Below are 57,671 nucleotides of genomic sequence, written 5' to 3'. Positions count from 1 at the left end.
TCGCTCCTGAAACACCACCAGATCCCGTACCAGACTTGTTGGCTTGCAGGAAATATAAACCAGACGTTCCACTCCATAATCAATAATTCGGTCAAGAGCTTTCGGATGAATACCATCCCTTGGTGGATCTAGCACAATCAAATCTGGCTTATCCTTAATCGAACCAATAACCTTCAGAACATCTCCCGCAATGAACTCACAATTCGATAAACCATTCAACTTGGCATTTTCTCGGGCAGCCTCCACAGCCTCCTCCACAATTTCAACACCAATTACCTTTTTCGCCACAGGCGCCAGAATCTGTGCAATCGTTCCCGTTCCACTGTACAAGTCAAAAATCAGCTTATCCTTCGTTTCCCCGACAAACTCTCTGGCCACACTATACAGAACCTCCGCACCAAGAGAATTCGTTTGAAAAAAACTAAACGTCGAGATTTTAAAAGACAATCCAAGAAGCTCCTCACGAATAAAATCCCGGCCAAATAAAATATTTGTTTCATCACTCTTCACCACATCCGCCAAACTGTCATTCACAATGTGAAGAATTCCTACAATACTCCCTTCCAGACAATTAGCTGACTCCTTGCTGCCATCAGAATTTAGTCCAAGAAGCCGATCTCTTAATTCCGATAAATCTAGATTTTCCTGTGAAGAAGTAATCAGACTGATTAAAAGTTCTCCTGTTTTAGCTGCACGGCGGACAAGTAAATGCCGCAAGTATCCCGTATGGGAAAGCCTATGATAAAAATCCGTACCCTTCTCTGAAAAATACGTTAAAACACAGCTTAAAATCAAGTTATAATCTGGATGCACTATTTTACACTGATTGGCAACTACAATATCATGGAAGCTTCCCCGCTTATGAAGCCCCAAAGCTAGCGGACCATCCTTGTATTCATCGCCAAAAGAAAACTCCATTTTATTTCGGTATTCCCATTCTGACGGGCTGCCCTGAATTCCAAGGAACTCGTACTCAGTACAAACAGGCGCTAAAAGTCTTTCCACCTGCTCTGCCTTCATTTTCAGCTGATTTTCATATGACATGGTCTGATACGTACAGCCTCCACATGGACCAAACGCTGGGCATTTTGCAGCACGATCCTCTAGATGAGAAGGTTCCAGAACCTCCAGCAGACGTCCCTCCACCTTTCCCTTACGCATTTTACTGACTGAAAAACGTATCTTTTGCCCAGTAATAGCATTTTTAACCATAACTTTTGTTCCTTCTATCATCAATATCCCTTTATTGGGAAATTCAATTTTGTCAACGATTCCTTCATAAATCTGTCCCTTTTTCATAATCTGCTCCTTCTATTCGAATAAACAGGCATATGGCACACGACCATACGCCCTATGTAGACACCATTCCTAATTATTCTTATCCTTCTTATTACCTGAGCCCTGAAACAAAACCCTTGCAAGTAATCCTGTTCCTCCAAAAATAAGCACCATATACAAAATCCATTCAAATAAAGTCATTTGATTCAGTTGTAGGTGAGTCGTACTGATAATTGATGCTACAATTAATAAAACACCCAAACCACATACTATTTTCCCGACAATGGAATCTGGATTTGCAAATACTATCACCACACCGATAATTAGCGGAACCACAATAACTCCACCTGCCACATCAAATCTTCCAAATCTTACTCCTTGAAAAAAATAAGAAGTGACTGTAACCTTATTCATAAAAAAATAGAGTCCCACAACAAGCATTGCTAGTCCACCCAAAAATGAATACAAAGCATTATTTCCTTTATTCAAATCCTGTTCCCCCCGTCTCTTTCATGCTATCACTTATTCATTTTACTATTAATGACTAAAATCGTCAATAACATTTCTTGTGCTCTCTGTCAGTTAAAAATCCCTTAGAATTACTTGTTATTTTGAAAAGAGTTCATTATAATAAGAAAGAAAACTATTTGAATAAAAAAATAATGAAACGGAAGTGACCTTATGAAATATTTAATAGATTCCCACACCCATACTATAGCCAGCGGACATGCTTACAGCACACTTCATGAGATGATTGAAATGGCCCAGAAGAAGGAATTACCTATTTTAAGTGTAACTGAACACGCTCCTAGCATGCCTGGAACGTGCCATGCATTTTATTTTGAGAATTTACGGATTATTCCAAGGAAATATGATAGCTTTACCCTTCTGTTGGGAGCAGAAGCCAATATTATTGATTATAATGGAACGATTGATATCTACGACGATTTGGCAAGGCGACTAGATATTGTGATTGCCAGTTTGCACCAGCCTTGTTTTAAAGCTGGTACGGTGGAAGAAAATACCCGCGCCTATCTCAATGCGATGAAGAATCCAAATATAAATATTATAGGCCATCCTGATGATTCCCGCATTCCAGTAGATTATGAAAAATTAGTTCAAGGGGCAAAAGCCAGTCATGTTCTTCTTGAAGTAAACAATAGTTCTATTGCTCCTACAAGCTTCCGTTCCAATTCAAGAGAAAACATTAAAACCTATCTGACCCTTTGCAAAGAACTTAGCGTCCCAATTATGCTAGGAAGTGATGCGCATATCTGCTATGACATTGCAAATTTTAAATACGCAGAAGAAGTTATAGAGGAAGTCAATTTTCCAGTTCAGTTAATTGCAAACTGCAACATGGATTTAATAAAAGAATATTTGACCAATGTACCAGAAGGTATTTTTCAATAACTTACCCGAAAGCACTCTTTACTTTACAACTTTACTATGGTAAAATAATAGCTAAAAAAGAGGTCTTCCGACCTAATCCATATAAGGAAAAGAGGAGAACGCGTGAATAAAAAAATTAAGACTCCCTCCGTTGATTTCTTGTTTGAAGCAATATTAAGCTTAAAAACGCCAGAGGAATGTTATATCTTTTTTGAAGATATTTGTACCATAAATGAATTACTTTCTTTATCCCAACGATTTGAAGTAGCTAAAATGCTGCGTGAACATAAAACATACTTAGAAATTGCAGAGAAAACAGGTGCTTCTACTGCAACCATCAGCAGGGTAAACCGTTCGTTAAACTATGGGAATGATGGATATGATATGGTATTTAAAAGAATATTAAATTTAGAGGAGCCTCAGAAGGAAGATGCTTAACTGCTATTTCACTGGCTCATCATGATACGCAAAAAAGGATTGCCCCACTTAATTGCTAGGTACAATCCTTTTATTCTTTATACTTTCTTTTCTTTTGGTTTCTCTTTCTCTTTCTCTTTCGGCTTTTCTTTCTCTTTTTCCTTCTTGGATGCCATCGGAACCAGCTTTTCATCAATCATCTTTTCAATAATCATCTTTTTCACATAAACATCAAAGCTTAACATACAAATAAAATAGAAAGTAACTAAAAATTCACTTTCTTCATTTTTCTCTTTGTCTGTCATTACCCGCTCTGCTTTTTCATATTTTCTAATTACATCCTTTGAAAGGGAATCCACCTGTTCCTTCTCAAGCTTATATACCTCTTTATAAATGTCCTCAAGATTAAACTTTTTATTACCTTCATAAAACTTTTCCGTCAGCGGATCAAAAATATTCTGTATATCGCTTATTGATAGAAAACTCTTAAAATAATAGATGAAAATCAAAAGTAACATATGCTCTTTTGAATACTTTTTCTTGTTAGGAGAAGGCAGCAAATTATTTTTTGTATAATTATTAATCATGGTCTTTGTCAGCATTTTATCATCCTCATATCTCTTTGATGACTTCAAATGCTTGTCCATAAATGTTGTTACCTGATCCATATACAACTCAATATTTGGTATCTCGTCTGGCTTAATATAGTCCATGCCCCTGAGATTCTTTAATATAGCACGGATATATTCCTCATTGGTTGTTGCCAATATAATCACCTCTATGCTACATTATATAGTATTTATTACTGTATTACAAGCCATTTTTTTGTTGTAAAACCTATGAACCAATGCTATAATTAAAACGTATGTTTGTAAAAAATCGTATTTTGGGAGGCTGCAATGAGCATTTATGATACACTAAACCCAGAACAGTTAAAAGCTGTGAAACATAATAGGGGGCCACTGCTGATTCTGGCAGGTGCTGGTTCAGGAAAGACAAGAGTCTTAACACATAGAATTGCATATTTAATAGATGAGCTGGGGGTTAACCCGTGGAATATTTTAGCTATTACCTTTACCAATAAGGCTGCCAAAGAAATGCGTGAACGAGTTGATAACATTGTTGGCTATGGTTCAGAAAATATCTGGGTCAGCACTTTTCATTCTACTTGCGTCCGCATTTTAAGAAGATACATTGACCGGATTGGTTACACTACGAATTTTACCATTTATGACAGTGATGACCAGAAAACACTTATGCGTGAAGTATGTAAGTATTTAGATATTGATACGAAAATTCACAAGGAAAAGAGTCTTTTAGCAGCTATCTCCAATGCAAAGGATTCCTTGATCACTCCAGAAGAATTTGAAAAAAATAACCGCGGCGATTATGGAAAGAAAAAAATATCAGATGTCTACAAAGAATACCAGGCCCGTCTTAAAAAAAATAACGCCCTTGATTTTGATGATTTAATTTGTAAGACAGTGGAACTTCTGCGTACCAATCCCGATGTTTTATCCTACTACCAAAACCGTTTCCGTTATATAATGGTGGACGAGTATCAGGATACTAACACAGCACAATTTCAGCTTATCCGGACACTGGCATCTACAGTCAATGAAGAGGGCCAGACAGAACATAATCTTTGTGTTGTTGGAGATGACGATCAGTCTATTTACAAATTTAGAGGAGCCAATATTTATAATATTTTGAATTTTGAAACAGAATATCCTCAGACAAAAGTGATTAAGCTAGAACAAAACTATCGTTCTACCAAAAATATTTTAACTGCGGCAAACGAAGTCATTCACTGTAATACCGAGAGAAAACAAAAGAGCCTCTGGACAGATAAAGAAGAGGGTTCTCCTATTTTCTTTACTCAATTTGACAATGAACATGAAGAAGCAGAAGCAATTGCTGCGGATATTGAAAATGCTGTTGCTAATGAAGGGAAAAGTTACAGCCAGTTTGCACTTTTGTATAGAACCAATGCCCAGTCTCGTGTACTGGAAGAAAAATTAGTAAAGCATAACATCCCATATAAGTTAGTTGGTGGTGTAAACTTTTATCAACGGAAGGAAATCAAGGATTTGCTTTGCTATTTAAAAACAATTGATAATATTTCGGATGATCTTGCTGTAAAAAGAATAATTAACGTTCCCCGCCGGGGAATCGGCCTGACTTCCATCGACAAGATTAACCAGTATGCCATTGGCCACAATATCAGCTTTTATGAGGCACTAAAGCAAGTTGATTATATTCCTGGAATGAACCGCGGCGGCAGTAAAATTAGTTCCTTTGTCAGCATGATGGAAATATTAAAATCCAAGCTTAACAGCCCTGATTATTCCATTTTAGACTTGTATGATGAGATTCTGGAAGCCACAGGCTATGTGGACGAGCTGGAGGAAGAAGGAACTATTGAAGCTCAGACAAGAATTGAAAATATACAGGAATTTCGTAATAAAATTGTTACCTATTTGGATAATTGTGAAGAGGAGCCTTCTCTTAGCAGCTTTTTAGAAGAGGTTTCCTTAGTTGCTGATATCGATTCTGTGGCAGAAAGTACTGATGTGGTAATATTGATGACCCTGCATAGCGCCAAGGGCCTGGAATTTCCATATGTCTATTTATGTGGCATGGAAGATGGAATTTTCCCAAGCTACATGACTATCATATCGGATGATCCCATGGAAATCGAAGAGGAACGCCGATTATGCTATGTCGGAATTACCCGGGCTATGGAAAAGCTTTCTCTAAGTGCTGCCAGAATGCGTATGCAAAATGGGGAAACGAAATTTAATAAACCATCCCGTTTTGTATCGGAAATTCCCCGTTATTTAATAAAACAGTCCTCTAATTCCTTACAGCCACGATTTCCGCGTACTACAACCATAAGAGGTGCGATTTCTAATACAAAAACTACAGGACAGCTGTTTCAGAACTCACCTTATATCCAAAAGGGGATGTCTTTGCCAAAAAGTGAATCTGCTTCGTCACCAGATTACACTGTAGGTGATACTGTAAAACACATTAAATTTGGGAATGGTACCGTAACCGATTTGATTCCTTCTGGTAATGATTTTCAAGTCACAGTTGCATTTGACAATGGTACTGTTAAAAAAATGATGACTAGTTTTGCAAAATTAAAAAAATATTAGTAAAAAACATTTTTTTGTGGTATAATAAGCTTAGTATTTTGTTTTTTTTATGTTATAATATTCTACAGTTATTAGGAAAGGATGTGTCATAGTGGGTAATAAATTTGATGATATTTCAGCTAAACTTAATGAATTACTTGGAAAAAGAGAGCAAGAGCAGAAGAAAAACGCTATTGTTTGGATATTAGCAGTAATTGGTGCTGTAGCCGCTGTGGCTGCAATTGCTTATGCAGTTTACAGATATTTCACACCAGATTATCTTGAAGATTTTGATGATGATTTTGATGATGATTTTGATGATGATTTCTTCGAGGATGATGAAGTTGTAGAGGTAGACTCTGATGCCGCTGAACCTGCTGAAAACGACGCTGAAGCTGAATAGCTGAAAAAAACACCTGATAAACACTTTTTGTGTTTTCAGGTGTTTTTTTATTTAAACATTACATCTGTCTTGTTACATTCTTCAGCCATATCCTTTTCTTATACCGCATTGTAGATATAGGAAGCTTAATAAGTTCATCGCTCATAAGAAACAGATATACGATTTCAACTGGCCATTTCATTACAAATGCTGCCAATGCTCCTATTAGTATCGAACCGCCCCACATAGTTGACGCATCAATAACCATTCCGATTTTTGTATCGCCGCCAGCCCTCAGCACTCCTACTATTATGGTAGCATTAAATGCCTGAGCTGCTGTAAAATATGACATAACATAAAACATAAATATCACATAATCTCTTGCTTCCTCTGACAATACCATATAATTTAGTATAAAAGGCCTTGAAATCAGAATACAGGCTGCTGCAAAAGCACCAAACAAAATACTTAACCTTACAAATTTTTTTGCATATATTTCTGCCAGCCCATATTTCTGCTCTCCTATTATTTTCCCCAAAATAATAGCAGTTGCATTACATAGTCCAAAACATACAATGGTTGCCAGCTGTCTCGCCACCTGGGCAATCGAATTTGCCGCAACGGCAGAACTCCCCAGATGTCCAATAATAGCCGTATTCGTAGAAGTTCCTGCTCCCCACAATAATTCATTCATAATAACTGGAAGAGAATACACCAAAAAATCTCTGCCTAATATTCTGTCAAATTTAAATAAATAGCGAATCCGTACCTTTACTGTTTGATTCACAATATGTGCATATATAAATACTATAATGAATTCCACTATTCTTGCAATCAAGGTGGCTGTTGCAGCCCCGGCAATTCCCATCTTAGGAGAACCAAAATGTCCAAATATGAATATATAGTTCAATGACACATTTACCAAAAGTGATATTAAATATACAATGGTTGAAATCATCACTCTCTCAATACTTCTTATTATGTTAAGGTAAACCATGGTAACGGATAAAAATACATAAGAAACCGAAACGATTCTTAAATATTTAACGCCTTCTTTTATGACACTCTCTTCATCGGTAAATATTCTCATAATTTCATAAGGAAATAATTGAGTTGCTGCTGTGAATAAAACGGCTGCTGAGATTGAAATAGCAAGAGCCATGCCAATTACCTTTTCGATACTCCTTGTATCCCGTTTTCCCCAGTATTGAGCAGTAAGAACTGCGGCTCCTGATGTAATTCCAAAAAAAATCAGAGTCATAATAAACTGAATCTGCCCCGCCAGAGAAGAAGCAGAAAGCACCACTTCGCTTACCTTCCCTAACATAAAAACGTCTGCTGCGGTAACCCCTACATTAATCAGATTCTGCAATGCCATAGGGATTACCAGAGCAAACACTTTTTGATAAAATGCTCTGTTCTGTTCTTTTGAAAGGACAATACTGCTTCCTGTTTCTTTTGTATCCTTCATTTAAACACTCCTTATTCTTTTATGGCAGCCTGCGAAAATTCTGTTGTTACCAGATTTTCATATGGAACCTTTTCTTCCAAAACTTCTGCCTCCATTAAAATATCTTCCAGCAAAAGAAAACTTTCTTCCTCAAAAATGCTGTTTTCCTTCCAAGTATTTTGATTATAATACCTTGTCACAATATTTACAAGAGATTCTTTTTTTGTTTCTGGAAACTGCGGCTGAATTACGTCAGCAATTGTTTCAGGTGTATTTTCTGCAACAAATTCCAGTCCTTTTTGAATTGCATTTACAAATCCCTGAATGATTTCAGGATTTTTATTTAGATAGCTCTTTTTTGCACAGTATGCCGTATATGGAACAAGCCCGCTTTCCACACCCAATGATGCAACAACCTTTCCTTTTTTCTCAGCTTCTAAAGCTTCCGCGGAAGGTTCAAATTCAATTGTATAATCTTCATCTCCAGAGGCAAAAGCTTCCGCTGTCAGCCCAAAATCAATGTTTTGAATAATCGATACCTCTTTCTTAGGATCAATATTATTTTTCTTTAAGATATATTCAAAAACCATTTGTGGCATACCACCTGCCCGCCAAGGTACTAGAAATTAATTTAACCAGTTCCACTCATGTCGTAAAATGATTTCAGGAAATCCATTCTTATCTACCAGAATCTTTTCCACAAAAATTTCAATATCTTTCCGCGCAAGACTTTTGTTTTCTATCATACGTTCCAGTATTTCTTCTAGCGTTTCTGTTCCTTTACTTCCCTTATATTCCGCTCCCCATCCTTCTATTTCTCTAAGTTTCCTTTCCTTTAATTTAATTTTTCCTATCAACTCCTCTTGTAAGGAAAGAAACGCCTCCTTAATAAGTTCTTCTCTTTCTGGACATATGGAACATTCCTTCACCCTTTGCCTTACTAGCATCTTCAGCTGCCTTTTATGTTCAGCGATTTCTTCTCGTAATTCCTTTCCTTGACTATTTTTTCGTTGCTTTATTTTATCCACACCCTTCTGTTCCAGCCCCAAAAGCACAGACTCTAAATTATTCTTCAGCATTTTAATATATTCCATTAAATCCTCTACCAAGTCATTTTCGTTTATACGATGTGAGTATTCACAATATTGTTTTCCCTTTGACTGGTAGGTATTGCAGGCATAACTATTTTGCTTACCGTGGATTACGGTCAGACGGTTTCCGCAATCCTTACAGTACAAGCATCCACCAAATAAACTGATTTCCTTTCTCTGGCTCCGGTACCTATTTCGAATTCTTTTTTCCATTATTTCCTGTACTAATTCAAATTGATTTACACTGATAATTGCCTTATGATGATTAGGAAAAAGAAATTGCTCTTCCTCTGGTACCCGGTGATCCACTCCATGAATATTACTACGTGTCCTCTTATGGAGTCTGTAATTACCAATATAAAAATCATTTTTTAAAATATCCGAAACCATTCGTTCTGACCATTCTAGCACCACCTTGCGGTTTAACAGCTTTCCGTTAGCTAATGCCCTCTCTCGGATCATCATGGACGGTGTATCGATTTCCTTCTCGTTTAAAATTCCTGCAATTCTTCGATAACCTGCACCTTGTAAATATAGATCAAAAATATGACGAATTACCACTGCTTCCTTTTCAACGACCTGTATCTCTGCTTTACTTTGCTCCTTTCTTTCATATCCGAATGGAACCCCTATCATAAGCGTACCTTCTATTTGCTTTGCTTTTAAAACATTTTTAATTTTTTTGCTGGCATCCTTTACATACCTTTCATTATACCAGGTTTTTATCCCGATTAAATCGTCTGAATCTTTCCATGTATCATACTCATCATCTACAAGCAGCAGCCGTTTGCCCCGTTCCTTCAATTCATCTAACAGCAACAATACTTTTGCATTATGTCTGCCAATTCGGGACAAATCCTTTGCAATAACAGTATCAACCACTGTTTCCATATCGTTCATCAATTTTGAAAAGCCAGGTCGCTGCAGACTATATCCTGAGAATCCATCATCCTCATACCAACAGTCGATTTTTATTCCCTGGCGGCTGGCAAACTGTTCTATTATTAATTTTTGATTTTGAATTGATACATAATTTCTCTTGTCATCATCCCTTGATAACCGCACATATCCCACCGTCATATTTTTACCTCAATATTTTATGATTTTCAATTACTATATTCATATCTTCACTAATATGTTTATTTTTTCCTTCACATAAGACAACAACCCGGTACCCCTGCTCTATCCAATTTCTTTTCTCTACTTCTGCCTTTTTGACATCCGTTTGCCTCCGTATCCATAGATAATAAGTTTTTCGCTTTTTCATTTTATTTTCCATTTCCATATTATTACTATACTATATGCGCTTATCTAATAATATTTATTGATATTTACTAAATTTTTTTCTATAATTGGATTTAATTTCTGCTCAATTGACAATGAGTACACAATATGATATGATAATACTATAATAATATTTGGATTGTTACTGGTAATGCAGGCTATACCTTTTGCTTATGAATATTCTCTTTGAGGTTATTCTATATCATAGTGGGAATAGTCTTTTTTTGTTAAAATAATATAGAAAAGGAAGACGATGTGTACAGATGAAAGTTGTTAAAGTAATTAACAATAACTTAATAAAGTCCTATGATGAACAACACAACGAAATACTAGTTATGGGTTGTGGTCTTGGTTTTAAAAAGTCACCTGGCGATGAAGTCAATACTAGTGCAATTGAAAAAATTTATACCTGTGCCGATAAGACAAGTTCACATCAGCTTATTGGCTTGCTGGAGAAAATTCCCCTTGAACATGTACAGGTAACGAATGAAATTATAAGCTTTGCAAAGGCTTCATTGGGAAAGCGGCTGAATGAAAACATTTATATAACTTTAACAGACCACATTGATTTTGCAATAGAACGTCATAAAAACGGTGTTGTTCTAACAAATGCTTTATTATGGGAAATAAAAAAGTTTTATAGCCATGAATTTTTAGTTGGAAAAGAAGCGCTTTCAATGATTCATCGTAAACTCGGTGTTATACTGCCTGAGGATGAAGCGGCTTTTATTGCTTTACATTTAGTCAATGCATCCACAGAAGAGCTGTCCTCTATGTCAAAGGCAACAGAAATGACTAGAATGATGCAGAATATTATTAATATCATAAAAGAGCATTTCCAAATAGAATTGGACGAATACTCCATTCATTACGAACGATTTGTGACTCATTTAAAATTTTTTGCTCAACGAGTTTTTACAAACAATATTTTAGAGGAGCAAGATATTAATTTTTTAAGTTCTTTGAAAGAACAATGCAAAAATGAGTATAGATGCACATTAAAGATAAAGGATTATATGAAAAAAGAGTTTAATTGTGACTTGACGGAAGATGAAATGATTTATTTGACAATTCATATTAAAAGAATAACAGCAAAGTAGATTACAGGTTGTTACTTTTTACCTGAATAATCCTGCACAAAAGGGGGAATATTCTTGAATTATGAAAGCTTAGCTGAAACTATACTGCATTTTATAGGTGGAAAAGAAAATGTGAAAGAAATTACCTATTGTGCTACCAGACTACGGTTTACACTTGTAGATGATAGTAAAGCAAATACAGCTACGTTAAATGCAACGAAAGGTGTTAAGGGTGTTCTCTGTCGTGGAGGACAGTATCAGATTGTAATTGGCTGGGATGTAGGTAACGTATATAAAGAAATTATCCGAATTGGTAATTTTGATGCAGTAAATTGGTTTCAATGAAAACGAACTAAGAAAGGAAGATAATAAAAATGAAAAAATTTCAGTATACAATAACAGATGAATTAGGAATACATGCCAGACCTGCTGGAATGATTGTGAAAGCAGCAAATGGCTATAAAAGTTCTATTGCTATTGAAAAGGATGGTAAGAGTGTAGATGCCAGAAGGCTCATGGCTATTATGAGTTTAGGTGTGAAACAGGGTATGACCGTTACCATTACCATTGAAGGTGAAGATGAAGCTTCAGCCGCAGCTGCAATGGAACAATTCTTCAAGGAAAACTTATAAGGCAGATAAAATCCAAGCGTCATTTATTGTTTTTAGCAGTAAGTGGCGCTTTATTCTCTGTCAGCCACCTGCCCTGCCACCAATGACTGTTTTCCCTTTTATATTTTCCCACGAAAAATTTTCATTCAAATCTCTTGAAATCAAAAAATTTCCTGCTCTCTGTGTTAACTGGGCAAAATTTACTGCATAATCCCCTGCACCTTCCTGATATACATAGATCGAGGCTTCTGATCCCATAAAACCAATATCACATTCTCCTGAGAGTACCGCTGTCATAGTCTTATCAGCTCCCAGTCCGTTAACAAGCTCTATTTCAAGACCTTCTTCTTCAAAGTACCCCTTTTCAATGGCTACATACATTGGTGCATAAAAAATAGAATGTGCAACTTCATTTAATGTAACCTTAGTTAATTCACTTTTTTTCTGACAGCCGCTTAGTAATGTACTAACAAAAACAGCTGCTACAAGCAGCGAAAGGATTTTTCTTTTCATAACTCTCCTCCTTCTATTTCCTACTATACTATATGTGAAATCCAAAATATTGGTGAAATCCAAAATTCACAAAATTTGAAATAATTAATACATTAAAGTAGAAGAATGATGAATCTAACATGGATTTATTTACATTTTTTCTGATTTCACTGTGAAAGGAATGATTCTTATGAAAATATTCTCTAATCAGCCTATAGACTATGCTAGCATTGACTTTTCTAAATGGGAATCCATACAGGGCAGGTTTATCTCCATACACCTTGCCCGTACAGAATATATCCACAACTGCTTATCACTTCTGGATAAGTATATGCAGCGATATCCAAACCACCCAAATTCTCCGATTTGGGAAGCCTATATCCAGACCTTTGAAAACGAACTAGAGCAACGTTAAGAGGAAGCCATTGGCTTCCTCTCTTTGTTAATTATTTGCATCTGCCTTACTTCCTAAAGTAACGCTTAATGTTTTCTCTACCCATTTTCCATTACGTCTTTCCTTCACCACAAGGTCAACTGTGGTTCCAGCTCTGGTATATGATAAAATATTTTTCAAATCTTCATTGGTTGCAATGGTTTTACCATCCATTCCTATGATTACATTTCCAGCCTCTAATCCTGCCATATCTGCTGGTGAGCCATTGGTTACCTCATTCACATAAATACCAATTGGAATATCTATTCTTTGGGAATCTTCCTCTGAAACGTCCTTTCCAATGATTCCAAGATAAGCCTGTTGTGATTCATCTAATTGATCACGGGTCATTAAATCATTGATAATTGGAATGGCAGTTGAAATAGGAATAGCAAAACACATTCCTTCTACTTCTGTTAAAGCATACTTTACAGAATTAATTCCGATTACCTCACCTTTGGCGTTTAATAAAGCACCACCACTATTACCAGGATTAATAGCTGCATCCGTCTGCAATAATGTCATAGAAGCATCCTCCATAGAAACCTCTCTATCCTTTGCACTAACATAACCAACCGTTACAGATTGTCCGTAACCCAGTGCATTTCCAATTGCAATTACTTTTTCGCCAACCTGCAAGCTGTCGGAATCGCCTGTAGTAGCAACTAAAATGCTTTCCTTAGTAGAATCCTTTAAATCTTTAAATAAGACTGCAATTACAGCCAAATCAGACGTTGTATCCGTGCCTTTAATGGTTGCGGTTACTGTTTCGTCATCACAAAATGTAACCTTAACTTCTGGGTTCTCGCCTGCAACCACATGATTGTTGGTAGCAATTAGTACTTCTGTTTCATTTTGCCCGATAATAATCCCAGAACCGCTTCCAGTTACTGGTTGTGTATATTCTGTTCCAAAAAAGTCATAAGCTTCTAATGATGTTGTATTAATACTTACTATTGCAGGCATTACATTTTTTACTACCTGCGACACAGAATCTTCTGTAATGGATGCACTTTCTGTAGAATTAATTGTATTCTCATCAGAATCATCTGCAACATCCAGACTCTCCTGAGTATTATTACCTGAATGCTGGCTGCCATTTAGTTTTTCCGAAATCAAATGAACTCCAAAAATTCCTGCACCACCAAAAAAGCAGATTGTGATAACAATAGCAGCTACCATCAAAAACGTTTTGCCGCCTCCTGCTTTTTTCTTCTTAGGAGGAACCGGTACTGCATTTCCGTAATACGCTCCGTTCTGCATCGGAGCATTCTGGACAGCACCTCTGTTTCCAAGGTTTGAAAGCCCCTGATCCAACATAGCCGTAGTTCCATTATTGGAATTCTGATAATGCTGATTATTTCCATAATTATTGGTTCCATAGTTGTTATTTAAAGATTCTGTTTTACCACCATAAGAATCACCATAGCCTGTTTCCATTTCTCTATGAATTACATGATTAATCTCAGCCATTTCTTCTGGTGTCTTTCCATTTACGACGTTGACATCGTTGACCTTGTATTCAAAGCCGTCTCCGCCATTTACTCCATCTTGATTACCACTTCCATTAGAAAAATCATCTGGATTATACATAATTTCTAATTCCCCCTTCTGCTATCATTCACATTATAGTTAGAGTCTATCACCAATTTATGTTCACTTTGTGAATTCCAAATAACAAATTTGTGAAGTTCTTTATTTTGTATGAAAATTACCTAAAATCTTACAACAATGTGCTTCTTCCTTAATTCCATTCAAAGCATTTTTAACTCCAGGATCTTCTAAGTTACCTTCAAATTCCACAAAAAACCGATACTCCCACTTTCTTCCCTGAATTGGCCTTGATTCGATTTTAGTCATATTCAGATTATTATAAATAAAATGTGACATCATATTATAAAGTGTTCCACTAGCATGTGGCAGTTCAAAATAAATGCTTACCTTATTAGAATCAGAAAAATAATATCTTTTATTCGTAATAATAATAAATCTTGTAGAATTATTAGATTCCGAATTAATGCTTTCCTCTAAAATCTCCAGTCCATACTGCTGGCACGCTTTTTTACTGGCAATTGCAGCTTGGGTAATATCTTGTTCTTCCATCACCTTTCTAGCACTAGCTGCGGTACTCTGATATACCATTCCCGTCATATTTTCATGTTCCTCTAAATATTGAGCGCACTGTAATAATCCCTGCTGATGTGAATAAACGGTACGAATATCTTCTACTTTTGCACCAGGAACTCCCAATAAATTCTGATCCACTTTCACAATATGTTCTCCTATAATATAAGTATCATATTCAACCAGCAAATCATAAATGTCTGTAATCCCTCCAGTAGAAGAATTTTCAATAGGAAGAACACCAAAATGTGCTTTCCCCTGCTTAATTGATTCCATTACTTCTTTAAAAGTAGTCGTATTAAAATACTTGATATCTGTTCCAAAATACTCTTCCATTGCCTGTTCTGTATAGGAACCCTTTTCTCCATAACATACCACACACTTATTTTCCATATTTATCTGGCTGATTTTCATAAAAGCCAAATCGTCTTGATAAGATGGAATTAACCCATATTGCAGTTTTCGGCTCATTGACATAATCTGCGTGAATAATTCTTCAATTCCATGACGGTTAAATTCATTATCAGCCAGTTCCTTCAATGTGGAAAGTTTCTCATTTTCCCGTTCTTTATCAAATACCTTTTTCCCGGTCTGCTGCTTATATTCTGCAACCTCTTTTGCAACGCTCATTCTGCGCTGAAACAATTTCACAATATCCTGATCAATCTTATCAATCTCTGCTCTGCTTTCCAATAAATCCATTTGACACTTCGTCCTTTCTGCCTATGTAAATAAACATCTACACGATCATAAAAAATATTATATACCAGCCCACAATATTTTACAAGCACTATTGTTTTACATGAATATGTCGTCAACTTATTGTTGCAATGCTGTCCGCAGACATTTATAATAGATGTAACTTACTTCATATTGGAGGTGCAATTTTGAAGAAAAAAATCCCATTTATAGTGGTGCTCCTTGCTATTATCGGTTTTATAATTTATACCAATCTCACATATCGAATTGAATATAACCAGGACTCTGCATTGGGGAACACATCTGGTAATCTTCTGAATACTGGATTGTTCTGTGAGGATGATAATAAAATATATTTTGCCAATCATCTGGACAACGACTCCCTTTATGTAATGGATACAGACTGTACTAATTTTAAGAAAATATATAGCAACACCGTATCGTACATTAATGCAGAAGGTAAGTATATCTTTTATAACAGGGAAAACCGGAAAACAGAGAGCCAGGTAAAAAGTATCTTTGCAGTAAATACTGTTGGGTTATACCGCATTATAAAAAGCGGTAAACAATTGACTTCCTTATATGAAGGTCATGTGCTGTCTGCTTCTTTACTGGGCAATTATATTTATTACGATCATTATGATGATAAGACTGGACTGTCACTTCACCGGATAAAGCTAGATCAGACAGATGACACACGCCTTATCAGCCAGTCCATTACGCCAAATGGTTTCTCAGGATCGGATTTGTATTATTGCGGAACAGAAAACGATCATTACATTTATAAAATGAATCAGGAGACTCTGGCTACCGATATTGTTTACAAGGGTAACTGCGGCAGTCTTCTAGTACAGGATCGCTATATTTATTATCTGAATTTAGATGAGGATTATCATATCTGGAGAATCCAAACCGATGGAACTAATGAAATGGAAGTGGTAGACGAGGGCTGTAGTACTTATAACATTAGTTTAAGCGGAAAATACCTGTATTATCAGGTAGATGCTGGAGGCAACAGCCGTTTTTGCCGCATGAACCTTGAGACAGGTGAATCAGAGACCATACTGGCAGGCATTTTTACATCGATACATGTAACCAGCAACTATATCTTTTTCCGTGAATATGACACCAATAAAACATTTATGATTCCTGCTGGTGATTCTAATGAAGTTAGTGTATTTGAACCACCAGTGTTAAATTAGTTCATGTAAAAGCTGATATACATTTTTGCACAAGAGAGGGTGAATAGCGTTTGGTGCTATTTGAGCTAATGGTTTTAGCACAAACTCTCTCTTTTGCATTTCCACATGAGGGATTGTAAGATTATCCTCTCTAATCACTTTCTGTTCAAACAAAATAATATCTAAATCGATGGTACGAGGACCCCAATGTATCTCTCTTACCCGTCCCAGCTCATTTTCAATCTGAGCAATCAGTTCAAGAAGCTCCTCTGGTTCCAAAAGTGTTTTTACTTCAAGGGCACCATTTAGAAAATTATCCTGCTCTACATTACCATATGGCTCCGTTATTATAAAATCAGATATTTTAGAAATCTTACATTTCTCGTGTTCTCCCAACAGCTGTACTGCCTTCTTTAAATTAGCTTCCTTATCTCCTAAATTAGAACCAATACTTAAATATGCTGTGTTCCATTTTCTTGTAATCTCAATGGACACTGTCTTTAACGGCAATAAAATAGGCGCCCATGGCTTTTTTATCTCCACCGTCACTTCTTCCACTGTATACTTTAGTAAAATAGCAAATGCCAGTTGTTCTGCCGCTGCCTCAATAAGAGAAAATGTGTTGTTTGTCAAATACTCGTTGACAAAATGAGCAACCTCTGCATAACTGACAGAGTATTCCAGGTTATCCGTTACGCCAGCCTGTTTTGTATTTAAAAATAATGTTACTGATACTAAAAATTTTTGTCCTAAAAATGTTTCTTCTTGATAAACTCCATGATGTCCAAACACTTCCAAATCTACAATTTTAATTTTATCCATCTTCGTTACTCCTTACAGCTTTTCTTACAAAAGCCTGCTATCTCGAACCGCTTCTGTCATTTTTATTGCCCTCACATTTCCTTTTACATCATGGACTCTGACGAAGTGGCATCCTGCCATTACCCCCATTACAGTTGTCGCCAATGTTCCTTCTTCCCTCTCTGTCACCGGCAAATCCAGCGTTAAACCTATTACTGACTTTCTGGATGTTCCTAGTAAAATGGGAAGTTGAAATTCCAACAGTTGTCCAAGTTCCCGGATAATGGTCAAATTCATCTCATATGTTTTTGCAAAACCAACTCCAGGATCTATCATAATTCTACTTTTATCAATTCCCGCATCATACGCTGTTTTAAGCGATTGTACAATATCTTTTTTTACCTCCTCCATGAAGTTCGTATAAGAAGCCTGCTCTCTGTTGTGCATTATGCATACTGAAGCGTCAAACTCCTTAATCACACCAGCCATATCTGAGTCGTATCGTAACCCCCAGATATCATTAACCAAATCTGCACCTGCCTCTAAAGCTGCTTTGGCTACCCTGCTCTTGTAGGTATCAATAGAAATAGGAATATTCAACCTTCCTTTTAATTCTTTAATGACTGGCACAACACGTTTTATTTCTTCTTCATCTGAAATCTTTGTATAAGAAGGACGAGTGGATTCCCCACCCACATCAATAATATCTGCCCCTGCATCTTCCATTTCCTGGGCATGTCGAACTGCTTTCTCTATTCCCCTAAATTTGCCACCATCTGAAAAGGAATCTGGTGTGACATTTAAAATTCCCATTACGTATGTGTGGTTACCAAAAGAAAAATTTCTGTTTCCTATTCTCATATCTGAAATCATAATATTATCTCCATATTCTTTCTTGACTGCTCCCATTTACAGCTCTCTGTCATCTCACAAAGGAAACAACTCCTCGATAAAGTATCTGCTTCTGCAATAAAATCGCCTAACGAACTTTTATGTGGCTTACTTCTCTCCCTGTGCCCTGCAATTGCTTCTACTATTTCGTGGATTTCTTCCTCACTAAAGTTACAATCGAAAAGAATGGGGAGTGCCAGAATAATACTCCCTGATTCATGAGAACATTTTCCCTGATATTCATAAATACGCCCTAAATCGTGCAGCAGTGCAACTGCATAAATCTTTTCTTTATCCACTTTAACAGCTCTCTCATAAGAAAGGAGCAGCGCAATTCTAGCCACATCCATCTGATGTTGAAATCCATGTTTACAATATAATCTGTCCTTTTCATACTGATTCAATTGTTTCATTGCCTCTAAGTATTTCGGATGCTTCAAAATCTGATTTACTCTTTCCATACTTACCTCACTTCACGCGGAGACTATTCTATCCTTTGATAATCTCCAAAAAAGATTTTCTTAGTTCTTCCGATGTCTGAAATTCACCCCTTGTAGCAAAGGAAACGGTGGTTGCTCCTGGCTTTTTAATTCCGCGCATTGTCATACACATATGCTCTGCCTCAATGTAAACCATTACCCCCCTTGGCTGCAAATGTTCCATTATGTCATCTGCGATCTGACTTGTCATCTGCTCCTGAATTTGAGCTCTTCGTGCATATACCTCAACTGTTCTTGCCAGCTTACTTAGTCCCACAACCTTCCCATCTGGTACATAGGCGATATGAACCTTCCCATAAAACGGTAGAAAATGATGTTCACATACTGAGTAAAAGGTAATGTCCTTTTCAATAACCATTTCATTATTTGGTGCAGAAAATGTTTTTGTCAAATGGCAGCTGGCATCTTGTCCAATTCCTGCAAATAATTCTTCACACATGGAACTGATTCTTGTAGGAGTATCTAACAGTCCTTCTCTTGTAACATCCTCCCCAATTCCTTCTAAAAACAGCCTGACTGCTTCTTCTATTTTATTTTTATCTATCTTATTATTCATTTATTTTCATCCTTCCAAGACGTGTCTCTGAAATCTGTATTGAATTATAACATTTTTCCTTTGCTGCCGCAACTAATGCAGAAAAATACTAATTATTTGCATTAAAATATTCAATAACAGTTCCCAAGAAGGAAAGTGAGCCAAATACTAAAAACTTCTCTTCCCTGCATGTTGACACCCTCTCCAGCACACTCCTTATATCCTTTCCACATTCCACTATCTGACAATGTTTTTTTGCTATCCTTGAAAGCTGCTCTGCTGGCAGTCCTCTGGCACCAGGCGGAGTAATCGTAACTATTTTTTTCGCATATGGAGCTGTAATTTCCAATATTTTTTCATATTCCTTGTCTGCAAATATGCCAACAATGAAATTCCATTTCTGTTTAGGGAAATACAAATCCAGAGATTTGATTAAGGAATATGCTGCTGGCTGATTGTGCGCTCCATCTACCACTATAAGTGGTTCTGCGGATACCACCTGAAAACGCCCCGGCCACTTTGCCAGCTTCATTCCCTCCTTTACCGCCTGTTCTGAAATTAAATACCCTATTTTTCTTAAATGCTGTATCACCTCAAGGGCTAACGCTGCATTTTTAGGCTGATTTTCACCTAATATTGATATTTCAATATCAGAAAATTCCTTATAAGAAAAGATTGTTCCTTCCATTGACTGGGATTGAATTTGCAATTGTGTAAAATCACAGCAAAATAACTCTGTCCCTTTTTCTTGACACTGCTGTAAAATTACTCTTTGAACACTCACTTCCTGCACATAAGTAATCACTGGTACCTCATTTTTTATAATACCGCACTTCTCCCAGGCTATTTTTTCAATGGTATTCCCCAGCATTTTCATATGATCCATGCCAATAGCTGTCAATATACTGACCTCAACATTTTCCACTACATTAGTTGCGTCTAGTCTTCCTCCTAATCCCACTTCTAATACTACAAAATCACATTTTTCTTCTGCAAAGGCAAGAAAAGCCATCGCTGTCTCTATTTCAAATAAAGTGGGATGTGGAAAACCTTGATCCCTCATGGCACAAATACATTTTCGTATCTTGGTTAATAACTCAGCAACTGTATTTTGTTTTATATATTGATTTTCTTTTCCTTTTTGAAATTGTATCCGTTCACAATACTCTAAAATAACTGGTGAAACATATCTCCCAACCTTAAAACCTGCTGCTGCAAGAATGCTAGTTAGAAATGTACCTACAGACCCTTTTCCATTTGTACCTGCAATATGAAGCACCTTCTGATTTTTTTCTGGGTTTCCAAGCTGCCGTAACAGCTCTTTCATTGTATCAAGACCAAGTACCATTCCAAATTGACCGCATTCGTCCACATATTCCATTGCTTCTTTGTAATCCATAGTTCCGCTCCACTTAATATTTTTCGTCACATACCTGAAAAATATAAAATTTTAAATAATAAGATTCCTCTGCTGCCCATAAAATAGGATGATCTGCTGACTGTGTCCGATATTCAACCTGTCTTAAACGCTTATGCGCTGACTTAGCAGCCTGGCGGATTGTTTCAGCAAATAATTCTGGTGTCATAAAATGAGAACAGGAACAGGTGGCCAAATACCCTCCATCCTTTACCAGCTTTAAACCACGCATATTAATTTCACGATATCCCTTGGTTGCATTCTTAACAGAAGCCCTAGATTTTGTAAATGCAGGTGGGTCTAGAATTACAACATCATATCGTTCTCCTTCAGCCTCTAGCTTTGGCAAAAGGTCAAATACATCCGCACATTGAAATTTTGCTAGTTGCTCCACTCCATTTAATCTTGCATTTTCCTCTGCCTGTAAAATACCAGTCTCAGAAGCATCTACTCCAAGAACACTTTCAGCGCCAGCAATGGCAGCATTCAAGGCAAAGGAACCTGTATGAGTAAAACAGTCCAGTACTCTTGCACCTTTACAAAGCCCTTGTATTGCCTTGCGATTATATTTTTGATCCAGGAAAAAACCTGTCTTTTGTCCCTCAGCAACATCGACTATATACTTAACTCCATTTTCTTCTACTTCCACCTTTGTATCAAACGCATCTCCAATAAAACCCTTTACTCGTTCCATCCCTTCCAGGTTACGTACTTTAGCATCGCTTCGTTCATAAATACCGCGAATAATAATCCCATCCTCTGCAAGTATTTCCTTCAACACTTTCAAAATCACTGGCTTCATTTTATCAATTCCCAAAGCAAGAGACTGTACCACCAGCACATCTGAAAATTTATCGATTACAATGCCTGGCAGAAAATCTGCTTCTCCAAAAATAACGCGGCAGCTCTTTGTATCTACCGTTTTCTTTCGGTACTCCCATGCATTTCTTACCCGCATTCTTAAAAATGCTTCATCAATTACAGCATCTGCTTTTCTAGTCATCATGCGAACTGTAATTTTTGAGTTGCGATTCAGAAATCCCAGCCCCAGCGGATAACCGTCAAAATCATGTACCCTTACAACAGCGCCCTCTTCCACTTCGCCTTCTATTTTCTCTATTTCATTATCAAAAATCCAAAGACCGCCTTCCTTCAACGCCCTTCCTTCTCCCTTTTTTACATATACAACTGCTGTACTCATTCTTTTCTCTCCGTTCTATCTTTATCATGTAAGCAGTATAACGTAGAAGACATAAAATAGCAAGGGATAACAGCGGATAAAAGAAACAAAGGAGCCGCCACTTACAAATAATCATTTATCTGTAGAGCAGCCGCCCCTTTTTCCTATTTAGTTAACTTTTATTTGACCCGTCTGTTCTCTTGTTGTCAGGTCATATGCTGTAATCACTCCATTCAAATCTACTATATAAAGAGTATTTCCAATATAGACACCTCGATTATTATAAAAATAATTGCATTCGCTGTCAGAAACAGATTTTATTCTTTCTGTAAATCCCTGGTCTTCGTCGTACCCATATATCAAATAACCATTCTTGTAATCATCTGTAGTGATATAATTTCCACTCCAATCAAATCCCAATATATTTTTCTTTGGATCGATAAGCACCGCCTTGTGATTGTATAGTGCCTGTGAGTAGCAGTTTTCCAATACAATCTTATCCTTTTCAACTACATTTTCAGGATCTGAAATATCAAACATGGAAAGCTTTAAGCCAATTGTAGCATTGGTTTCAGGGTCCACTTCATTTCCGATTCCCAGCAGTAAATTATCTGACCAAAAGTGCAGATATTCAGAAAAACCAGTAATTTTTAATTCACCTACAATAACAGGTTTTTCTGGGTTTGACAAATCTACTGAAAACAGTGGGTCAACCTGGCGGAATGTAACAAAGTAACCAGTATCTCCAAAAAATCTAGCTGAATACACCCTCTCACCTTCGGCAAGATTTTCAATTTTTCCTATTACATTCAGGTTAGCGTCCATAACAAAAAGTGCATTCGTAGTAGAGGTCTGGCCTATAGGCAAAATAGAAATTCCGGCATATGGCTCCATCCTAACCATGTATTGCTCCTCCTCGCTGTCAACTTCCTCATAGATAGAAACAGTAGTAACAACTCTCAGATTTCCTTCATATTCATCCATTGCAAAGGTATCGCCAATATGCCCATCAATTTTTCCAGTCACCTCTCCTATAATTGTACCATCTGCATAGGAAAGCTTTGTAATCTGCGTAGAATCCTTTTCCCCCTCTTCTGCGTAGCAGGTATCTGCAATATACAAATTTTCTTTACTCATATAAAACTGATCTCCTGATGAAATGACTGCTTTGTAATCTTTAAAGTCAGCAGTATCTTCTAATGAAACAGCAGTAACTACTAAAAATCCCGCCGCATCTGGGTTTTCTGGAATAATAATCCGTTCTGGCTCTACCTTCGCATTATTGATACTTGGAACACAATCCTCCACATTTTCTGATTCATCTTCCATAATCCGATATAGCTGATAAGGTGCGTATTGGGAAATTGTATACAAATAGCCACCTGTCAAACGGGAGGTTGACAGCGCACCGTCCTGAGTCAGAGTATGGGTTAAAACTGGATTCTCTCTATTGGTAATATCATAAAACAGAATTTTTGTAATCGTATTATCATTATCATACACTGTTTGAAATAGAATGAGCTGATTACCCGTTACATAAAAGTCATTGCATTGTCCACTACCTTGAATCTCTCCTGCTTTTTCCATTTCACTTCCATTTACTTTTATGATATCTATGGAATACGTCTCGTAAGACGCATCACTGCAATTATAGTAATAAATATAATTGCCATCTACTTTAATCACATCTGCTTCATCAATATCCTCCACTTGGGTATTGGTTTTTGAAATAGAACCATTCAGTTCTGCGGTTCCTGTTGATACTCCGTCTTCGACAGTATCAGCTGTCATAGCATAATCATACATTTCAAATATCCTGGCAGATTCTGACATACCATTTTCATATACCTGTTTTAAAACCTGGTAAACCTGGTCATAACTTTTTGCACTTACGGGGATCTGCTTGCTTTCCTTTTCTATTCCTTCATTAACTTCCTGGCTGACGGCTTCTGATACAATGGCTTCGGTATTCTTAATTCCCTGTTCCGCCGGCCTTTCCTTTGCAAAATATACTGCACTAAGAGAAAGTCCAACAACGCCAATAAAACAGGCTGCCACTCCCAGTATTCTTGTAAGCTGAATTTTCTTTTTCTTACTATCTGTCTGCTGTACATTCTTTAACTTCTCTAACATATTTTCTGGCAAAACACTCTCTGGAATTTCAACATACTCTGCTTCTTCTTTCATGGCTCTCTCCAACATATCTAAATAATCTTCTTCCCAGTATTGGTCTTCCTTTTTATTCATACGAAACCTCCGTTTCATTTCTACATTCCAAGTTCTATCGCCTGTTTCATTTTTAGCAAGGCTCTTCGGTACTTTGAGCGAATGGTACTATGCTTTGTATGTAGTATTTCGCCAATCTCTTCTCCCTTATAGCCTCCAAAAACAAACATATTAATAATAACCCTTTCTTCCTTGGTTAACAGCTTCATCGCCTGAAATGCTTCTCCATCTTCCATTTCCTTTTCCATAACAGGAATGTTTTCATCTAATGTTACATCTTGTCTTAAATATTCCTTTTTCTTTTGTTTACACTTATTGCTCACTATTTTAAAAATCCAGCTTTTAAATGCCTGTGGCTCCTTCAGCTGTCTGATTGTCCGATAAGCATCTAATACCGCTTCACTCACTACATCCTCAGCATCCTGTTGGTTTTGTAACGTATAATAGGCAAAGCGGTACAAATCTCTGTATATCATTTTATATAATTGGGCAAATGCCTCTGCATCAGAATTTTGAGCTCTCCTAACGAATTCCTCCTGCGATTCCATTCACAGCCTCCTTTCGTGAAATGCATTTCATATATATAGTGTAAAATATGGGGCAGAATGTTGCATGGTTTTTTAAAATTTTTTGATATTTCTTGAGACCCTTTTAAGAAAGGAAAGGCTGTTTGTGTGTACGTCCAAACAAAGAGCCTTTCTTTGTCAGATATTATTCTTAATTTTTAAAAATAATTTAAGAAGAACCTTATTACTTCCAGTCATTAAAATAGATTGTATGAATTCTATTATAGAGTAATCACACGATCACATGCTTGGGCAACATAGGAATCATGTGTAACAATTACAACTGCTTTTCCTTGCTTTTTCAGTTGCTTTAACAACTCTAAAATAATATCACGATTTTCAGTATCCAAAGAACCAGTTGGCTCATCAGCCAAAATCACTTCACTCTCCTGCAATATCAAACGAGCCATTGCAACTCTTTGCTGTTCTCCTCCACTTAGCTTATATACAGGAATCTTCTTTAGTTCCAGTAAACCAAGTTGTTCCAAAACAGAATCAATCCGCACTCTCTTTTCTGATTTTGCAATATTCTTATACACCAATGCCAATTCCAAATTCCATAACACAGTTTCATCATCTGCTAATGCATAATTTTGAAACAGGTAGCCAATCTTTTTTCTTCTAAGCATTATTGCATCCTTGGAATGTATCTTAACATTTTTCTTACCACATATATACAAATCCCCATTTGTTTTTTCAGATATTAGTCCAATCATATTGAGCAATGTAGACTTTCCTTTTCCACTTTTCCCAACTATGGCCACCATTTCTCCTAGTTCCACTTCCAAGTTTAATTCTTTAATTATTTCTTTATCTTGAAAATTCTTACCAACGCCTTCTAACTTAATTACAGACAATCTAATTTCCTCCATTCAGAATCTTATACAAATTCTTTATAATAATCCTATGGTATAAATACAACAATACTATAAAGTCAAATACAACAAAAATGATATATGCTATAACATTGATTTTGAGTAACCATAATACAATACTTGAAGCAGCCATTATTATTGAAATAAAAATGTTTTTACTTAAAACTCTTCCCATGCTATGTCCCATCTGATATAGAATGCCGTATTTCTTATTATTTACTTGTACTTCAATATAGTTAGATACATAAATAATGAATAATAATGTAATAAAAAAAAGACTAATAAATATCATTGCTTGCTCAATTAAAAACTTATAGTTACTAATGTCTTGCATAAATGGAATTAACATGGTATATGCATGAAACAACTTGTTTAACCGATATTCAGATAGCATTACACTGAACTCGTCTCGATCATGGGTTTGAAAAGCTAATTGACATTCTGACATTGCTTGCATATAATATGTTCCCGAAAAGATTGCATTGTCAAGTATGATAATGGAATCACAGATTTTGATATCATAATACTGCTCATTCTGTAAAGAACTATGAAGCCTATATTGATATCCATTCTTTATATAGATAATCTGCAATGGCTCCATTTTAACTGGCTCTTCTCCATAAAATTCAGAATACATTCTATTTTGAAGAAGCACAGTGTAATACTCTTTTAGTTCACTCTCTATATCCTTATATTTTTGGGGAACTAGAATCGTTGGTTTCTTTAAATCAATAAATAAAATTTCCTCTTCCTCGATATTCATATAATTCTTCAGATAATTCATATTGACAGTTATATTATTATCTTGATAAGAATCCATGAGTTGCTCCCTTGTTTTCCCAGATGCCCGCATATAATGTTCATCAAACTTTCTGCAAATAGAATCATTCATAAGATATGCTTTATCTGCATTTTTCTGGTACATTTCCTTGACTAAATTAGCCATCTCAAGGTAACTTATTTTGTTATTCTCAATCTTTTCATATTTATCAGAATTATAGCCATAAGAGGAATAAAAATTATTAAGCTCCTTATACTTTTCTACTCTATCATTTGTTTCAGATAGTTTGTGATAAGACTGAACACTCATAGAAATTGCAAGTGTAATTGCAAACATCAAGATAAGCTTGGCTACCTGTACAACATTATTTATGATTGGAGTAAACATTCTGTTTTTTATAGTTGAAACAACATCTATTCTTTTAACTCGATTTTGCGTAAACATCATTAAAATTACATTTATCATTCCTATACAAGCAAGGAAAATCATTAGAAATAGAATATAAAATAAACTAACCTTTCCTTTCGCCGCATAATAACAGGCATGAAATATTGTTATTGCTGCAATCGTAATAGCCTCTATTGTAATTAGTTCCAATACTCTATCTTTTAATATTCGTACTGCTGAAAATCCTAACAATGTTTTTACAGCATTTTGTTTAGCTGTTGAAATAACATAAATAAAAATAACAACCTGAGTAGTAACTAACAATATGATAAAATCAAATGTATTTTGTGTAATAACAGATTTATAGGATACATAACTTACGTTATTATCTTCTTTTATTGTAATTCCCAATTTTTGCGAAATCGTATAAACTGCTCTATTTGACAAATTAGCGTAAAATACCCCTGTTCCATCCATAAATTCGTCTTGTGTCATTTTGTAATACTCATAATGATTTTTTGAAATACTCTTAAACTTTTTTACATGCTCAATATTTGTATGGTATATTTGATATATGGTAACTTCAAAATTGTCATCTTTTGATATGGGCATCTTTACAATTTGAATTTCAGCATTTTTTTCAATTAACTTTTCATAAACTTTGCTTAGAATATCAGGGGTAGACTGTTCAATTACATAACGTTCCAATTTTGTGTCACCAATATGGCTTAATCCATAAATATCATATATAGAATTGCTAAAAATGTATGAAAATATAATAAGTTGACCTAACAAAAATAATATGTATATTTTTTTCATTTCACTAAATTCCTCCTAGTTACAGCTTAATACGGACCACCTGCTCCTCTGTAAACCCCGTATCTTTCCGTATACCCTATATAATTTATAGGGGTTCTAGTCCTCGTATCTGACCAAGAATTTCAAATTTTCTTCGCTATATCAGCGTTTACTGAGCATTTTCAATCTCCAAACTAATTCCAAGTCATCAACTACTAGTTCAACTGGTGGTTTGATATTAGCCCTAATAAGGGCTTTCTTACTGCTCGCCTAAAAAGGCGGGTGTCACAAGCATTCTTACTGGTCCTCTAAAAAGAGGTACTATTATTATCTTCTTTTCTTGATTCTTCTGACTGCTCTTCAATATACTTCTTAACCGCAGCTTCTGTTATGTTACCAATTGTTTCGACATAATATCCTCTTGCCCAAAATGCTTTGTAATTCTGGATGCCTATCATATATCATCAGTATACTTTTACCTTTTAAATACCCCATAAAACTTGATATGCTTATCTTCGGTGGTATTGCGACACATAAATGTACATGGTCTATGCACACTGCACCTGATACTATTTCTACATCTTTATATTTACGCAATGTACCTATAATTTCTCGTACATCTTGCTTTATCTGACCATATAGTTGTTTCTTTCTATACTTTGGTATAAAAACAATATGATACTGGCATTTCCATTTAGTATATGATAAACTTTTATTGTCCATTTGGACCGCCTCCTATGTTTGAGATTGGCTTGCGACACCATTCTCATTTTATCATAGGAGGCTTTCTTTTGATATCCTCATCGTTTCCACTTACACTATTCTCCCCAGCATAGCTGGGGGATTAAACTTTTCATTTATTTCCATATAAATTAAAAATTAATTTATTAGACTTTCTAAAACAAAATGTATAACATAAAAAATAGAGAAGTATTTTCGAAATGGTAGCACAGATAATATTTTCAACACCAAATCTTGACAACTGTTCCATGTTGAAATGAAGTACTATCGTGCTAATTCCAACAGACATTACTTCCGTTATACAAGTTCCTAAAAAGAAGATACCGATATTAAGTACCTTTTTATACAACTCATTGTCAACTAAGATAATGGAAAATACTGTTATATAGACTGTAACAGTTATAGTTAAAAGTATCCCCATATAGCCATGTTACCATAATTAACACATTAATACAATATCTGTTAAATACAATTTTTATCTGATAACCCTCAACAATCTATAACTGCTCCAAACCATTTCTGACCATACACTCAGCCAGAAATGGTTTCATAATTTCACAGTCCTCTTAGAGAATAAACCTGCCGATAAGAAAGAGAATCAATAGATGTGCTGGATAAAAAACATAGAAAAGATATTTTAGATTCATTCCCCGCTTTCCATTATACAAGGAGATTAGCGGCACGTTAACCAGGGCAAAATATTCAGAAAAAGCCAGTACAGTCAATACCACACACCCTCCAGCCATTGATGCAACTTTATTTTTCCGCAGTAAATACATTACAATAATTGCAAGCACACCCATTGAGGCATAGTCTGTACACATGAGTTCTGCTGCTGCAACTCCCGCTAGTATCATAGCAATTCCAGTAAAAAAACGGCTGGTTGGCTGTATTCCACTTTTTTCAATGGAAACCACAAATGCTATTATGGTACCTATTAGTGTCACAATGATTACACCTATAAAAATCTGCATGCTCAATGTAATCTCTCTGGTATTTCCTAGCCATCCCGCTACAATATTCACTATTTGATAACATAAAGGCACAATCAGACCTACAATTAAATACACCGCTCCCAGTATACCAATACAGCTAACCCAGCGAAGCCATCTTGCCTCCTTCCAAATTGTTTGAATATTCTCAAGTCCCATTAAAACAACAAGCCCAAGAAACAACGTAAAAAAGACATTCTGTGCATTAAAATCAAACGGGGTCATGCTAAACGCAAGGTCAAAGGGAATTTCAGAGATAACTGCAAATAGCGCCAGACGGATTGCATAACGTCTGCGGTTTTTCGTATGGACAAAGCCTTCCACCAGCAAAAAACAAAAAATTGGAAATGCAATTCTTCCAAACATCCGCATGTAATGTGAAATCTCCATCATCTGCGTATTATTGGTTGAATACGCTACAGACCATACAAGTACTGCTGCTACATGATCAATAATCATTGCAAAAATCGCAATTAGTTTTAGGGTACTGCCACTCATTTCTTTTCCATTCCTCACTTTCTGTTTTTGAGACAAAAACTGCCAGCTTACGCTGGCAGCTAATTATTAATAACAATATCTATTTTTTATTTTACCTGAGCAATATCAATCACTTCTAATTGTCCCTCTCTTCTAGATTCCAAGCTTGTCAACAGTGCATTGGCTGTATCAAGAGAAGTCAGACAGGTAACACCTGTTTCAATGGACATACGACGGATTAAGAAACCATCATTGGATTTTCCAACACCATTGCTTGGTGTATCAATAACCAAATCAATCTGATGCTCTAACAACAAATCCATTAACGTTGGTGTTTCTTGTTCAATTTTATTAATTGGAATTGCAAATACTCCATTATCATTTAATACTCTTGCTGTAGATTTCGTTGCAAAAATATCATAGCCTAACGCCTTAAATCTTCTGCCTACTTCAACAGCATCCAGTTTATCTGAATCTTTAACAGTCAAAATCATTTTCTTATGCTTTGGAAGATTTACCCCTGATCCTAAAAATGCTTTATATAACGCATCATTAAAATTCTCAGCAATTCCAAGACACTCTCCTGTAGATTTCATTTCTGGTCCAAGGCTGATATCTGCACCACGTATTTTCTCAAAGGAGAATACAGGCATTTTAATGGCAATATACTTTGACTTTGGCTGTAATCCAGGTGTATATCCAAGATTCTTAATTTTTTCACCTAAAATAACCTTTGATGCCAAATCTACAATTGGAATACCAGTTACCTTGCTAATATAAGGCACCGTACGGGAAGAACGTGGATTCACCTCAATTACATATACCTCTTCCTGATATACAATAAACTGGATATTAATCAGTCCAATTACATGAAGAGAGTTAGCAAGCTTTCTTGTATAATCTTCAATGACACGAATGGTTTTCTCTGAAATATTTTGTGTTGGATATACGGAAATACTATCACCAGAATGAATTCCTGCTCTTTCCACATGCTCCATAATACCAGGAATCAGTATATCCTCTCCGTCACAAACAGCATCTACCTCAACTTCTTTACCCATTAAATACTTATCTACTAAAATTGGATGTTCTTGTACCTGTCGATTAATGATCTTCATAAATTCTACAACATCTGCGTCGGAAATTGCAATCTGCATTCCCTGTCCGCCTAATACATAGGAAGGTCTTACTAAGACTGGATAACCTAGCTCATTTGCTGCTTTCAGCGCTTCTTCTGTCGTAAATACCGTTTTACCTGCTGGTCTTGGAATACAACATTCTTCCAAAATTGCATCAAATAATTCTCTATCCTCTGCTGCATCCACATTTTCAGCACTAGTTCCAAGTATGGTAACTCCCATTTTTAACAATGCCTCTGTCAGCTTAATGGCAGTCTGACCACCAAACTGTACCACTGCACCATCTGGTTTTTCCAAACGTACAATGTTTTCTACATCTTCTGCTGTCAGCGGTTCAAAATATAACTTATCTGCAATATCAAAATCCGTACTTACTGTTTCAGGATTATTATTTACTATAATGGTTTCATATCCATTTTGGCTTAGTGCCCATACACTATGAACAGAGCAGTAGTCAAATTCAATACCCTGTCCAATTCGGATAGGACCAGAACCAAGAACTAAAACCTTTTTCTTTGCGTTCGTTTCTTCCACTTCATTCATGCTTCCAAAACATCCATAATAATATGGTGTGGAGGCTGCAAACTCAGCTGCACAGGTATCAACCATTTTAAAAGCCTTGGTAATACCATTGGAGTAACGTAATTCCTTAACTTCTTCCTCAGATTTTCCAGTGTATGTTCCAATCACCTTATCTGGAAACTCTAAACGTTTTGCTTCTTCTAATAATTCTATGGTTAATGGCTGTGTCTTTAGCTGCTGTTCCATTTCAACCAAAATAGCCAGTTTATCTATAAACCATTTATCTATTTTCGTAATATCATAAATCACATCATAGGAAATGCTTCTTCTGATTGCTTCTGCTATAACAAAAATTCTCCTGTCATCAATCACAGCCAGCTGTTCCAATATCTCATCATTGGAAAATCCGTTATATTCTCCTGTCTCAAGACTATCGATGTGCTGTTCCAGTGAACGAAGCGCTTTCATCAAAGCACCTTCAAAATTGGTACAGATGCTCATTACCTCTCCTGTTGCCTTCATCTGAGTGGTAAGGGTTCTGGATGCCTTAATAAACTTATCAAATGGCAGACGTGGAATTTTTACTACAACATAATCCAATGCTGGTTCAAAACTTGCGTAAGTCTTTCCTGTAATCGCATTTGGTATTTCATCTAATGTATAACCCAGTGCAATTTTAGCTGCAACCTTTGCGATTGGGTAACCCGTTGCTTTTGAAGCCAAAGCAGAGGAACGGCTTACACGAGGGTTTACTTCAATAACACAATATTCAAAGGTATCAGGATGAAGTGCATACTGTACATTACATCCTCCTGTGATTTCAAGCTCTGTAATAATATTTAATGCTGATGTTCTTAGCATCTGATATTCTTTATCTGCTAACGTCTGAGAAGGCGCAACAACAATACTGTCACCTGTGTGTACTCCAACCGGATCAATATTTTCCATGTTACATACTGTAATGCAGGTTCCATTTCCGTCACGCATTACTTCGTATTCAATTTCCTTCCATCCTGCAATACAACGCTCGATTAAGCATTGTCCAACACGGCTGAGACGTAATCCGTTGGTACAGATTTCAATTAACTCCTCTTTGCTTTCAGCGATACCACCGCCGCTTCCACCCAAAGTATAGGCTGGGCGGACTACTACAGGATAATTAATCTGCTCTGCAAACTCTACTGCGGCTTCTACCGTATTTACTACCGTACTTGCCGCAATCGGCTCATGGATTTTTTCCATGGTATTCTTAAATTCAAGGCGATCCTCTGCTTTTTTAATTGTCAAAGAGGTAGTACCAATTAGTCTAACATTCTTTTCTTTCAAAAATCCAGATTCTTCAAGCTCCATAGCAAGATTCAATGCTGCCTGTCCTCCCAAGGTTGGTAGAACACTGTCTGGCATTTCTTTGCTGATAACTTCCTTCAGACAGTCAACGGTTAAAGGTTCAATGTATACTTTATCTGCAATTTCTTTATCCGTCATAATAGTGGCAGGATTAGAGTTTACTAAAACAACTTCAACTCCTTCTTCCTTTAAAGAACGGCAGGCCTGTGTTCCTGCATAATCAAATTCTGCTGCCTGTCCAATTATAATAGGACCTGACCCGATTACCAGTACTTTTTTAATGTCTTCTCTTCTAGGCATCCTTAACCACCTCCATCATATTCATAAACGCATCAAATAGGAAATTAGAATCTACTGGTCCCGCACATGCCTCTGGATGGAACTGAACTGTGAAAACGTTCTTTCCCAAGTAGCGGAGTCCTTCTACTGTTCTATCGTTAACATTAATAAATAAAGTTTCTGCAACATTTTTATCTATGCTGCCATCTATTACAACATACCCGTGGTTTTGGGATGAAATATAAACCTTACCTGTACTTAAATCCTTAACTGGATGATTAGCACCTCTGTGTCCATATTTCATTTTCTCAGTTTTTGCACCATTTGCCAGCGCCATCAGCTGATGTCCCAGACAAATTGCAAAAATTGGTGTATCGGATTCGTATAATTTCTTAATTTCTTCAATAATACTAACACACTCCGAAGGATCTCCAGGTCCATTTGTCAGCATAATGCCATCAGGATTCATTTCTAAAATATCTTCTGCCTTTGTTAATGCAGGATATACCGTTACTTCACAGCCTCTTTGCAGTAGAGAACGAATAATATTATTTTTTGAGCCGAAGTCCATCATCGCAACTTTTTTTACTGGTGTTACTTTTTCAGTTCCCAATTCACCTGGTAAATATGTTCTTTTTTCTTTTACTGTAACTTTTTCAACAACTTTAGTTACCTGATACAATTTCATCTGCTCTAATACCTGTTCCAAATTATAATCCTCATTTGTTGTAATCATACCATTCATGGTACCCTTTTCTCTGAGAATCTTTGTCAGTGCCCTGGTATCTACCCCTGAAATACCTGGAATATTTTGGTTCTTTAAAAATGTTTCAATTGAATCTTCGCTTCTAAAGTTACTTGGTCTTCTTGAAATTTCTCTCACTATATAACCGTCTGGCCAAGCTTGTAATGACTCCATATCTTCATAACAAACCCCATAATTTCCTATTAGTGGATATGTCATGACAACTGCCTGTCCTGCATAACTTGGGTCTGTCAATACTTCTAAATACCCTGTCATAGATGTATTGAATACAATTTCACTAATTACATCGTGGGTAGCACCAATACTTTTTCCTGAAAATACGGTTCCATCTTCCAGTATAAGAAAAGCCTTCATTATGTTACACCTTAATCCTTTCCAAAGAACGTAGTTTCGCCACATTCTATAATAATTAGAGCCTAAAACGATACAATGGCTTAGTATGTTTATGCATGCAAATGAATAAAATTTCATATTTTTGCGCAAAAAAAAGGAGAAACAACCCCTTTATAAACTTTATACAGTCCACATTTTAGCGGACTTTTTAAGTTTTTCTGCAAACATCCTAAATTGTTAAAATTCTACCACAAAACGCATTAGATGACAAGCACTTTTTTCAAAAAAAATTTTTTTCTATTTTCTCCTGTGGATAATTATGCATACGATTCCAGTGATTTAAGGTTCTTCAAGGATATGTCCATAATAGGTGCTGAATGGGTTAATGCTCCTGAGGATACATAATCTACACCGATTTCTGCAATTTCCTTTAGCCGTTCTCTGGTTACATTTCCAGAACATTCTGTCTCTGCTTTACCGCAAATTATTTTTACAGCCTCCCGCATAGTTTGGTTATCCATATTGTCCAGCATAATAATATCTGCTCCTGCATCAAGTGCTTCTCTTACCATATCCAATGTTTCTACTTCTACTTCTATCTTCCGCACAAAGGGAGCATACTCCTTTGCCATTTCTATTGCTTTTTTCACACTCCCTGCTGCTCCAATATGATTATCTTTTAACAGTATACCATCGGAAAGATTGTAGCGGTGATTATAGGCACCTCCCACTTTTACAGCATATTTTTCAAAAGGTCTCATATTAGGAGTTGTCTTTCTGGTATCTAGTAATTTTGTTTGGTACCCAGAAAGTTCCTCTACGAACCCTCTTGTATAGGTTGCAATTCCGCTCATTCTCTGCAAATAATTTAATGCCGTACGTTCACCCGATAATATTGCCTTTATATCTCCTGTTATTACGCCAATGCGTTCTCCTTTTTTCACAAAATCTCCATCCTGAAACGAAGTTTTAAACCTTGCTTCCTCGTCTAAAAGTTCAAATACTCTCTGGAAAATATCAAGACCGCAAATCACACCGTCCTCCTTACAAATCAAATCAGCACAGCCTTTTTTGTTTTCTCTCATAACACTGTTGGTTGTGACATCCTCGGACGTAATATCCTCTCTTAATGCATTTACAATATACTGGTCAATATTAATTTTCATCGTTACACCATTTAACATAAAATCCTTCATCCTTTCGCCGAATCTCTTCCAATATCATTTTTTTAAATACTAGTTCTCTCTCTTCTTTACTCATGGTATCCAACACTTCAGGCTCAAATTCTTCTGTATCAAAGTCACTTCTGTCCTTTTCAATCTGATATGCAGTTCTTTTTGCAAATACAAGGCTTTCTAAAAGGGAATTGCTTGCTAGCCGATTTGCCCCATGTACTCCATTACAAGCGGTCTCTCCTACTGCATACAGACCCACCATGGAAGTTTCTCCATTTACATTTGTCTGAATCCCCCCCATTACATAATGCTGTGCAGGTGTTACTGGAACCAAATCAGATGCCAAATCGTATCCTTCCTCCAGACAACGCTTGTAAATGTTAGGAAATCTAGCCTGTATTTTTTTCTTTTCCATGCTTCTCATAGATAAGTATACATAATCCGTCCCCAGTCTCTCCATTTCCATTTGGATGGCATTAGCAACCGTATCTCTTGGAAGCAGTTCATTGACAAATCTTCTGTGATTCTTATTTAGTAAAACAGCGCCTTCACCCCGGACAGATTCTGAAATCAAAAAGCTTCTTCCTCTTTCTTGGGTGTATAATGTAGTTGGATGGATTTGAATATAATTCATATGTTCCAGCACAATTCTGTGCTTTAACGCAAGGGCAAAGCTGTCTCCTGTAATATGTGAAAAGTTTGTTGAATGTTTAAATAATCCTCCTAGTCCACCTGTAGCCAGTACCACCTGTTTGGCAAAAACAACTTGTCTTTCACCATTTCTTTTTTCCACAATTATTCCATGACAGCGGTTCTGTTTTGAAATCAAATCAATCATGGTAGTATAAGGCTTCATACTGATGTTCTTTTTCTCTCTGACCCGGTCAATCAATTTGCTGGTAATTTCCTTGCCTGTTAAATCCTCGTGATGAAGAATCCGAAAAGTGGAGTGAGCTGCTTCTCTTGTAAACGATAATTCCCCTTTATCATTTCGGTCAAATTCTACCCCATATTGAATTAAATCTTCAATCATTTGAGGGGAATCTTCAATCATTATTTTCACTGATTCTTCTTTATTTTCATAATGTCCCGCCCGCATGGTATCCTCAAAATATGCTTTGTAATCTGTTGGATCCTTTAACGTGGATATGCCACCCTGCGCCAGATACGAATCACTGTTTTCAACAGAATCCTTAGAAATCATCAAAATTTGTTTTTTCTCATTTAAACTAAGGGCAGCAAATAATCCGGCGGCTCCTGTTCCGACAATCACTACATCGTATGTCAATTTTATCATTCTTTTCAACTGCCTCCTGCTATGCCAATTCTAACATCCGCTCCAATGGCTTATTAGCTGTCTCATATAAGCTTTCCTTCAGCTCAACGCAATGGTCAAAATGCTCCAATACGTGACACACCTTTTCAAGAGTAATCATCTTCATATTAGGGCAAAACTGTCTATGACCTACGGAATAGAATTTTTTATCTGGATTTTTCTGATTCAGTTCATAAAATACACCCATTTCTGTGCAAATGATAAACTCCTTCTCTTTACTCTTTGATGCATATTCAATTATTCCAGATGTACTTCCAATGTAATCTGCCATTGCCAGCACCTCCATCGTACATTCTGGATGAACTAAAACTTCTGCATCTGGTTTTGCTTCTTTAGCTTTTTTTACATTTTCTACTGTAATACTTTTATGGACATGACAAAAACCGTCATTAAAAATAAAATGCTTCTCTGGTACCTGAGAGGCGATATATCTGCCTAAATGTTCATCTGGAATAAAAAATATATTGTGATTTGGCAGTGCTTTCACTATTTTCATTGCATTTGCAGAGGTTACACATACATCTGCATGCTGCTTAATCTCCGCTGTTGAATTAATATAACAAACTACTGCTACATCATCATATTCTTCCCTTACCTTTTGAATCTTATCAATCTCAACCATATGCGCCATGGGACAATCTGCCGCTGGTTCTGGCATTAGTACAATTTTATCTGGACTTAGCAGCTTGGCACTTTCTCCCATAAAGGACACACCACAAAAGCAGATTACCTTCTGAGGTACTTCCTTTGCCACTTTTGCAAGATAATAAGAATCCCCAATATAATCTGCAATTTCCTGTACTTCATCCTTTACATAATAATGAGCAAGAATCACTGCATCCTTTTCCTGTTTTAACTTCTCAATTTTGTTTTTCAGTTCTGACATGGTAATCTCCTCAAATCATTTGACTTTAACACATATTATGGCACATTTTGCTTATTTGTCAAGTCTGCTGTCTTGTCACCTATTAAGACTGTCTTACAGTTGATTTTTCTAACAGTACTTGAATTCTTAAATTAACTATGATAACTTAATACTGTACCAAAATATGAATTTCTATTCGAACATGGTGCTTCCTAAAATAGCACCTTTAAGGAGATTTTTTATGGAACGTGATGATATTATTATCCGGAATGGAATTGTACATATACTGGATTCAAAGGTAGGAATTCCCGTTCTTTCGGACGCTTTACTTGAGTTAAGCCCAGATATCAATGATTTTATTCGGAATCACATTTATAAAACCATATCTGGCGATGACGCAAAAAGCTGCCACTTTGATCAAGATTCTTCTACTGTATATTCTCTTTTAGAAAATTTTGCAGAAGAAAATCTGATTTCAGTCAGCCAGAGCATTGCCTCTCATTTATATGCTATTATGAATCAGAATATTGATATTCCTGCTGCCGACTTATTACTGGTAACCTTTCAGGTAGAAAGTACACTTCATCTTGCCATCTTAAAAATGAATTATAAGGAAACTTATGTACATCTTACTGGCTGTGACGAAGCAATGGGTAATTATAATGATATTGTAAAGCAGACAGCTACTCTTCCATCTGCATCTGGCAAATTAACAGAATCCTGTGTCATTAATTTGGAGGATATGTCCATTCTATTATTGGAGAAGAAATTTGATGTTAATGGTGAGAAAGTCAATTATTTTTCAGAGTTATTTTTGCAATGCCACACAAAGATGTCTCCAAAGACAAAGCTTGGTATCGTAACCAAAGCCGTTGAACAAATCAATAAAAAATATTTTGATCAGGATTTTGAAAAGCATATGGAAACAAAAAGTATTATCCAGAACGAACTTGCAGAACAGGGTTATCTAGACGTAGAAACCATATGTGAAAAAATTTATAACGATGCTCCAGACATTAAGGAGGAGCTTACTGAAAAGCTGGAAAAGTACAATGTTCACAAAGAAGAAGTACGTCCTAAAAATCAACAGACTATCAAAAAATTTGAAAAGCAATACTTAGTAACGGATTCAGGAATTGAAATCAATATTCCTATGGAGGAATATAAAAACCAGAAAAATGTTGAATTTATTACAAATCCTGATGGTACTATTTCGGTGCTGATTAAAAATATTAATCAGCTTACCAGTAAATAATAGTAACTGGTTGGTAAAACTGGAAAGGAGGTTTCTATTATGCAAAAAGTAACGAAAGACATGCTCATCTCAGAAGTGCTCCAAATAGATTCTGCAATGGCTCCAATTTTAATGAGATTTGGCATGCATTGCCTAGGCTGTCCATCTTCCCAGATGGAATCTCTGGAGGATGCTTGTGCCGTTCATGATTTGGATGTAAACCCTCTCGTTGACAAGTTAAATGAATATTTATCTTTAAAACAGAGTTAAGAAATAGTATATAATAACTAAGAGCTGTGCACTATGATTCTATAGTGCAGCAGCCCTTTTCCAGCTTTTATTGAAGCTCAGCGATTCTGCTTACCCCCACATATATTTCTGAAATTTTATACCAGGTAGGATAATCAACAATTCCCGTTTGCGGCAGGCCAAAAACCCCCTGAAACTTTTTCACTGCCTCTTCTGTCTTCTTTCCAAAAATTCCATCCTCTACCAATTTTGGAATTAGTGGGTATCCTTTCGTAATCACATTTAACTGCTGCTGCATCTGACGAACTTTATCACTTCGCGTTCCTACCTTTAAATCTGTCCCTGGCCAAGAAGAAGGCACTCCTGATACTTCTGTAGCTGTTTTTATAAACATATTATTGCCATAATAATACCGGATAATATCAATCGCACTATAGCCCTGATCTCCCAAATACTTAGAGCCCCATTGGGTCAACCAGACAGTAAATACCTATAACAATTAAAATGCTTTTGGAACAGCCAGAATTCCTGCCAACAGTAAAAGGATTACACGGACAAGCCACTCTCTGATTCCACCTGTTTTTATTCTTGCTAACACAATTCTTTTATTGGAAATAGGCGTAAACAGCGGCACCCCGTTGGAAAGCATGTCCAAAAAAATATGGCTCCACATTCCCACTATAACTCCCTCTGCCAGCCCAACATAATAAGACTGGAAGGGAACGCATGGCCTGAATAGGTAAAAAGCTCCCATTACCATAAAACATGCCAATAAAGAATGAGTAATTCCCCTATGGCCTGCTACTCCCCGTATATATTTCTTTTCTTTTACTGGCAACAAACAAGTTGAAATTTTTAACAAAAAACGAAACACTCCTATTCCCCAGCTTACTGCCTTTAATTTTCTCCCTATAGTGCTTCGGGGCTGATCGATATCAGGCAGAAGACTTCCCACTACTGCCCCTGTTAAAACAATTACTTTAATATCTGTTCTTTCCACAGGAACAGCTGCAATCGCAATTGTCCCAGCAGCAATTCCGCCTATTTTATGTGTAACTCCTGTCATGTACCTTGTATCCTTTTCTTACGTATTTTATTTACCCTGGCAATTTCTTTCCAGTCTCTTTAATTCAGCTTCATATTGCTTTTGTTCAGCTGGAACATATCCCAGTGCATCCATTCCTTCTGCATTTAACAAAAAACCGATTAATTCTTGTTCTTCCTTTGTCAGCGTATCGATTAGCACTGGTTCTTTGTCACCTACAATAATATAATTATGAAGAATCAATTCTTTTCCCAATTTTTTCTCTCAGTTCGTTTTTTTTAGTATATGCTTCTGAGCCTGTCCTTGTTCCATCTTATTAATTTAAACTACAAATGAGAATTTATCAAGCTGCTTCCTTGACAAATATCTTAATTAGGAGTACTTTATTAATGGAGGTACAGTAATGATGAGATTATTATTTTATATTTTAAACAAAACTGAGAAGCTGGATTTATTACTGGCAGAATTCTCAAAACGAGGCATCCAAGGTGCCACAGTTATTGAAGGCAAGGGAATGGCAAGAATATTATTTGAAAAGCACGGGGAAGACGAAATGCCATTTCTATCTTCATTAAGAAAATTTCTAAATCCGGAACGAGAAAACAGCAATATTATTTTTGCGGTAATCCGGAACGAACAATTATCAATGGCTGTAGAGACTATTGAAGAAATTGTGGGAGACCTATCAAAAAGCAATAATGGTGTGGTTTTCAGCTTTCCCGTAGACTTTACAAAGGGGATGATTGATGATGGAAAATAAAATATTGTTTGATGTATCAATTCTACTTTTTTCTGGTATTATTTGTGGCAGATTATCTAAGTTTATAAAGCTACCAAATGTGACTGGTTATTTAATTGCCGGTCTTTTATTAGGCCCATCTGTTTTTAACATTATTTCTGTCGATATGGTAGATAATTTTACTATTATATCAGACATAGCACTGGGATTTATTGCATTTTCTATTGGAAGTGAATTTAATCTGAGTTACTTCCGAAAGGTTGGAGTTGCTCCTATCATAATTGCAATTGCAGAATCTGGTTTTGCAATTATAATAGTAACAAGTGTGCTTATTATATTAGGTTTTGATTTGAAACTTTCTATTATGCTTGGAGCGATTGCTGCTGCTACTGCTCCCGCCCAAACCATTATGGTTATCAACCAATATAAAGCCAAAGGTTCTTTAACTTCTATGCTAATGAGTGTTGTTGCAATTGATGATGCCACTGCATTAATCGGATTTGGATTCGCTACTACCATTGTAAATATGATGTCAGCAGATAAAGAGTTTAATTTACTACTGTCTATATTAAGTCCAATCTATGAAATCGTTATTTCCTTTATTTTAGGAGCTGCAATTAGTATTGTTATGAAATTATTGTTCCGTTGGTTTAAGAAACCATCTAACAGAATCTGCATTATCGTGTCATTGATTCTATTAACATACTGGTCTTCAACTATCCTTCATGGTTCACCACTATTGGCTTGTATGTCACTAGGAGCTGTACTGGTAAATATTTTTGATGATATTGATGGTATTATTTCTATAACTGATTCCTTTAATCCACCAATTTACATGCTGTTCTTTGTTATATCTGGTGCTGGCTTTGAAATTACCGCATTGAAGGGAATTGGAATAATCGGCTTAGTTTATGTAGTGATGAGAGTTATTGGTAAATGGTTAGGTGCCTGGACAGGCGGAAAACTTGCTAAGCAAGAAGACAAAATCTGCAAGTATTTAGGTCCTACCTTAATGCCACAGGCAGGTGTTGCTTTAGGTCTTGTTGCTGTTGCTGGACAGCTTGTTCCTGATTATGCTTCCCAAATCAGAGTAATTATTTTATGTTCTACTTTTATTTACTCTATTATTGGACCAGTCGTAGCAAAAGTCTCCTTAGTGAAATCAGGGGAAATTGTACTCTCACCTAGAACTTAATTTTCTTAAGTATAACAAGCATTTTTAAATGATAAAACAAGTTATAACTTAATTTTCTTAATACAAAAAGAATTCTCAACTTCCTCTTGACGTTTTGTAGTGCTTAATACTATTATGATAAATGTTCATTTTGCAAAATAATTTATTCCTGTATAGGAATGGCTCATTTGAGAAACAATCAGATTATAGTATTATTAAGCATTCCAATTACATATAATGTCTAGGAGGAACATCTATGAATATATTTGATATTGTAGGGCCTATTATGGTGGGACCATCCAGTTCTCATACAGCAGGAGCTGTGAGAATTGGATATATATCCCACAAGCTTATGGGTGAACCAATTCAATCAGCGGATCTCTTTTTATATGGTTCTTTTTTAGCAACTGGCAAAGGGCATGGTACCGATCGGGCTTTAGTTGCAGGTCTTCTTGGTATGAAGGAAGATAACTTAAATATTCCAAACAGTTTTGAAATTGCGGAAGAAAAGCAATTAAAATTTTCTTTTTACAATGGAAAAGGGCTTCGCAATCCACATCCAAATACGGTTAAAATTCAACTAATAGGAATCAGCGGACGTAAGCTTGAAGTAGTTGCAGAATCGTTGGGAGGTGGACGTATTAAAATCTGTCAGATTGACGGTCTGGATACAAACTTTACTGGAAACTATCCAACGCTGATTGTACATAATTTAGATCAGCCAGGGCATGTAACCGAAGTAACCTCTATGCTGGGACATAAATCTGTCAATATTGCTGCCATGCAGCTTTATCGAGATGGAAGAGGCGGCAATGCAGTTATGGTAATTGAATGTGATCAGGAAATTCCTTTGGAATCCATTAAGTGGCTGGAACATCTTGAAGGAATTGCAAAAGTTACTTATCTGAGTTTGGAGGATTGAATATGGAATTAGGTTCGTTAGACGTCATTTTGAAAAAAGCAGAAGAACAAAACAAGCAGTTCTGGGAAATAATTCTGGAACATGACTGTAGAGAAAGACAGACTTCTAGAGAAGACTCTTTTTCCACCATGTTAACTATGTATGAAGCAATGAAAAATGCAGACAACAGTTATGATAAAAACCGTCGTTCCTCTAGTTTGTTAGTTGGTGGCGATGGTGCAAAGCTTCACGACTACATTGCCCGTGGCAGCTGCGTTAGTGGTACTTTTATGGGTGAGGTTATGGAACGAGCGATTAAAATGGGTGAATCCAACGCTTGCATGAGAAGAATTGTTGCTGCACCTACTGCTGGTTCCTGCGGTGTTCTTCCTGCTGTACTCATTACCTGTCAAAAGCATTTTCAACTAAGTGATCAAAAAATAGCTGAAGCTTTGTATGTTGCTAGTGGAATTGGCATGGTCATCGCTGGGAGAGCTTCTATTTCAGGTGCCGAAGGTGGTTGTCAGGCAGAAATTGGTTCGGCCAGTGCTATGGCTGCTGGTGCTGTTGCTTATTTAAAAGGAGGCAGTTCTTACATGTCTGCACATGCCTGTGCAATAGCCTTAAAAAATTTATTAGGACTTACTTGTGATCCTGTTGCTGGATTAGTTGAGATTCCTTGTATAAAACGAAATGTAATTGGTGCAGTCAATGCTATTTCATCAGCAGACCTTGCACTTGCAGGGATTGAAAGCCGCATTCCTCCTGACGAAGTCATTGATGCCATGGGTGAAATCGGAAGAATAATGCCAAAAGAATTAAAGGAAACGGGAAAAGGCGGCCTTGCCGTTACTCCAACTGGAAAGAAAATAACAGATAAACTCCACAAGCTTTAAAATGAAATGTTTCTCCCAAAAAGATATTCTACAGGAGGTCGTTTATTGCATGATTCAAACATCTGATAAGAAACAAATTGCAGCTCTTTACATTCGGGTTTCTACCGATATGCAGATTGATTTATCTCCAGATGCCCAAAAGAGGGAATTATTAAACTATGCAAAAGAACACCATTACATGGTAAAAGAAGAATTTATTTTTATGGAAGAACAGGGCATCAGCGGTAAACGTGCTGAAAAAAGGCCTGCATTTCAGAATATGATTGCATTAGCAAAAACAAAACCAAAGCCCTTTGATGTTGTTTTGGTCTGGAAATTCTCTAGATTTGCCAGAAATCAAGATGAAAGCACCTTTTACAAAGGTATTTTGAGAAAAAAATGCAACATTGATGTAATTAGTATTTCTGAACCGATTGTAGAAGGTATGTTTGGCCGGCTCATTGAATTAATCATTGAATGGAACGACGAATATTATTCTTACAATCTTGCTAATGAAGTAACTAGAGGCATGACCGAGCGTGCTATGCGTGGTGGATATCAGGCAAAACCGCCTCTTGGTTATGTAATGACAGAGCCTGGGAAAGCTCCCTCTATTGTTCCCGCCCAAGCTGAAATTATTAAACTTATTTTTTACTTATATGTGCATGAGCAAATGTCTCTTTTTCAAATTGCACAGCATCTGAATCAGGCAGGATTTAAAACAAACCACAATAATAGTTTTGAAAAGCGTTCCATTGCATATATCATTCAGAATCCAACATATATTGGGAAAATCCGTTGGAATAGAACGGAAAACGAAACCCATAGGATAAAGGATGAAAGCGAATGGATTGTAGCAGATGGCCAGCATGAGGCAATTATTGAACCGTCTCTTTTCTATGCAGCTCAGGAGCGTTACAAGAAAGAATGTCACACAGTAAATGCCCGTCCCTCTGTTACATATAAACACTGGCTCAGTGGTCTTTTAAAATGCTCAAACTGCGGCCGCAGCTTATCTGCTTGTTCTCGTATAAATAAACATCCTAATTTGAGCAAATTACACTGGAATTTCCAGTGCTATGGTTATACTAAAGGAAAATGTCTTGTTTCTCATAGCATTTCAGACACAAAGCTGGAACACGCCGTATTACAGTCATTACAAACAGTGTTATACAATCATATTGTTAATTATTGCCGTTCTCACGGCTCAAAAGAATTTTATCCAGACCGGCCATTGCTTCTGGATACCCAGTTGGATAAGCTGCGAGTTAGAGAGCAACGGATTAAAGATGCCTATATTCATGGAATCGACTCCTTAGAGGAGTATAAAAGAAATAAACAGTTGATTCTCGAAGAAAAAGAACATTTACTTACTACCATTCCTTCCTCAGAAAGCTCAATACAAGCAACGGTTGATGCTGTACCTGCATCTATTTACCTGAATCACTCCTTTTTCTATGAAGAGGCTTTGGGCTTCGCCAAAAAAAATGAACTATTAAAAAGAATGGTACGTCACATTATTTTTCAGAAAAAGACGGGAAGTCTTGAAATTTATTATTACCTGCCATCAAAAAATAATCTGTTATGACCATCAGGTCATCCAACCCGGGCATGTAGTACGTTTTCCATCACAGTATTGGGTTAATATTGGCTGGGTTACATTAGGTCGTGACAAGTAATTCACAAAAATTGCATCTACTGCACTGCTTATACTGCTAAAAATATTCCGCCCTGGCATAAACTTCTGGTCATATGCAGTAGAACTGGTAATGGTAAAATTATAGCCCTTATTTTTATACCACTCGGTAAAAACACGGTTTAATGCAAATGACTGAATTGCTAGAATATTTGCCATAATAGAAGCTTCTGGCCAGGTTGCATAAATTTCGCTGGAAGCTACGTTTTTAATATAATCCTTATATTTTACATAATAGTTTGGAGCAGCCGGATCGGTTGGCGGTCCGTTATGGACAATAATATATTCAGGAATAACCACACTGGACAAAACGATTTCTCCAGATTCTTTCAAAGGTTTTATCTCATCCTCAGCAATTTTAGGCGGATATTCCCCATACAGTGTATGTGGCCCAATTACAAACATTTCGGCAGTCGGCTGCTGTTCTTCATCTAGAAATGGAATTAGATTTGCATTTTGAATTGCCAGTTGATCTGGTAAAATCTCTACGTTTTTTACCGAAAATTCTTCAAAACCGACTGCCTGAACGGATACATTATAGGTAGTATACGGTCTGACTTCAGATGGCTGCAAACTATATTCAATATCTGGTGCACTTAATTCAATCTCTACTGTTCTTCCAATAGAATCCGTTGTAACTTCTTCCAGTATTACATTTGGTTCATCGCTATAAGCAATTCTTACCACAGCTCCTTCAACAGGCCGGTTCCCTAACGCAGAAGTACAATCTACTCGCAGCATTCCCTTTGAAGTGGTTGTCATTTGTGCTGGATAGACAAAAATACGGCTCATAAAAACCTCATATTATTTTCATTAGTATAACATATGAAACAACTAATCACTTGATACATATACTACTCCATTTAATTCCTGCCGTCCTTAGTCTCTGGCAAACTGATATGGTGTTTCCATATGATCTAGTGTGTCAAAAGAATATCCCTCTTCCTTTAATTCTTTTATAATTTTTGGCAAAACCTTAGCCGTTAATTTATTAATGGCCGAATCATGCATTAAAATAACTGGCTGCTTATACTTTTTATAATCCTTTTCTATATTATGCAAAATTGAATATTCCGTAGGTTTCCCTACCGAATCCTCTGCGCTGACATTCCAGTCATAATACGTAAATCCTTCTAACTCTAACTCTGAAATAATTTTCTCACTATAGTTAGACATAAAGCTGTTGGTACTTCCCCACGGAAACCTTAAAATCTTTGGTTCCATCCCAGTGACTTCCTTTATTTTATCGCAAGCTTTTGTAAAATCTTCAAAATAAGCATCTGGTGACTTGTAGATACTTTTTCCTACATGGCTGTATGTATGCACCCCTATCACATTCCCGTTATCAATCATTTCTTTCAAAACTGGTTCTGTATCTTCTGTAATCTGACTTCCAATTATAAAAAAAGTGGCACGAACATCTTCATCCTTTAATACCTTCAACACATCCTTTGTTATCTTTGATGGTCCATCATCAAAGGTTAAATACGCCACCTTTTTTATCTCTGCTTCCTTTTCATTTTCTTCTAATACATTATCCTGCATACTTTGCTTGGCGTCAGTATCCTGCACTAACAGGCTATCCTGCATATCAGCTGTTAGACTTTTGTAATAGGAATACGTCTTTGTCTGATAAACACTTTGTTCCACTTTATAGCAAAGTATTAGAGCAACAATACAAAATACTGCAATGAAAATATTTTTAGACATGGCATCACCCTCATATCTCGTCTAGTATATTATCATATGCAGTATTCTTGTTAAAATTTACTACTTCTTATGAAAATCGGTTAGATTCAAAACGCAGCATTGTCTGAAGGCTTTGAACCAAGCTCATATACTTTTCTTCAACACTTCCATCCTCTAAAGAAATATCTAAAACAACTGCCATATCATGTAGTTCCTTATCTGTCACTCTATTTCGCATGGACTGCAAAACACTCAGTTTATCTTTATAAGATTTTGCATCAAAAAACTTGTCTAGTGCTTCATCCGAAGCCGTTGGAATTTCTACTGTCTTTTCTTCTTTCTTTTCTTCTGCTGCTTCTTCTTTTTTATCCTCAGTACAAATCTCCATTTTCTTAGGCTTCTCAACTAAGTCCTCAGGTTTTTCCACCTTTTCAAAACGCTGAACTTGTAGTGCCTGAGGATATGCTTCTTTGTCAAGTTTTTCTGTGAACATCTCCAGGGAACGGGCATATATCTGGAAATCACCATAAAGTGCCTGATAGATTACCAGTAATTCTCCCGTCTCGGTATGAGTCGCAGTTGTAATAATCTGATAATACTTATTTTTAAAGTGGCGATAAAACTCGCCTGGTCGTGGAATATGATTTTGCTCCATTTAACACCTTCAAATCTCTCTTATAGAATATTTATTTTACTTCTACTGTCCAATTCAATGTATCTTCCAATTTACCTAGCTGAATTCCTGTAATGGTATCATACAGTTTCTGACTAATTTGTCCAATTCCTCCATCTTTCACCTGGAATACAGTATCTTCAAATCGTAAATGCCCAACTGGTGAAATAACAGCAGCTGTACCAGTACCAAATACTTCCTCTAATGCTCCTGATTTTGCAGCATCCAGCAATTCATCCACTGAAATTTTTCTTTCCTCCACTGGTAATCCCCACAATTCACAAAGCTCAATCACAGATTTTCTTGTAATACCAGGAAGAATACTGCCATTTAATACTGGCGTAACAATTGTTCCATTTATTTTGAAAAATATATTCATAGCACCTACTTCTTCAATATACTTACGTTCTACCCCATCTAGCCATAGTACTTGAGAATATCCTTCATCATGTGCTTTTACCTGTGCCTTTAAAGATGCACAATAATTGGCTCCTGTCTTTGCTTCGCCTAATCCGCCCTTTACGGCTCTTACATATTCATCTTCAATCCATATTTTCACAGGATTTAGTCCCTCAGGGTAATAAGCACCCACTGGACAAAGAATTACTATAAACTGGTAGGTATTAGATGGTCTTACACCTAAAAATGGGTCTGTCGCAATAATAAATGGTCTGATATAAAGAGATGTACCAGGTTTTGTTGGAATCCATGCTTCATCGATCTTTACTAATGCTTTAATTGCGTCCACAAAAACATCTTCTTCAATCTCTGGCATACAGATTCTGCGGTTTGTATTAATGACACGCTCCCAATTCTTATTTGGTCTAAACAATAGTGTTCTTCCATCTTCTGTCTTATATGCCTTCAGCCCTTCAAACATTTCCTGACCATAGTGAAATACCATTGCTGATGGCTGTAACACAATTGGCTGATAAGGAACAATTCGAGGATCAAACCATCCCTTTCCCAATTCATAATTCATAATAAACATGTGATCCGTAAATATCGTACCGAATACCAATGGATTATCCTTTTCAGGCAGTGTTTTTGGATTTTGTGTTTTTTCAATTCTGATATCTAACATTTCATTCATCCTTTCTCTCTTATCCACGGCTATTCCATCCAAGCAAACTAATCTTCTTTGTTCTAAATATCTTTTTGTACTTATGACCTTTGTTTCGCTCAAAATATAATAGTCTTTTTTACTTTTATAATAATCTTATCTCTTCACTTTTTCAAGTATTTTTTCCGAAAGAGTCCTTCTAGTACTCTAAAACACTAGTATTTCTATATTTCAAAAAGTAATACTCTAAGTCATAATAGGTTTCTTCTTCTGACGAACCTTCTAATATCCAATTCTTTTCTTTATCTAAGTTAGGGGCAAAACGATCCGCTACATACGAATACTCAATTTTTGTAACATACGCTGTATCACAAAACGGTAAAAATTGCTGGTAAATGCTGGCTCCTCCAATTACATAACACTGCCTGTCATTATATTTCTGAAGAATTGTAAAAACGTCTTCTAAAGAATGTGCTGGTATTATGCCTTTTTTTGTATAGTCCAAATTTTTTGTCAATACAATATTAACCCTGTTTTCAAGGGGCATGCCATTAGGAAGGCTCTCCAGCGTCTTTCTCCCCATAATAACCACTTGATTTTCTGTTAATAATCTGAAATTTCTTTTATCCGATGGAATACTGACTAATAATTGATTTTTATTTCCGATTGCCCATTTATTATCTACAGCTACAATTAAATTCATTTGTTTCCTCCGTAAATTCCAACTTTTTGCTTTATAATTCTTTACACTTTCGTAAATACTATTTTTATGATTCACAATATATCAAAAAACTTTATGTTATGTGGCAGTATTGGGTGGTGTTTAGAATGCTTCTGGACAGGTCTCGATGCAATTTTAAAAAAACAGGACCGCTCCCTGACATGCAAAACTTCAATCTGGATGTTCCCAATCTATGGACTGGCCGCATTAATTCTGCCAATCAGCAATACAATAAAAAACCACTGTGCTCTCTTTCGAGGAGGTGTGTATACCTTTTTTATTTTTTTCACAGAATTTGTAACAGGTCGATTATTACAAAAATATAGGGCATGTCCATGGGATTATAGCAAAGCAAAGCTGAATTATAAAGGTGTAATACGCTTAGACTATATTCCTGTCTGGTTTTTTGTTGGTTTAATTTATGAAAAAATATTGAAGAGGTAGTAACCTGCCTCTTCAAGAAAATGTACTAAAAATTTGCTCCATTCCATCCCCAGTGTTCTACTTCTTCATACTTTACATATATTTTGTCTTTTGCTATCTCCAGTTCTTCATTAAAAATATTACAAATAGCTTCCGTCAGCTTATCATATGCACTAGCTGATGCAGAACCGAAAATTTTCACCTCTACAAATGCAATTCGGGTGGAAGAATCCCCTTTAAAATAAAGCTTACATTCATCCTCAAAGCCCAACATTAACCAATTCTCGCTTTTTCCTGGTACCATGGATATTGCCTGTCCTAATTTACTCTTAATGCTATCCTGCTTTTCCTGTGTCAGCTTAACATTTACCTTTGAATTAATAAATGGCATAATTGCACCTCTTTCTTAAAAAATTGTTGCTACTATTATATCAAAGTAAGACAATTTTTCCTAGTACTATTGTTACCTAAATTTCCAAAAAATTTTACATACATATTTGCGATTATTTGCTATAATGAAATAAGACTTACAACAAAAAATGAAATGAAGTGCATGCGATGAAAAAAAATGAATTATTAACTGTCAGACACTATTTTGAAAAGAAGCCAACGTCCAATGCCTTGATTATTGCCCATCGTGGAGGAGCAAAAAGCTTTTCCAACGGTGAAAATACTCTGGATGTTTTTTTGGATGCCATACAAAACCAAGTGAAAATGATTGAATTTGATGTTAGGAGAACAAAAGATAGTCAGTATATTATATTCCATGATAATAAAGTCGATCGTAAAAAAATTAGTTCCTTAACTTATAGTGAGTTAGCGGAGATATGTTCCCATAAGAACATTAAGGTTCCGTTATTGATAGATACTTTACAACTTTGTTCTAAAAGAGTTTTATTCGATATCGAATTAAAGGAAACCGGATATGAACGGGAAGTAATCGAAATTATTAGTAACTATATTGATCCATCCCATTATGTGATAACATCATTTCACGATTCCGTCATCCGGACGATTAAACAGATAAATCCTGATATCTATACAGGTCTGCTGCTTGGCAAGGACAAAGCAACTCCTCTAGAACATTTTTCAGAACTTTTTCCTTTTGGACGTCTGAAAAAATCAAAGGCAGATTTTGTTGTCCCTAATTATAAACTGGTTACACCTTGGTTAGTTTATAAGTGCAGAAAGCTAAACTATCATATTTACGTTTGGACAGTAAACAAAAATAATGTTTATCTAAAGTTAATGAAACACAAAGTGACAGCTATTATTACAGATTATCCTGATCGCTTTAGCGGAAATTATTAAGTAAGGCAGGTACCCCCATGAAATGCTTAGAAACTATCTATTTTCATTTGAAAAACACAAACTATGATGGACTGATGGAATTTCTAAAGGATTTATCCGACTCTCATATTAAGTATGAGTTTTTATCTTCTTCCTCTGAAGAAACTTTTTTTCAGAATAAAGTACAGTCACTATTATTTAGTGATACTTCTCTTGGTATATCACTTGCCTTGAAAAATCAGATTCCCGCTATCGGTGTTTTATCTTCCGCTCAAAACACAGATTTTTCATCAGCTTATTGTTTGGTTGAAAGTTTCCTAGGGCTAACTGCTTCCTTTGCAATAAATGAGTGGAAACATGCTTATATGCTTCCTGTCACCATTGCCGAAACGAAACGTCTTTTGATACGAGAATTAGATATTGAAGATATCAAGGATTTATATTCTATCTATTCTAATCCAGAGGTTCGCCGCTTTGTGACTGGTATGGAAGAACCCTTAGAAGTTGAAATAGAAAAACATAAAGCATATATCAAATATGTATATCATTTTTATGGATTTGGACTCTGGGGTATTTTTGATAAAACGGGTATGCTTATTGGCCAATGTGGTATTCAAAACCGTCTTGTGAATGGGAATCCAGAAATTGAGTTAAGTTATCTGGTAGCTGCTTCTCACTGGGGAAAAGGATATGCATATGAAAGTATTCTGGCTGTATTAAAATATTCTCTGGAATCTTTAGAAATTTCTTCTATAGTTGCTGTGATTCAGAAGGAAAATCAACGTTCTATTCACGTTGCAAATTGCCTTGGAATGAATTTAGAACAGGAATTACTAATAGATGGGCAATACTTTCTGCTTTTTCGGATTCCTGATTTAGCACAATATTTTATCATACATGATGAAAAAAAGCGGCACCTTGCAGCACAAACCGCCAAACAAAAAGCCTTAAAAAAACCAGTCCAAGATGTATACCGAAAAATATATTCATAATAAATCTTAAACCAAAAAGAGTGTCTTATCAACACTCTTTTTGATTTCCTATTAAGGAGTTGTTGTAGTACCTGCACCGTTGGCGGCATTTCCATTAGCGGCGTTTCCGATAGCATCACCTGTATCTTCTATCGCATTACCAACAGCATCACCTGTATCCTCTATTGCATCTGCAACACCGTTACCATCCGAGTCATTTATGGTACCCGTCCCATTTGTAGTTCCATTATTAGTTATCTCCGTGTTTGTTACTCCGTTATCTGTAATATCATCATCTTCCGTATTACAAGCAGTTAGAGCAAATAAGGATAAACAGCAAATAGCTACTAAAAGAAAAAGTTTTTTCTTCATGGAATTCTCCTCCTATATTCTTATTATTTCATTGTACTTGCTTAGTATTCCACACAGTTCATAAATTATGCAATACGACTCACCAATATTTTACAAATCTGTCATTTTAACAAATGCATATACTGTTCTGCTTCATCCCATTTCACAACAAATGAAGTTCCCTTGGCACAAAAAACAGAGCTGGAAACATTCTCAAGATCTCGCTCTTTGTCATAATTTATTTTCTTGATTACGTCATCCGGATTATGACATCGCTGATACCTTGATACCTTTGCTGATATTCTTCCCTTTCCTTTTGTATATATCATGAAACTTTCTGCATAATTCATAAAAGTGGAAACAGGACAAGTACCAGTAATAATAGAATTCTCCCCTGCTGCTAACGGTGTTTCAAATGAGCCCTTCATTTTTGTAATATCGGAAAGGACCCTTCCAATCAGCTGACTTTCAACCTCTATTGTAAATTCATACACCGGCTCCAGCAAAACTGATCCCGATTTTTCTAATCCTTGGCGAATCGCCCGATAAGTTGCCTCTCTAAAGTCTCCACCTTCTGTATGCTTTATATGAGCGATTCCTCCATTTAACACAATCTTTACATCAGTTAAAGGAGAACCTGTCAATATTCCTTTATGAATTTTTTCAAATACATGTGTCCTGATTGCATTTTGAAAATTCATTGCAAGTTGATCTGGGTGACAACTACTTTCGTACTGCAACCCACTTCCTTCTTTTAGAGGAATTAGTTTAAGACTTACTTCCGCATAATGCCGCAGTGGTTCAAAGTGTCCATATCCAGTCACCTCACATGCAGGTGTCTCCATATATAAAACCTCTGGCTGTGTAAACTGTATGGTATATCCAAATCTCTCTTTTACAACTCTTTGCAGAACTTCTAATTGAATCATTCCCATAATACATATTTCCAACTGCTTTAGTACAGCATCCCAGTTTGCTCCCAGCATCGGGTTTTCATCCTCCAGCATCTGAAAGCACCTAATCATTTCTCTGTCTGGAATGTTAGAGTCATAAAGAACCTTAACTTTTAGCGCTGGTACAAATTGATACTGTAATATATCGTTACAATCCCCTATTCCTGCCCCAGCCGTAACGGATTTCAAACCAGTTACTCCAACTAATTCACCTGGATAGGCAGTGGCTACTGCTGATACTTTATTTCCTGAAATCAGTTTCAGTTGATTTACTTTTTCTCTTTGAATTTCACCATCTTTCTGTAATAAAATCTCATCTCTGACAGAAAGTTTACCAGCTAAAACTTTAATAAATGCCATCCGTTCCCCATTACTGTCATATTGAATCTTATACACTCTTCCCGCAAAAGGCATATTTTCCATCGTGTCATACTCTGTATCAGTTAGAATATGAAACTGCTGCAAAAATTCCTTAACCCCATCATCCTGCAATGCTGCTCCAAACATACAAGGATATAGTTCACACTGCTTTATCATTTTCTTCAAAATCACAAAAACTTCTTCCTTATCTAGCTTACCCTCAAAATACTTTTCCATTGCTATCTCACTGGAGGAGGCTGCTAATTCTATCATCTCATCTGATAAATCACATAATATATCTGTTTTCGTAAAAGAAACAATCTGGTTAGAAAGCTTCTTATGTAATTCCGCTAAAATCCATTCACTATCTGCCGTTTCCATATCCATTTTATTGACAAATATAAACACAGGAATCTTTCTTTCTCTAAGGCAGTTCCATATCGTTTCAGTCTGCCCCTGCACGCCATCAGTAGCACTAATTACTATAACACCATAATCAATTACATCTAATGTACGTTCTACTTCTGAAATAAAGTCCGCGTGTCCTGGTGTATCTACCAAATAATACTCATCCTCTTCTATTTGAAAAAAAGCCTGATCGGAATAAACGGTAATTCCCCGCTCTCTCTCTATTTCATGGCAATCGAGAAAAGCGTTCTTATGATCCACTCTCCCAGGTTGTCTGATTGCTTTCCCATAAAAAAGAATCTGTTCTGATAGAGTTGTTTTTCCTGCATCTACATGAGCCATAATTCCAAACACTTTTTTCATTTTTTACTCCTGGTTTTACTTTTATTATAGGGTACTTCAGGCATAAACTCCCTAAAACGATTAGGCAGCATCTGACCTCTAAGCTTATCATTTTTTCGTTCTTTTATTCCAATGGAATCGACAAAACATTTCCACAAATCATAAAGACTATCCTGCTTTTCCAATTCAGAAAAATCCATTGCTTCATTAAATTCAAAATTTTCTGCTATAAACCACTGAGTCCTCGCCTGATGTATCGCTGCTGTTTGTCTGTCTTCATCATATATTATCCAGTTCTCATCTGTCAAGCGGTCCCCAAAATGATCCGCTACAGGTCCTAATATATTATTCTCTGGACGCATCCGAGCAAATAAAATTCTATTTTTTAATTCCACAAAACGTAAAAAGCCTTCATAATGAAAAAATTCATTTTTCACATTAATATCCATTGAAAAAACACCGTTTACATAAGGATTACTTACATGCTCCAGTACTTTATTACCCATGGCAAATCCCAGAATTAAAAAACGATATATAATATCTGCCTTGTTTTCGTTCTTGGATAAGGTGGAATGAAACACCATTTCATAAGCCTGCCAGGATATTTTGCCACAGATAGAACGAGACACCTTGACTGCTTTGTCCAAATCTGTTTTCACATAAATAAACTCAGAAAAAAATTGATAATTGTCTGGCTCTCTTACTGCAATCTGGTTATAATCATGTCCATAACTGCTTGCCCATGCATCATAAATAGCAGTAAAAATGCCATCTGTTGTATTCTCACATATATAAATCCGCTTATTCTTCATCCTATTAATCCTATTCCCTGTACTCCGTTAAAGGTTGAAAACTTCACATCATCAAACAATGACAGCTGCTGGTAAATACCGCTTCCTCCGATTCCAGCAGGCAGCTTCTCCTTAAATTCAAGCATATGATTTAAAATATAGTCCTCTTCTATCTTAACTGGATACATCATTTTACCGTTACAAGTAATAAAATAAAGTGCCCGCTTCAGTACTACTCCAAGTCTTTTTAAATCAGAAAAGTCCAGTCTGGCATGCTTTCTTGCTGAAACAATCCTCTGTGCTGACTTGACTCCAATACCTGGAATACGAAGAAGCTTCTTATAATCCGCCTTATTAACCTCAATCGGAAACTCTTCTAAATGATTTAACGCCCAATTACACTTTGGATCCAAAAGCATATTAAAATTAGGTTTGTCTTCTGATAATAATTCTCCTGCCTGAAATCCATAAAATCTTAAGAGCCAGTCCGCCTGATACAGCCTGTGTTCTCTTAATAGTGGAGGTCCTCCTTCCAAAACAGGAAGTAAGGAATCATGGGTAGTATTTACAAATGCAGAATAAAAAACTCTCTTTAGTTCAAACTTCTGGTACAGACTTTCTGCAACATGAATAATCTGAAAATCCGTTTCTGGAGTTGCACCAATAATAACCTGGGTGCTTTGTCCCGATGGAACAAACTGTTTAAATTCATTTTTTCTCCTGTTCAGCGCCAACTGTGTCTCACCGCCTGCTGCAAGTGCTGTTGGTTCCTTACTCATTCTCCTGCCTGCCAACAGTTCGTTACGGTTTTCCTTAATTCCAAGCTGGATTTGCTTCATAGGCGTTAATATATTCTTACGGCTTTTATGAGGTGCCAGATTTTTCAATCCTTCCGATGTAGGCAGTTCCAGATTAATACTCATACGGTCTGCCAAAAGTCCCATTTCCTGTATCAGGCTTTGATCTGCTCCTGGGATTGCCTTTACATGAATATAGCCATTAAACTTATGCTTCGTCCGCAGAAGATACACTGCTTTCAACATCTGACTCATCGTATGGTCCGGACTAACCATAATTCCTGAACTAAGAAAAAGTCCTTCAATATAATTTCTCCGATAAAATTCTATCGTTAAATCCGCTACCTCCTCTGGGGTAAAGGATACACGCACTACATCATTGGACGAGCGGTTCAGACAATACTTACAATCAAATATGCACTCATTGGTCAGAAGAATCTTCAGCAATGAAATACATCTTCCGTCCGCAGCAAAACAATGGCAAATACCTCTCTTAACTGCATTCCCCAGCATTCCTGCACCACCCTTGCGATCTACACCACTAGAAGTGCATGCCACATCATATTTTGCTGCATCTGACAATATCTCTAGCTTTTTGGACAAATCCATAACTTCACTAATTACCATATTCCACCTCGATCGAATGTATGTTCTGTATTTATGGTACCATGTTTTTTTTCAAAATGCAAGTACTAATCTGCCTCCATTTTCAAATTCCGTTTTCCCACAATTAACGCAATCACAAAAAAAACCGCTGCAAATCCAAAGATAATTCCATAATTCTTAAAAATATCTTCCCATCTACTAGCTGATATTTGTTGAAAAGAACTAATCAGCTGATTATTTTTTACATACCAGTAAGTAGGTAAAAAACATCCTATCTGCCATATTTTATTACTTAATTCCTTCTGTGGCACAAAAACTCCCCCTAATAAACACATTAC

At 36.3% G+C, this 57,671-nt stretch carries 55 protein-coding genes and 4 pseudogenes (2 of these 59 cut by a window edge); 18 read left to right on the top strand and 41 right to left on the bottom strand.

Going from position 1 to position 57,671, the window contains the following annotated elements; all coding sequences use genetic code 11:
* Together rlmD and BM305_RS13170 are read right to left on the bottom strand one after the other, a co-directional pair.
* On the bottom strand, positions 1 to 1,299 hold the 5' portion of the coding sequence (rlmD, locus tag BM305_RS13175; protein ID WP_092561584.1) for a 23S rRNA (uracil(1939)-C(5))-methyltransferase RlmD. It extends 93 nt beyond the left edge of the window; the window shows 1,299 of its 1,392 coding nt (coding positions 1–1,299); its start codon is at positions 1,297 to 1,299; the stop codon falls past the left edge of the window.
* A gap of 69 nt (positions 1,300 to 1,368) precedes the next feature.
* Positions 1,369 to 1,767: a hypothetical protein gene (locus BM305_RS13170; RefSeq protein WP_092561582.1), complete on the bottom strand. Its 399-nt coding sequence runs from the start codon at positions 1,765 to 1,767 to the stop codon at positions 1,369 to 1,371.
* Between the two features lie 192 nt (positions 1,768 to 1,959).
* On the opposite strand from BM305_RS13170, the gene BM305_RS13165 reads away from it, so the two are divergent.
* Together BM305_RS13165 and BM305_RS13160 are read left to right on the top strand one after the other, a co-directional pair.
* The gene (locus tag BM305_RS13165) at positions 1,960 to 2,691 is read left to right on the top strand and encodes a phosphatase (RefSeq protein WP_092561580.1); all 732 of its coding nucleotides are present in this window, start codon (positions 1,960 to 1,962) and stop codon (positions 2,689 to 2,691) included.
* Between the two features lie 102 nt (positions 2,692 to 2,793).
* Complete coding sequence (locus tag BM305_RS13160; RefSeq protein WP_092561578.1) at positions 2,794 to 3,108, top strand: YerC/YecD family TrpR-related protein; 315 nt, start codon at positions 2,794 to 2,796, stop codon at positions 3,106 to 3,108.
* A 77-nt stretch (positions 3,109 to 3,185) separates the two neighbouring features.
* Here BM305_RS13160 and BM305_RS13155 read toward each other — a convergent pair whose 3' ends face one another.
* The gene (locus BM305_RS13155; RefSeq protein WP_330393477.1) at positions 3,186 to 3,854 is read right to left on the bottom strand and encodes a DUF1836 domain-containing protein; all 669 of its coding nucleotides are present in this window, start codon (positions 3,852 to 3,854) and stop codon (positions 3,186 to 3,188) included.
* A gap of 132 nt (positions 3,855 to 3,986) precedes the next feature.
* On the opposite strand from BM305_RS13155, the gene pcrA reads away from it, so the two are divergent.
* Both pcrA and BM305_RS13145 read left to right on the top strand, forming a co-directional pair.
* Entirely contained in the window at positions 3,987 to 6,248 is a 2,262-nt protein-coding gene (gene pcrA / locus BM305_RS13150; RefSeq protein WP_092561576.1) for a DNA helicase PcrA, read from the top strand.
* Positions 6,249 to 6,339: 91 nt separating this feature from the next.
* Positions 6,340 to 6,630 (top strand): DUF4366 domain-containing protein, encoded by a 291-nt coding sequence (locus BM305_RS13145; protein WP_242940540.1) that lies wholly within the window; start codon positions 6,340 to 6,342, stop codon positions 6,628 to 6,630.
* A 58-nt stretch (positions 6,631 to 6,688) separates the two neighbouring features.
* Here BM305_RS13145 and BM305_RS13140 read toward each other — a convergent pair whose 3' ends face one another.
* The 4 genes and pseudogenes from BM305_RS13140 to BM305_RS13125 form a co-directional block, all read right to left on the bottom strand.
* On the bottom strand, positions 6,689 to 8,080 hold the full coding sequence (locus BM305_RS13140; protein WP_092561572.1) for an MATE family efflux transporter: 1,392 nt from the start codon (positions 8,078 to 8,080) through the stop codon (positions 6,689 to 6,691).
* 11 nt (positions 8,081 to 8,091) lie between these two features.
* A pseudogene (locus tag BM305_RS13135) lies at positions 8,092 to 8,670 on the bottom strand (ABC transporter substrate-binding protein); the annotation flags it as partial.
* Between the two features lie 15 nt (positions 8,671 to 8,685).
* A complete protein-coding gene (locus tag BM305_RS13130; RefSeq protein WP_092561568.1) occupies positions 8,686 to 10,230 on the bottom strand; it encodes a recombinase family protein in 1,545 nt (514 codons plus the stop codon).
* 4 nt (positions 10,231 to 10,234) lie between these two features.
* Positions 10,235 to 10,417: a hypothetical protein gene (locus BM305_RS13125; RefSeq protein ID WP_092561566.1), complete on the bottom strand. Its 183-nt coding sequence runs from the start codon at positions 10,415 to 10,417 to the stop codon at positions 10,235 to 10,237.
* Positions 10,418 to 10,697: 280 nt separating this feature from the next.
* Here BM305_RS13125 and licT point away from each other — a divergent pair, with 280 nt between their 5' ends.
* From licT to BM305_RS13110, 3 genes are read left to right on the top strand one after another with little or no spacing between them, the layout of a single operon-like run.
* Entirely contained in the window at positions 10,698 to 11,534 is an 837-nt protein-coding gene (licT, locus tag BM305_RS13120; RefSeq protein WP_092561564.1) for a BglG family transcription antiterminator LicT, read from the top strand.
* 54 nt (positions 11,535 to 11,588) lie between these two features.
* The gene (locus BM305_RS13115) at positions 11,589 to 11,858 is read left to right on the top strand and encodes a PTS transporter subunit EIIB (protein WP_092561562.1); all 270 of its coding nucleotides are present in this window, start codon (positions 11,589 to 11,591) and stop codon (positions 11,856 to 11,858) included.
* Between the two features lie 29 nt (positions 11,859 to 11,887).
* Positions 11,888 to 12,145 (top strand): HPr family phosphocarrier protein, encoded by a 258-nt coding sequence (locus BM305_RS13110; RefSeq protein ID WP_092561560.1) that lies wholly within the window; start codon positions 11,888 to 11,890, stop codon positions 12,143 to 12,145.
* 63 nt (positions 12,146 to 12,208) lie between these two features.
* Here BM305_RS13110 and BM305_RS13105 read toward each other — a convergent pair.
* From BM305_RS13105 to pheA, 3 genes and pseudogenes are all read right to left on the bottom strand, one after another.
* A pseudogene (locus tag BM305_RS13105) lies at positions 12,209 to 12,637 on the bottom strand (ABC transporter substrate-binding protein); the annotation flags it as partial.
* A gap of 421 nt (positions 12,638 to 13,058) precedes the next feature.
* Positions 13,059 to 14,642, bottom strand: a complete 1,584-nt coding sequence (locus BM305_RS13100) for a S1C family serine protease (protein ID WP_092561556.1) — start codon at positions 14,640 to 14,642, stop codon at positions 13,059 to 13,061.
* Between the two features lie 102 nt (positions 14,643 to 14,744).
* The gene (gene pheA, locus BM305_RS13095) at positions 14,745 to 15,875 is read right to left on the bottom strand and encodes a prephenate dehydratase (protein WP_092561554.1); all 1,131 of its coding nucleotides are present in this window, start codon (positions 15,873 to 15,875) and stop codon (positions 14,745 to 14,747) included.
* Between the two features lie 185 nt (positions 15,876 to 16,060).
* On the opposite strand from pheA, the gene BM305_RS13090 reads away from it, so the two are divergent.
* Positions 16,061 to 17,074, top strand: coding sequence for a DUF5050 domain-containing protein (locus BM305_RS13090; protein ID WP_177214728.1), 1,014 nt, complete (start codon positions 16,061 to 16,063; stop codon positions 17,072 to 17,074).
* Here the strand turns inward: BM305_RS13090 and folK are convergent.
* The 17 genes and pseudogenes from folK to nadA form a co-directional block, all read right to left on the bottom strand.
* Positions 17,066 to 17,875 carry a 2-amino-4-hydroxy-6-hydroxymethyldihydropteridine diphosphokinase gene (gene folK, locus BM305_RS13085; protein ID WP_092561550.1) on the bottom strand — a complete coding sequence of 270 codons (810 nt, stop codon included), beginning with the start codon at positions 17,873 to 17,875 and terminating at the stop codon, positions 17,066 to 17,068. The two genes, BM305_RS13090 and folK, sit on opposite strands and share 9 nt — an antisense overlap.
* Before the next feature lie 24 nt (positions 17,876 to 17,899).
* Positions 17,900 to 18,715 carry a dihydropteroate synthase gene (gene folP / locus BM305_RS13080; protein ID WP_092561705.1) on the bottom strand — a complete coding sequence of 272 codons (816 nt, stop codon included), beginning with the start codon at positions 18,713 to 18,715 and terminating at the stop codon, positions 17,900 to 17,902.
* A gap of 8 nt (positions 18,716 to 18,723) precedes the next feature.
* The gene (locus tag BM305_RS13075) at positions 18,724 to 19,206 is read right to left on the bottom strand and encodes an HD domain-containing protein (RefSeq protein ID WP_092561548.1); all 483 of its coding nucleotides are present in this window, start codon (positions 19,204 to 19,206) and stop codon (positions 18,724 to 18,726) included.
* Between the two features lie 28 nt (positions 19,207 to 19,234).
* Positions 19,235 to 19,801, bottom strand: a complete 567-nt coding sequence (folE, locus tag BM305_RS13070) for a GTP cyclohydrolase I FolE (RefSeq protein WP_092561546.1) — start codon at positions 19,799 to 19,801, stop codon at positions 19,235 to 19,237.
* An 88-nt stretch (positions 19,802 to 19,889) separates the two neighbouring features.
* Positions 19,890 to 21,179, bottom strand: coding sequence for a bifunctional folylpolyglutamate synthase/dihydrofolate synthase (locus tag BM305_RS13065; protein WP_092561544.1), 1,290 nt, complete (start codon positions 21,177 to 21,179; stop codon positions 19,890 to 19,892).
* A gap of 13 nt (positions 21,180 to 21,192) precedes the next feature.
* Positions 21,193 to 22,398, bottom strand: a complete 1,206-nt coding sequence (locus BM305_RS13060) for a class I SAM-dependent rRNA methyltransferase (protein WP_092561542.1) — start codon at positions 22,396 to 22,398, stop codon at positions 21,193 to 21,195.
* A gap of 147 nt (positions 22,399 to 22,545) precedes the next feature.
* Positions 22,546 to 24,624, bottom strand: a complete 2,079-nt coding sequence (locus tag BM305_RS13055; protein WP_177214727.1) for a beta-propeller domain-containing protein — start codon at positions 24,622 to 24,624, stop codon at positions 22,546 to 22,548.
* 20 nt (positions 24,625 to 24,644) lie between these two features.
* A complete protein-coding gene (locus BM305_RS13050) occupies positions 24,645 to 25,151 on the bottom strand; it encodes an RNA polymerase sigma factor (protein ID WP_092561538.1) in 507 nt (168 codons plus the stop codon).
* Between the two features lie 239 nt (positions 25,152 to 25,390).
* Complete coding sequence (locus tag BM305_RS13045) at positions 25,391 to 26,026, bottom strand: putative bacteriocin export ABC transporter (protein WP_092561536.1); 636 nt, start codon at positions 26,024 to 26,026, stop codon at positions 25,391 to 25,393.
* Between the two features lies 1 nt (position 26,027).
* Positions 26,028 to 28,031, bottom strand: a complete 2,004-nt coding sequence (locus BM305_RS13040) for a hypothetical protein (RefSeq protein WP_092561534.1) — start codon at positions 28,029 to 28,031, stop codon at positions 26,028 to 26,030.
* A 287-nt stretch (positions 28,032 to 28,318) separates the two neighbouring features.
* Positions 28,319 to 28,733, bottom strand: a pseudogene (gene tnpA / locus BM305_RS13030) (IS200/IS605 family transposase).
* Between the two features lie 584 nt (positions 28,734 to 29,317).
* Entirely contained in the window at positions 29,318 to 30,241 is a 924-nt protein-coding gene (locus BM305_RS13025) for a TraX family protein (protein ID WP_242940539.1), read from the bottom strand.
* An 86-nt stretch (positions 30,242 to 30,327) separates the two neighbouring features.
* Positions 30,328 to 33,528 carry a carbamoyl-phosphate synthase large subunit gene (gene carB, locus BM305_RS13020; protein ID WP_092561526.1) on the bottom strand — a complete coding sequence of 1,067 codons (3,201 nt, stop codon included), beginning with the start codon at positions 33,526 to 33,528 and terminating at the stop codon, positions 30,328 to 30,330.
* Entirely contained in the window at positions 33,521 to 34,627 is a 1,107-nt protein-coding gene (locus tag BM305_RS13015) for a carbamoyl phosphate synthase small subunit (RefSeq protein WP_092561524.1), read from the bottom strand. Before BM305_RS13015 ends, carB begins: the two co-directional genes overlap by 8 nt.
* A 296-nt stretch (positions 34,628 to 34,923) precedes the next feature.
* Positions 34,924 to 35,790 (bottom strand): carboxylating nicotinate-nucleotide diphosphorylase, encoded by an 867-nt coding sequence (nadC, locus tag BM305_RS13010; RefSeq protein WP_177214725.1) that lies wholly within the window; start codon positions 35,788 to 35,790, stop codon positions 34,924 to 34,926.
* Positions 35,762 to 37,078 (bottom strand): L-aspartate oxidase, encoded by a 1,317-nt coding sequence (locus tag BM305_RS13005; RefSeq protein ID WP_092561522.1) that lies wholly within the window; start codon positions 37,076 to 37,078, stop codon positions 35,762 to 35,764. Before BM305_RS13005 ends, nadC begins: the two co-directional genes overlap by 29 nt.
* A gap of 19 nt (positions 37,079 to 37,097) precedes the next feature.
* Positions 37,098 to 38,003: a quinolinate synthase NadA gene (gene nadA / locus BM305_RS13000; RefSeq protein WP_092561520.1), complete on the bottom strand. Its 906-nt coding sequence runs from the start codon at positions 38,001 to 38,003 to the stop codon at positions 37,098 to 37,100.
* 220 nt (positions 38,004 to 38,223) lie between these two features.
* On the opposite strand from nadA, the gene BM305_RS12995 reads away from it, so the two are divergent.
* Positions 38,224 to 39,237: a nucleoid-associated protein gene (locus BM305_RS12995; protein WP_092561518.1), complete on the top strand. Its 1,014-nt coding sequence runs from the start codon at positions 38,224 to 38,226 to the stop codon at positions 39,235 to 39,237.
* A gap of 39 nt (positions 39,238 to 39,276) precedes the next feature.
* Positions 39,277 to 39,486, top strand: a complete 210-nt coding sequence (locus tag BM305_RS12990) for a DUF1858 domain-containing protein (RefSeq protein WP_092561516.1) — start codon at positions 39,277 to 39,279, stop codon at positions 39,484 to 39,486.
* A 67-nt stretch (positions 39,487 to 39,553) separates the two neighbouring features.
* On the opposite strand, the pseudogene BM305_RS12985 reads toward BM305_RS12990, so the two are convergent.
* The 3 genes and pseudogenes from BM305_RS12985 to BM305_RS12975 all read right to left on the bottom strand — a co-directional run.
* Positions 39,554 to 39,943 (bottom strand): annotated as a pseudogene (locus tag BM305_RS12985) (peptidoglycan-binding protein); the annotation flags it as partial.
* 21 nt (positions 39,944 to 39,964) lie between these two features.
* Positions 39,965 to 40,531, bottom strand: coding sequence for a metal-dependent hydrolase (locus BM305_RS12980; protein WP_092561514.1), 567 nt, complete (start codon positions 40,529 to 40,531; stop codon positions 39,965 to 39,967).
* A 27-nt stretch (positions 40,532 to 40,558) separates the two neighbouring features.
* Positions 40,559 to 40,765, bottom strand: a complete 207-nt coding sequence (locus BM305_RS12975; RefSeq protein ID WP_092561512.1) for a hypothetical protein — start codon at positions 40,763 to 40,765, stop codon at positions 40,559 to 40,561.
* A 148-nt stretch (positions 40,766 to 40,913) separates the two neighbouring features.
* Here BM305_RS12975 and BM305_RS12970 point away from each other — a divergent pair, with 148 nt between their 5' ends.
* The 5 genes from BM305_RS12970 to BM305_RS12950 all read left to right on the top strand — a co-directional run bounded on the left by BM305_RS12970 (position 40,914) and on the right by BM305_RS12950 (position 45,787).
* A complete protein-coding gene (locus tag BM305_RS12970) occupies positions 40,914 to 41,270 on the top strand; it encodes a P-II family nitrogen regulator (protein ID WP_092561510.1) in 357 nt (118 codons plus the stop codon).
* A complete protein-coding gene (locus BM305_RS12965; protein ID WP_092561698.1) occupies positions 41,260 to 42,444 on the top strand; it encodes a cation:proton antiporter in 1,185 nt (394 codons plus the stop codon). Before BM305_RS12970 ends, BM305_RS12965 begins: the two co-directional genes overlap by 11 nt.
* Before the next feature lie 235 nt (positions 42,445 to 42,679).
* On the top strand, positions 42,680 to 43,345 hold the full coding sequence (sdaAB, locus tag BM305_RS12960) for an L-serine ammonia-lyase, iron-sulfur-dependent subunit beta (protein ID WP_092561508.1): 666 nt from the start codon (positions 42,680 to 42,682) through the stop codon (positions 43,343 to 43,345).
* A 2-nt stretch (positions 43,346 to 43,347) separates the two neighbouring features.
* The gene (gene sdaAA, locus BM305_RS12955; RefSeq protein WP_092561506.1) at positions 43,348 to 44,220 is read left to right on the top strand and encodes an L-serine ammonia-lyase, iron-sulfur-dependent, subunit alpha; all 873 of its coding nucleotides are present in this window, start codon (positions 43,348 to 43,350) and stop codon (positions 44,218 to 44,220) included.
* Between the two features lie 49 nt (positions 44,221 to 44,269).
* Positions 44,270 to 45,787: a recombinase family protein gene (locus tag BM305_RS12950; protein WP_092561504.1), complete on the top strand. Its 1,518-nt coding sequence runs from the start codon at positions 44,270 to 44,272 to the stop codon at positions 45,785 to 45,787.
* Between the two features lie 3 nt (positions 45,788 to 45,790).
* Here BM305_RS12950 and BM305_RS12945 read toward each other — a convergent pair whose 3' ends face one another.
* From BM305_RS12945 to BM305_RS12925, 5 genes are all read right to left on the bottom strand, one after another.
* Positions 45,791 to 46,687 (bottom strand): SpoIID/LytB domain-containing protein, encoded by an 897-nt coding sequence (locus BM305_RS12945; protein ID WP_143099179.1) that lies wholly within the window; start codon positions 46,685 to 46,687, stop codon positions 45,791 to 45,793.
* 87 nt (positions 46,688 to 46,774) lie between these two features.
* Positions 46,775 to 47,605, bottom strand: a complete 831-nt coding sequence (locus BM305_RS12940; RefSeq protein WP_092561502.1) for a polysaccharide deacetylase family protein — start codon at positions 47,603 to 47,605, stop codon at positions 46,775 to 46,777.
* A gap of 67 nt (positions 47,606 to 47,672) precedes the next feature.
* Positions 47,673 to 48,239, bottom strand: a complete 567-nt coding sequence (locus tag BM305_RS12935) for a DUF1653 domain-containing protein (RefSeq protein ID WP_092561500.1) — start codon at positions 48,237 to 48,239, stop codon at positions 47,673 to 47,675.
* A gap of 31 nt (positions 48,240 to 48,270) precedes the next feature.
* Positions 48,271 to 49,341, bottom strand: a complete 1,071-nt coding sequence (locus BM305_RS12930; protein ID WP_092561694.1) for a branched-chain amino acid aminotransferase — start codon at positions 49,339 to 49,341, stop codon at positions 48,271 to 48,273.
* A 178-nt stretch (positions 49,342 to 49,519) separates the two neighbouring features.
* Positions 49,520 to 50,023, bottom strand: coding sequence for a dihydrofolate reductase (locus BM305_RS12925; RefSeq protein ID WP_092561498.1), 504 nt, complete (start codon positions 50,021 to 50,023; stop codon positions 49,520 to 49,522).
* Positions 50,024 to 50,089: 66 nt separating this feature from the next.
* Here BM305_RS12925 and BM305_RS19835 point away from each other — a divergent pair, with 66 nt between their 5' ends.
* Entirely contained in the window at positions 50,090 to 50,485 is a 396-nt protein-coding gene (locus BM305_RS19835; RefSeq protein WP_092561496.1) for a putative ABC transporter permease, read from the top strand.
* A gap of 25 nt (positions 50,486 to 50,510) precedes the next feature.
* On the opposite strand, the gene BM305_RS12915 is transcribed toward BM305_RS19835, so the two are convergent.
* A complete protein-coding gene (locus BM305_RS12915) occupies positions 50,511 to 50,855 on the bottom strand; it encodes a phenylpyruvate tautomerase MIF-related protein (RefSeq protein ID WP_092561494.1) in 345 nt (114 codons plus the stop codon).
* Positions 50,856 to 51,022: 167 nt separating this feature from the next.
* Here BM305_RS12915 and BM305_RS12910 point away from each other — a divergent pair, with 167 nt between their 5' ends.
* Both BM305_RS12910 and BM305_RS12905 read left to right on the top strand, forming a co-directional pair.
* Positions 51,023 to 51,775 carry a glycerophosphodiester phosphodiesterase gene (locus tag BM305_RS12910; RefSeq protein ID WP_092561492.1) on the top strand — a complete coding sequence of 251 codons (753 nt, stop codon included), beginning with the start codon at positions 51,023 to 51,025 and terminating at the stop codon, positions 51,773 to 51,775.
* Between the two features lie 17 nt (positions 51,776 to 51,792).
* Positions 51,793 to 52,746: a GNAT family N-acetyltransferase gene (locus tag BM305_RS12905; RefSeq protein WP_092561490.1), complete on the top strand. Its 954-nt coding sequence runs from the start codon at positions 51,793 to 51,795 to the stop codon at positions 52,744 to 52,746.
* 51 nt (positions 52,747 to 52,797) lie between these two features.
* Here BM305_RS12905 and BM305_RS12900 read toward each other — a convergent pair whose 3' ends face one another.
* The 5 genes from BM305_RS12900 to BM305_RS12880 all read right to left on the bottom strand — a co-directional run.
* Positions 52,798 to 53,097: a hypothetical protein gene (locus tag BM305_RS12900; protein ID WP_092561488.1), complete on the bottom strand. Its 300-nt coding sequence runs from the start codon at positions 53,095 to 53,097 to the stop codon at positions 52,798 to 52,800.
* A 101-nt stretch (positions 53,098 to 53,198) separates the two neighbouring features.
* Positions 53,199 to 55,160, bottom strand: coding sequence for a GTP-binding protein (locus BM305_RS12895; protein WP_092561486.1), 1,962 nt, complete (start codon positions 55,158 to 55,160; stop codon positions 53,199 to 53,201).
* Positions 55,157 to 55,951, bottom strand: coding sequence for a TIGR03915 family putative DNA repair protein (locus tag BM305_RS12890; RefSeq protein ID WP_092561484.1), 795 nt, complete (start codon positions 55,949 to 55,951; stop codon positions 55,157 to 55,159). The genes BM305_RS12895 and BM305_RS12890 overlap by 4 nt, the downstream gene beginning before the upstream one ends.
* Positions 55,948 to 57,354: a putative DNA modification/repair radical SAM protein gene (locus tag BM305_RS12885; RefSeq protein ID WP_092561482.1), complete on the bottom strand. Its 1,407-nt coding sequence runs from the start codon at positions 57,352 to 57,354 to the stop codon at positions 55,948 to 55,950. The genes BM305_RS12890 and BM305_RS12885 overlap by 4 nt, the downstream gene beginning before the upstream one ends.
* Positions 57,355 to 57,419: 65 nt before the next feature.
* A protein-coding gene (locus BM305_RS12880; protein WP_092561480.1) for an ABC transporter permease crosses the window boundary here: on the bottom strand, positions 57,420 to 57,671 show its 3' portion. The gene runs 909 nt beyond the window's last position; 252 of the gene's 1,161 nt are visible here — the last part of the coding sequence; its start codon lies beyond the right edge, outside the window; the stop codon is at positions 57,420 to 57,422.

The sequence above is a fragment of the Anaeromicropila populeti genome, from assembly GCF_900112775.1.
Taxonomy (GTDB): domain Bacteria; phylum Bacillota; class Clostridia; order Lachnospirales; family Lachnospiraceae; genus Anaeromicropila_A; species Anaeromicropila_A populeti.
The sequence above is the reverse complement of the archived record's forward strand: the minus strand, read 5'-3'. Positions and strand labels throughout refer to the sequence as shown.

Bases quoted from the DNA above. Each gene is read 5' to 3' on its own strand.
- folK (WP_092561550.1), bottom strand. From the start codon at position 17,875: ATGGATAAAATTAAAATTGTAGATTTGGAAGTGTTTGGACATCATGGA.
- BM305_RS13100 (WP_092561556.1), bottom strand. From the start codon at position 14,642: ATGTATAATCCAGATGATTTTTCTAATGGAAGTGGTAATCAAGATGGA.
- folP (WP_092561705.1), bottom strand. From the start codon at position 18,715: ATGAGAATAGGAAACAGAAATTTTTCTTTTGGTAACCACACATACGTA.
- BM305_RS12915 (WP_092561494.1), bottom strand. From the start codon at position 50,855: ATGCCATTTATTAATTCAAAGGTAAATGTTAAGCTGACACAGGAAAAG.
- nadC (WP_177214725.1), bottom strand. From the start codon at position 35,790: ATGTTAAATGGTGTAACGATGAAAATTAATATTGACCAGTATATTGTA.
- BM305_RS13050 (WP_092561538.1), bottom strand. From the start codon at position 25,151: ATGGAATCGCAGGAGGAATTCGTTAGGAGAGCTCAAAATTCTGATGCA.
- BM305_RS13005 (WP_092561522.1), bottom strand. From the start codon at position 37,078: ATGATAAAATTGACATACGATGTAGTGATTGTCGGAACAGGAGCCGCC.
- BM305_RS12980 (WP_092561514.1), bottom strand. From the start codon at position 40,531: ATGACAGGAGTTACACATAAAATAGGCGGAATTGCTGCTGGGACAATT.
- BM305_RS13015 (WP_092561524.1), bottom strand. From the start codon at position 34,627: ATGAAGGCTTTTCTTATACTGGAAGATGGAACCGTATTTTCAGGAAAA.
- BM305_RS12935 (WP_092561500.1), bottom strand. From the start codon at position 48,239: ATGGAGCAAAATCATATTCCACGACCAGGCGAGTTTTATCGCCACTTT.
- BM305_RS13040 (WP_092561534.1), bottom strand. From the start codon at position 28,031: ATGAAAAAAATATACATATTATTTTTGTTAGGTCAACTTATTATATTT.
- BM305_RS13025 (WP_242940539.1), bottom strand. From the start codon at position 30,241: ATGAGTGGCAGTACCCTAAAACTAATTGCGATTTTTGCAATGATTATT.
- licT (WP_092561564.1), top strand. From the start codon at position 10,698: ATGAAAGTTGTTAAAGTAATTAACAATAACTTAATAAAGTCCTATGAT.
- pcrA (WP_092561576.1), top strand. From the start codon at position 3,987: ATGAGCATTTATGATACACTAAACCCAGAACAGTTAAAAGCTGTGAAA.
- sdaAA (WP_092561506.1), top strand. From the start codon at position 43,348: ATGGAATTAGGTTCGTTAGACGTCATTTTGAAAAAAGCAGAAGAACAA.
- BM305_RS12965 (WP_092561698.1), top strand. From the start codon at position 41,260: ATGGAAAATAAAATATTGTTTGATGTATCAATTCTACTTTTTTCTGGT.
- BM305_RS13060 (WP_092561542.1), bottom strand. From the start codon at position 22,398: ATGAGTACAGCAGTTGTATATGTAAAAAAGGGAGAAGGAAGGGCGTTG.
- BM305_RS12895 (WP_092561486.1), bottom strand. From the start codon at position 55,160: ATGAAAAAAGTGTTTGGAATTATGGCTCATGTAGATGCAGGAAAAACA.
- BM305_RS13165 (WP_092561580.1), top strand. From the start codon at position 1,960: ATGAAATATTTAATAGATTCCCACACCCATACTATAGCCAGCGGACAT.
- BM305_RS12970 (WP_092561510.1), top strand. From the start codon at position 40,914: ATGATGAGATTATTATTTTATATTTTAAACAAAACTGAGAAGCTGGAT.
- BM305_RS13065 (WP_092561544.1), bottom strand. From the start codon at position 21,179: ATGGATTACAAAGAAGCAATGGAATATGTGGACGAATGCGGTCAATTT.
- BM305_RS12930 (WP_092561694.1), bottom strand. From the start codon at position 49,341: ATGTTAGATATCAGAATTGAAAAAACACAAAATCCAAAAACACTGCCT.
- BM305_RS12885 (WP_092561482.1), bottom strand. From the start codon at position 57,354: ATGGTAATTAGTGAAGTTATGGATTTGTCCAAAAAGCTAGAGATATTG.
- BM305_RS13140 (WP_092561572.1), bottom strand. From the start codon at position 8,080: ATGAAGGATACAAAAGAAACAGGAAGCAGTATTGTCCTTTCAAAAGAA.
- BM305_RS12910 (WP_092561492.1), top strand. From the start codon at position 51,023: ATGAAAAAAAATGAATTATTAACTGTCAGACACTATTTTGAAAAGAAG.
- carB (WP_092561526.1), bottom strand. From the start codon at position 33,528: ATGCCTAGAAGAGAAGACATTAAAAAAGTACTGGTAATCGGGTCAGGT.
- BM305_RS13055 (WP_177214727.1), bottom strand. From the start codon at position 24,624: ATGAATAAAAAGGAAGACCAATACTGGGAAGAAGATTATTTAGATATG.
- BM305_RS13125 (WP_092561566.1), bottom strand. From the start codon at position 10,417: ATGAAAAAGCGAAAAACTTATTATCTATGGATACGGAGGCAAACGGAT.
- BM305_RS12950 (WP_092561504.1), top strand. From the start codon at position 44,270: ATGATTCAAACATCTGATAAGAAACAAATTGCAGCTCTTTACATTCGG.
- BM305_RS12945 (WP_143099179.1), bottom strand. From the start codon at position 46,687: ATGAGCCGTATTTTTGTCTATCCAGCACAAATGACAACCACTTCAAAG.
- sdaAB (WP_092561508.1), top strand. From the start codon at position 42,680: ATGAATATATTTGATATTGTAGGGCCTATTATGGTGGGACCATCCAGT.
- BM305_RS12990 (WP_092561516.1), top strand. From the start codon at position 39,277: ATGCAAAAAGTAACGAAAGACATGCTCATCTCAGAAGTGCTCCAAATA.
- BM305_RS19835 (WP_092561496.1), top strand. From the start codon at position 50,090: ATGATTCACAATATATCAAAAAACTTTATGTTATGTGGCAGTATTGGG.
- BM305_RS13075 (WP_092561548.1), bottom strand. From the start codon at position 19,206: ATGGAAAGAGTAAATCAGATTTTGAAGCATCCGAAATACTTAGAGGCA.
- BM305_RS13130 (WP_092561568.1), bottom strand. From the start codon at position 10,230: ATGACGGTGGGATATGTGCGGTTATCAAGGGATGATGACAAGAGAAAT.
- BM305_RS12905 (WP_092561490.1), top strand. From the start codon at position 51,793: ATGAAATGCTTAGAAACTATCTATTTTCATTTGAAAAACACAAACTAT.
- BM305_RS12995 (WP_092561518.1), top strand. From the start codon at position 38,224: ATGGAACGTGATGATATTATTATCCGGAATGGAATTGTACATATACTG.
- folE (WP_092561546.1), bottom strand. From the start codon at position 19,801: ATGAATAATAAGATAGATAAAAATAAAATAGAAGAAGCAGTCAGGCTG.
- BM305_RS12890 (WP_092561484.1), bottom strand. From the start codon at position 55,951: ATGAAGAATAAGCGGATTTATATATGTGAGAATACAACAGATGGCATT.
- pheA (WP_092561554.1), bottom strand. From the start codon at position 15,875: ATGGATTTATTGGAAAGCAGAGCAGAGATTGATAAGATTGATCAGGAT.
- BM305_RS12900 (WP_092561488.1), bottom strand. From the start codon at position 53,097: ATGAAGAAAAAACTTTTTCTTTTAGTAGCTATTTGCTGTTTATCCTTA.
- nadA (WP_092561520.1), bottom strand. From the start codon at position 38,003: ATGTCAGAACTGAAAAACAAAATTGAGAAGTTAAAACAGGAAAAGGAT.
- BM305_RS12925 (WP_092561498.1), bottom strand. From the start codon at position 50,023: ATGAATTTAATTGTAGCTGTAGATAATAAATGGGCAATCGGAAATAAA.
- BM305_RS13110 (WP_092561560.1), top strand. From the start codon at position 11,888: ATGAAAAAATTTCAGTATACAATAACAGATGAATTAGGAATACATGCC.
- BM305_RS12940 (WP_092561502.1), bottom strand. From the start codon at position 47,605: ATGTCTAAAAATATTTTCATTGCAGTATTTTGTATTGTTGCTCTAATA.